Annotated in this window: 57 protein-coding genes (2 of these 57 running past the window's edge); 30 read left to right on the forward strand and 27 right to left on the reverse strand. The window is 43.8% G+C overall.

The genetic code is table 11. The annotated features are described in order from the left end of the window. The 3 genes in view from A8C56_RS17010 to A8C56_RS17020 are tightly spaced (at most 57 nt apart) and all read right to left on the reverse strand, a layout consistent with a single transcriptional unit that may run on beyond the window. A protein-coding gene (locus A8C56_RS17010; RefSeq protein WP_157098020.1) for a hypothetical protein crosses the window boundary here: on the reverse strand, positions 1-566 show its 5' portion. The gene continues 34 nt to the left of window position 1, outside the view; 566 of the gene's 600 nt are visible here — the first part of the coding sequence; its start codon is at positions 564-566; its stop codon lies off the left edge, out of view. 57 nt (positions 567-623) lie between these two features. Then, positions 624-1271 carry a ribulose-phosphate 3-epimerase gene (gene rpe, locus A8C56_RS17015; protein WP_067758659.1) on the reverse strand — a complete coding sequence of 216 codons (648 nt, stop codon included), beginning with the start codon at positions 1269-1271 and terminating at the stop codon, positions 624-626. A 45-nt stretch (positions 1272-1316) separates the two neighbouring features. Further along, entirely contained in the window at positions 1317-3791 is a 2475-nt protein-coding gene (locus A8C56_RS17020) for a DUF5686 and carboxypeptidase regulatory-like domain-containing protein (RefSeq protein WP_084490447.1), read from the reverse strand. Positions 3792-3995: 204 nt separating this feature from the next. On the opposite strand from A8C56_RS17020, the gene A8C56_RS17025 reads away from it, so the two are divergent. From A8C56_RS17025 to A8C56_RS17045, 5 genes are all read left to right on the forward strand, one after another. Beyond that, positions 3996-4997: a PhoH family protein gene (locus A8C56_RS17025; protein ID WP_067758661.1), complete on the forward strand. Its 1002-nt coding sequence runs from the start codon at positions 3996-3998 to the stop codon at positions 4995-4997. 254 nt (positions 4998-5251) lie between these two features. After that, positions 5252-5770, forward strand: a complete 519-nt coding sequence (locus tag A8C56_RS17030) for a DUF4878 domain-containing protein (protein ID WP_067758666.1) — start codon at positions 5252-5254, stop codon at positions 5768-5770. An 83-nt stretch (positions 5771-5853) separates the two neighbouring features. After that, positions 5854-6285, forward strand: coding sequence for a nuclear transport factor 2 family protein (locus tag A8C56_RS17035; protein WP_067758669.1), 432 nt, complete (start codon positions 5854-5856; stop codon positions 6283-6285). A gap of 85 nt (positions 6286-6370) precedes the next feature. Beyond that, positions 6371-6922 carry an inorganic diphosphatase gene (locus A8C56_RS17040; RefSeq protein WP_157098021.1) on the forward strand — a complete coding sequence of 184 codons (552 nt, stop codon included), beginning with the start codon at positions 6371-6373 and terminating at the stop codon, positions 6920-6922. A 14-nt stretch (positions 6923-6936) separates the two neighbouring features. After that, complete coding sequence (locus A8C56_RS17045) at positions 6937-7587, forward strand: hypothetical protein (protein ID WP_067758672.1); 651 nt, start codon at positions 6937-6939, stop codon at positions 7585-7587. Here A8C56_RS17045 and A8C56_RS17050 read toward each other — a convergent pair. Beyond that, positions 7571-8359, reverse strand: a complete 789-nt coding sequence (locus A8C56_RS17050; protein WP_067758675.1) for a C40 family peptidase — start codon at positions 8357-8359, stop codon at positions 7571-7573. The two genes, A8C56_RS17045 and A8C56_RS17050, sit on opposite strands and share 17 nt — an antisense overlap. 816 nt (positions 8360-9175) lie before the next feature. On the opposite strand from A8C56_RS17050, the gene A8C56_RS17060 reads away from it, so the two are divergent. The 3 genes from A8C56_RS17060 to A8C56_RS17070 all read left to right on the forward strand — a co-directional run bounded on the left by A8C56_RS17060 (position 9176) and on the right by A8C56_RS17070 (position 10707). After that, on the forward strand, positions 9176-9754 hold the full coding sequence (locus A8C56_RS17060) for an RNA polymerase sigma factor (RefSeq protein WP_157098022.1): 579 nt from the start codon (positions 9176-9178) through the stop codon (positions 9752-9754). After that, positions 9747-10109 carry a hypothetical protein gene (locus A8C56_RS17065; protein ID WP_067758684.1) on the forward strand — a complete coding sequence of 121 codons (363 nt, stop codon included), beginning with the start codon at positions 9747-9749 and terminating at the stop codon, positions 10107-10109. Before A8C56_RS17060 ends, A8C56_RS17065 begins: the two co-directional genes overlap by 8 nt. 145 nt (positions 10110-10254) lie before the next feature. Continuing rightward, positions 10255-10707 carry a hypothetical protein gene (locus tag A8C56_RS17070; protein ID WP_067758687.1) on the forward strand — a complete coding sequence of 151 codons (453 nt, stop codon included), beginning with the start codon at positions 10255-10257 and terminating at the stop codon, positions 10705-10707. Between the two features lie 5 nt (positions 10708-10712). On the opposite strand, the gene A8C56_RS17075 is transcribed toward A8C56_RS17070, so the two are convergent. After that, positions 10713-12092, reverse strand: a complete 1380-nt coding sequence (locus A8C56_RS17075; protein WP_067758690.1) for a UDP-N-acetylmuramate--L-alanine ligase — start codon at positions 12090-12092, stop codon at positions 10713-10715. A 58-nt stretch (positions 12093-12150) separates the two neighbouring features. On the opposite strand from A8C56_RS17075, the gene A8C56_RS17080 reads away from it, so the two are divergent. The 6 genes from A8C56_RS17080 (at position 12151) to A8C56_RS24870 (ending at position 16650) form a co-directional block, all read left to right on the forward strand. After that, positions 12151-12750, forward strand: a complete 600-nt coding sequence (locus A8C56_RS17080) for a hypothetical protein (RefSeq protein WP_067758693.1) — start codon at positions 12151-12153, stop codon at positions 12748-12750. Between the two features lie 646 nt (positions 12751-13396). Next, complete coding sequence (locus A8C56_RS17085) at positions 13397-13681, forward strand: hypothetical protein (RefSeq protein ID WP_067758697.1); 285 nt, start codon at positions 13397-13399, stop codon at positions 13679-13681. After that, positions 13678-14523, forward strand: coding sequence for an AraC family transcriptional regulator (locus A8C56_RS17090; RefSeq protein ID WP_067758701.1), 846 nt, complete (start codon positions 13678-13680; stop codon positions 14521-14523). The genes A8C56_RS17085 and A8C56_RS17090 overlap by 4 nt, the downstream gene beginning before the upstream one ends. 60 nt (positions 14524-14583) lie before the next feature. Next, positions 14584-15774: an MFS transporter gene (locus tag A8C56_RS17095; protein WP_067758704.1), complete on the forward strand. Its 1191-nt coding sequence runs from the start codon at positions 14584-14586 to the stop codon at positions 15772-15774. A gap of 175 nt (positions 15775-15949) precedes the next feature. After that, positions 15950-16216, forward strand: coding sequence for an SDR family NAD(P)-dependent oxidoreductase (locus A8C56_RS24865; RefSeq protein WP_218917195.1), 267 nt, complete (start codon positions 15950-15952; stop codon positions 16214-16216). Positions 16217-16413: 197 nt separating this feature from the next. Continuing rightward, the gene (locus A8C56_RS24870) at positions 16414-16650 is read left to right on the forward strand and encodes an SDR family oxidoreductase (RefSeq protein WP_218917196.1); all 237 of its coding nucleotides are present in this window, start codon (positions 16414-16416) and stop codon (positions 16648-16650) included. A gap of 117 nt (positions 16651-16767) precedes the next feature. On the opposite strand, the gene A8C56_RS17105 is transcribed toward A8C56_RS24870, so the two are convergent. After that, positions 16768-17286: a YdeI/OmpD-associated family protein gene (locus tag A8C56_RS17105; protein WP_067758707.1), complete on the reverse strand. Its 519-nt coding sequence runs from the start codon at positions 17284-17286 to the stop codon at positions 16768-16770. Between the two features lie 121 nt (positions 17287-17407). Between A8C56_RS17105 and A8C56_RS17110 the strand changes: the two genes are divergently transcribed. Further along, complete coding sequence (locus A8C56_RS17110; RefSeq protein WP_067758709.1) at positions 17408-18997, forward strand: NAD(P)/FAD-dependent oxidoreductase; 1590 nt, start codon at positions 17408-17410, stop codon at positions 18995-18997. A 526-nt stretch (positions 18998-19523) separates the two neighbouring features. Here A8C56_RS17110 and A8C56_RS17115 read toward each other — a convergent pair. Further along, the gene (locus tag A8C56_RS17115) at positions 19524-20513 is read right to left on the reverse strand and encodes a zinc dependent phospholipase C family protein (RefSeq protein ID WP_067758712.1); all 990 of its coding nucleotides are present in this window, start codon (positions 20511-20513) and stop codon (positions 19524-19526) included. Positions 20514-20648: 135 nt separating this feature from the next. Between A8C56_RS17115 and A8C56_RS17120 the strand changes: the two genes are divergently transcribed. The 5 genes from A8C56_RS17120 (at position 20649) to A8C56_RS17140 (ending at position 24601) form a co-directional block, all read left to right on the forward strand. Continuing rightward, complete coding sequence (locus A8C56_RS17120; protein ID WP_067758714.1) at positions 20649-21584, forward strand: ABC transporter ATP-binding protein; 936 nt, start codon at positions 20649-20651, stop codon at positions 21582-21584. A gap of 15 nt (positions 21585-21599) precedes the next feature. Beyond that, positions 21600-22877, forward strand: coding sequence for an ABC transporter permease (locus A8C56_RS17125; RefSeq protein ID WP_067758717.1), 1278 nt, complete (start codon positions 21600-21602; stop codon positions 22875-22877). 251 nt (positions 22878-23128) lie between these two features. Next, positions 23129-23821: an SGNH/GDSL hydrolase family protein gene (locus tag A8C56_RS17130; RefSeq protein ID WP_067762200.1), complete on the forward strand. Its 693-nt coding sequence runs from the start codon at positions 23129-23131 to the stop codon at positions 23819-23821. 113 nt (positions 23822-23934) lie between these two features. Further along, on the forward strand, positions 23935-24264 hold the full coding sequence (locus tag A8C56_RS17135; RefSeq protein WP_067758720.1) for a DUF2752 domain-containing protein: 330 nt from the start codon (positions 23935-23937) through the stop codon (positions 24262-24264). Then, positions 24224-24601 (forward strand): TM2 domain-containing protein, encoded by a 378-nt coding sequence (locus A8C56_RS17140; RefSeq protein ID WP_067758722.1) that lies wholly within the window; start codon positions 24224-24226, stop codon positions 24599-24601. The genes A8C56_RS17135 and A8C56_RS17140 overlap by 41 nt, the downstream gene beginning before the upstream one ends. Here the strand turns inward: A8C56_RS17140 and A8C56_RS17145 are convergent, their stop codons facing one another. After that, positions 24602-26635, reverse strand: a complete 2034-nt coding sequence (locus tag A8C56_RS17145) for a TonB-dependent receptor (RefSeq protein ID WP_067758724.1) — start codon at positions 26633-26635, stop codon at positions 24602-24604. A 317-nt stretch (positions 26636-26952) separates the two neighbouring features. Here A8C56_RS17145 and A8C56_RS17150 point away from each other — a divergent pair, with 317 nt between their 5' ends. Next, the gene (locus A8C56_RS17150; RefSeq protein WP_067754200.1) at positions 26953-28266 is read left to right on the forward strand and encodes an IS110 family RNA-guided transposase; all 1314 of its coding nucleotides are present in this window, start codon (positions 26953-26955) and stop codon (positions 28264-28266) included. Positions 28267-28370: 104 nt separating this feature from the next. Then, the gene (locus A8C56_RS17155; RefSeq protein WP_067758727.1) at positions 28371-28613 is read left to right on the forward strand and encodes a hypothetical protein; all 243 of its coding nucleotides are present in this window, start codon (positions 28371-28373) and stop codon (positions 28611-28613) included. A 358-nt stretch (positions 28614-28971) separates the two neighbouring features. Here the strand turns inward: A8C56_RS17155 and A8C56_RS17165 are convergent, their stop codons facing one another. From A8C56_RS17165 to A8C56_RS17185, 5 genes are all read right to left on the reverse strand, one after another. Beyond that, positions 28972-29247: a hypothetical protein gene (locus A8C56_RS17165; protein ID WP_067758733.1), complete on the reverse strand. Its 276-nt coding sequence runs from the start codon at positions 29245-29247 to the stop codon at positions 28972-28974. Then, the gene (locus A8C56_RS17170) at positions 29240-29770 is read right to left on the reverse strand and encodes a GNAT family N-acetyltransferase (RefSeq protein ID WP_067758736.1); all 531 of its coding nucleotides are present in this window, start codon (positions 29768-29770) and stop codon (positions 29240-29242) included. Before A8C56_RS17170 ends, A8C56_RS17165 begins: the two co-directional genes overlap by 8 nt. Positions 29771-29862: 92 nt before the next feature. Beyond that, positions 29863-30432, reverse strand: a complete 570-nt coding sequence (locus A8C56_RS17175; protein ID WP_067758739.1) for a hypothetical protein — start codon at positions 30430-30432, stop codon at positions 29863-29865. A 136-nt stretch (positions 30433-30568) separates the two neighbouring features. Next, the gene (locus A8C56_RS17180; protein WP_067758742.1) at positions 30569-31003 is read right to left on the reverse strand and encodes a hypothetical protein; all 435 of its coding nucleotides are present in this window, start codon (positions 31001-31003) and stop codon (positions 30569-30571) included. A gap of 221 nt (positions 31004-31224) precedes the next feature. Further along, complete coding sequence (locus A8C56_RS17185; RefSeq protein WP_157098023.1) at positions 31225-31713, reverse strand: hypothetical protein; 489 nt, start codon at positions 31711-31713, stop codon at positions 31225-31227. 385 nt (positions 31714-32098) lie between these two features. On the opposite strand from A8C56_RS17185, the gene A8C56_RS17190 reads away from it, so the two are divergent. The 3 genes from A8C56_RS17190 to A8C56_RS17200 are packed head-to-tail and all read left to right on the forward strand — an operon-like array spanning position 32099 to position 32788. After that, positions 32099-32317 carry a helix-turn-helix transcriptional regulator gene (locus A8C56_RS17190; RefSeq protein ID WP_245645553.1) on the forward strand — a complete coding sequence of 73 codons (219 nt, stop codon included), beginning with the start codon at positions 32099-32101 and terminating at the stop codon, positions 32315-32317. A gap of 2 nt (positions 32318-32319) precedes the next feature. Beyond that, positions 32320-32532 (forward strand): helix-turn-helix transcriptional regulator, encoded by a 213-nt coding sequence (locus tag A8C56_RS17195; RefSeq protein ID WP_067758746.1) that lies wholly within the window; start codon positions 32320-32322, stop codon positions 32530-32532. 40 nt (positions 32533-32572) lie between these two features. After that, a complete protein-coding gene (locus tag A8C56_RS17200; RefSeq protein ID WP_067758748.1) occupies positions 32573-32788 on the forward strand; it encodes a helix-turn-helix transcriptional regulator in 216 nt (71 codons plus the stop codon). A 324-nt stretch (positions 32789-33112) separates the two neighbouring features. Here the strand turns inward: A8C56_RS17200 and A8C56_RS17205 are convergent, their stop codons facing one another. From A8C56_RS17205 to A8C56_RS17225, 6 genes are read right to left on the reverse strand one after another with little or no spacing between them, the layout of a single operon-like run. Next, positions 33113-34426: a type I restriction-modification system subunit M gene (locus A8C56_RS17205; protein WP_218917197.1), complete on the reverse strand. Its 1314-nt coding sequence runs from the start codon at positions 34424-34426 to the stop codon at positions 33113-33115. Continuing rightward, complete coding sequence (locus tag A8C56_RS24875; protein ID WP_218917198.1) at positions 34375-34746, reverse strand: type I restriction-modification system subunit M N-terminal domain-containing protein; 372 nt, start codon at positions 34744-34746, stop codon at positions 34375-34377. The genes A8C56_RS17205 and A8C56_RS24875 overlap by 52 nt, the downstream gene beginning before the upstream one ends. After that, a complete protein-coding gene (locus tag A8C56_RS17210; RefSeq protein WP_067758750.1) occupies positions 34743-35945 on the reverse strand; it encodes an AAA family ATPase in 1203 nt (400 codons plus the stop codon). The genes A8C56_RS24875 and A8C56_RS17210 overlap by 4 nt, the downstream gene beginning before the upstream one ends. Before the next feature lie 3 nt (positions 35946-35948). After that, positions 35949-37175 (reverse strand): restriction endonuclease subunit S, encoded by a 1227-nt coding sequence (locus A8C56_RS17215; RefSeq protein WP_169818792.1) that lies wholly within the window; start codon positions 37173-37175, stop codon positions 35949-35951. Beyond that, a complete protein-coding gene (locus A8C56_RS17220; protein ID WP_067758757.1) occupies positions 37162-38199 on the reverse strand; it encodes a PDDEXK nuclease domain-containing protein in 1038 nt (345 codons plus the stop codon). Before A8C56_RS17220 ends, A8C56_RS17215 begins: the two co-directional genes overlap by 14 nt. An 11-nt stretch (positions 38200-38210) precedes the next feature. Beyond that, a complete protein-coding gene (locus A8C56_RS17225; RefSeq protein ID WP_067762204.1) occupies positions 38211-41228 on the reverse strand; it encodes a type I restriction endonuclease subunit R in 3018 nt (1005 codons plus the stop codon). A gap of 591 nt (positions 41229-41819) precedes the next feature. On the opposite strand from A8C56_RS17225, the gene A8C56_RS17230 reads away from it, so the two are divergent. Together A8C56_RS17230 and A8C56_RS17235 are read left to right on the forward strand one after the other, a co-directional pair. Then, the gene (locus A8C56_RS17230; protein WP_067758759.1) at positions 41820-42353 is read left to right on the forward strand and encodes a helix-turn-helix domain-containing protein; all 534 of its coding nucleotides are present in this window, start codon (positions 41820-41822) and stop codon (positions 42351-42353) included. 369 nt (positions 42354-42722) lie between these two features. Then, a complete protein-coding gene (locus A8C56_RS17235; protein WP_067758761.1) occupies positions 42723-43145 on the forward strand; it encodes a hypothetical protein in 423 nt (140 codons plus the stop codon). A 226-nt stretch (positions 43146-43371) separates the two neighbouring features. Here the strand turns inward: A8C56_RS17235 and A8C56_RS17240 are convergent, their stop codons facing one another. Both A8C56_RS17240 and A8C56_RS17245 read right to left on the reverse strand, forming a co-directional pair. Continuing rightward, on the reverse strand, positions 43372-44682 hold the full coding sequence (locus A8C56_RS17240; RefSeq protein WP_071609346.1) for an IS110 family RNA-guided transposase: 1311 nt from the start codon (positions 44680-44682) through the stop codon (positions 43372-43374). 383 nt (positions 44683-45065) lie between these two features. Further along, positions 45066-47402 (reverse strand): ABC transporter permease, encoded by a 2337-nt coding sequence (locus A8C56_RS17245; protein WP_245645557.1) that lies wholly within the window; start codon positions 47400-47402, stop codon positions 45066-45068. 670 nt (positions 47403-48072) lie between these two features. On the opposite strand from A8C56_RS17245, the gene A8C56_RS17255 reads away from it, so the two are divergent. Beyond that, the gene (locus A8C56_RS17255) at positions 48073-48537 is read left to right on the forward strand and encodes a YdeI/OmpD-associated family protein (RefSeq protein ID WP_067758771.1); all 465 of its coding nucleotides are present in this window, start codon (positions 48073-48075) and stop codon (positions 48535-48537) included. Positions 48538-48719: 182 nt separating this feature from the next. Here the strand turns inward: A8C56_RS17255 and A8C56_RS17260 are convergent, their stop codons facing one another. The 5 genes from A8C56_RS17260 to A8C56_RS17285 form a co-directional block, all read right to left on the reverse strand. Further along, positions 48720-50030: an IS110 family RNA-guided transposase gene (locus A8C56_RS17260; protein WP_071609346.1), complete on the reverse strand. Its 1311-nt coding sequence runs from the start codon at positions 50028-50030 to the stop codon at positions 48720-48722. A gap of 505 nt (positions 50031-50535) precedes the next feature. Beyond that, complete coding sequence (locus A8C56_RS17265) at positions 50536-51912, reverse strand: DNA/RNA non-specific endonuclease (protein ID WP_067758775.1); 1377 nt, start codon at positions 51910-51912, stop codon at positions 50536-50538. Positions 51913-51927: 15 nt separating this feature from the next. Beyond that, on the reverse strand, positions 51928-52329 hold the full coding sequence (locus tag A8C56_RS17270; RefSeq protein WP_067758776.1) for a nuclease A inhibitor family protein: 402 nt from the start codon (positions 52327-52329) through the stop codon (positions 51928-51930). 801 nt (positions 52330-53130) lie between these two features. Next, a complete protein-coding gene (locus tag A8C56_RS17280) occupies positions 53131-53769 on the reverse strand; it encodes a response regulator transcription factor (RefSeq protein WP_067758780.1) in 639 nt (212 codons plus the stop codon). Then, complete coding sequence (locus A8C56_RS17285) at positions 53756-55705, reverse strand: tetratricopeptide repeat-containing sensor histidine kinase (protein ID WP_084490256.1); 1950 nt, start codon at positions 55703-55705, stop codon at positions 53756-53758. Before A8C56_RS17285 ends, A8C56_RS17280 begins: the two co-directional genes overlap by 14 nt. 194 nt (positions 55706-55899) lie before the next feature. Here A8C56_RS17285 and A8C56_RS17290 point away from each other — a divergent pair, with 194 nt between their 5' ends. Together A8C56_RS17290 and A8C56_RS17295 are read left to right on the forward strand one after the other, a co-directional pair. Then, positions 55900-56358: a hypothetical protein gene (locus tag A8C56_RS17290; protein WP_067758789.1), complete on the forward strand. Its 459-nt coding sequence runs from the start codon at positions 55900-55902 to the stop codon at positions 56356-56358. Positions 56359-56425: 67 nt separating this feature from the next. Continuing rightward, a complete protein-coding gene (locus A8C56_RS17295; RefSeq protein WP_067758792.1) occupies positions 56426-56797 on the forward strand; it encodes a hypothetical protein in 372 nt (123 codons plus the stop codon). Positions 56798-57271: 474 nt separating this feature from the next. On the opposite strand, the gene A8C56_RS17305 is transcribed toward A8C56_RS17295, so the two are convergent. Then, positions 57272-57373: the final stretch of a peptidoglycan recognition protein family protein gene (locus tag A8C56_RS17305; protein WP_067758798.1), read on the reverse strand. Its footprint extends 366 nt past the window's final position; only the last 102 of its 468 coding nucleotides appear in the window; its start codon lies off the right edge, out of view; it ends in the stop codon at positions 57272-57274.

The following is a 57373-nucleotide window of genomic DNA, read 5'->3' on the forward strand; positions in this document are numbered from 1 at the left end:
ATTTCAGTAAGCGCCTTTTCTGTTTTGCTTTTCCAGGCGGCTACGGCTGAGGCAACAACGCCCAGCTTCGTTTCTTTTCTCAGCGCTTTCAAATCATCATTAAGCATATTGAACTGCGTATTGTATATCTGCTGGAATGCCTGGGTAGGATCCGCATCCGGCTGTACAGCTGCCAGCTGCCCGCGCAATTTTCTTGCATGCAGTTCAAACAGATCAAAATAAACCTGATAATATTGCAATGCCAGCGGTGTTTTAGAGGTCTTCTGTATCCAGGATCCCTTTTTGTCAAACACCGCCTGAACAAAGAATACGGTTTTTGCGTTTACACTGTCTCTTTGATAGGTTGCAGGCAAAAAACAGTAGATCTCTCCCTTCAGGCCCGGTAACTCCATCGCCTCTCCTTTAAAATCATTCCAGGTAAGCTTCCGCAAAGAATTCCATTGTACTGTATCGGCCGACATTTGTGCCTGAGCATTTGCAACATGTATCAGGAGTACGGGCAGCAACAATAATAACCCGGTTTTTAAACGGCCTTTACAGCAGGTCTGTAAGCGTTTTTTGATCATAAGCATTGTTTGTGTTTTGTAAAGTGTTCCTTTTATTACTCCCTGCGCGAAACGGCATCAGGCATTCTTAAGCGCTTTTATAGCTGCTACCGGGTCTTTGGCGCCAAATACCGTACTGCCAGCTACCAGTGCATCTGCGCCGGCCGCTATAATTTCAGAAGCATTGTCAAGCGTAACTCCACCGTCTATATTAATGAGGGCATTGGAGCCTTTTTCCACAATCAGTTTTTTAATTTCTTTTATTTTATTAAATGTATTGGGAATAAACTGCTGCCCGCCAAAACCCGGGTTTACGCTCATTACCAAAACAATGTCCACATCCGTAATAATATCGCTCAGCAGCCAGGCAGGGTTATGCGGATTAATGGCAACGCCTGCTTTTAAACCCATCGCTTTTATCTGGCGGATGTCCTGATGCAGCCTCGGGCAGGTTTCAATATGAATATTGATATGGTCTGCGCCCGCTTTTTTGAACTGCTCAAAGTACCTTGATGGTTCTTCGATCATCAGGTGCACATCACAGACCCTGGTGGTTACTTTTTTTACAAACTCGATCACCATGGGGCCAAAGCTGATGTTGGGAACAAACTGACCGTCCATTACATCCAGGTGCAGCCAGTCCGCTTCGCTCCGGTTCACCATTTCCACTTCTTCCTGCAAGTGAAGAAAATCTGCCGCTAACAATGAAGGTGCAATAATCGCCATGCTCAAACTACTTTGCCGCAAAGTACGGCTATTTTTCCCATAAAATCAGCGCCAGCGGTTGTTCATAAGATCCCAGGTGGTCAGGCCTACCTTAAACTGTACAGGGTTCTTAAACTGGTTTGATAAAGAGCCCACCGTATAAACACCCAGCTTTACTTTCCCGATGCTCAGGAACGGTATCCTTAATACCCGTTCGATGCCTGCATACACTTCTCCGTAACGCAGGCTCCGTTCCGGCGCTATTAAAAAACCACCACCCACTACTTCCCTCAACCCTATTTTCTTTAACAGCGGTATCTTGTTTAAAATGGCGCCGTTAAACTCATACAGGTAATGTGCTTCATAAAACCGCTTAAAAACAGGAAATGTTGAGTCCAGCGACTGGAAAGCATTGGAAGGGTTCATAAAAAAAATGGGGTCCCCGCGGCGCTGGTACTTATAGTCCACTACGTTTACCATTTTAGTGCTCAGGAAGGCACCCGTTTTGATGCTGTAAGAGGAAACGCCCACCAGGCCCAGTTTCAGAACCTGGTCAAAACCCATTTCCAGGTAATCAAAATTCACCTTACTGTTCAATACTCCCGGAACGCCTTTACGCCAGTTAACAAATGCAGTGGGCCATTTGGAGCTCAGGATTATTTTTTCATTCGGCTCACGGATGTAAGGCTGAAAAGGTGTATAACGCAAAGACAGCTCGCTGTAAAATGCGTTATAGGGTTCAAAAGATTTTACCTTGTTCTCCCCTTCACCCAAATCTTCCGAAAGGCTGTCTATAAAATTGTAGGTTTTATAATTTGCCAGGCTTCTCCTTAATGAAATACCCGTTTTAATATTCAGCTGCAGCCCGTTTACCAGTTCCCTGCCCCAGCCGATATTTAAAGAATTATCCAGGTAATAGTTTACTCTTTTCAATTGGTTGATCCATGCATCTCCCTGAAAAAAACTGGCAAAATCCCTTACAACTGAAACCGAATAATTGGCTTGCGTAAATGCATTGTATTTATGGTTCAGCTGTAGCCGTCCGTTTACATCTTTATTTAAAAAACCATAGTTAACATCAGTGTATATATTCCACGTCTTACGCGTAACAGGGTCCAGCTTGCTATACCTGACGGGCACCATCACCCGCAGGCCGCCGATTGCAAAGGGGTTGATCATCATTGCCAGTGCGGGAAAACTGATCAGCGTACCTTTTTCATGATTGCTCAGGGGCTGTCCTTTATAAACAATTTTGCCAAGGGTGATCTTATTCAGCGCCCGGTCAACAGAATCCAGGTAGGCCTTGCTGTGCGTAACCGTATAAATGCTGTCTTTGTATTTAATAAATTGTAATTCTTTGGGGGTCAGCGGTTCGGTCCTTGCCTGTTGCCAGAAAGTGCTATCGCGTTTGTACGCAGCTGCCGAAGCTGTGCTCAGCTCATTGCCAAAATATTTTTTATCAAACTTTTTGCGCAGTTCATACCCCCTGTAAGTAACCGTGGTAGTGCCGGTCACCTTTCCTTTGCCGGCCCTGGAGTAATACACAAACTCCTGCCGCGCCGGCATCCAGGCGCTGTCTGTAAACTCGTATTGCTGGTTCACCTCAAAATAATCATAGTCTGCAAGATGGTATCCGGGCAACGTAAAATGCGCTTCATGTATCACCCATAAGCTGTCATCAATGACGATATGGCCGCTAATAGCAGCATTGCTTAATTTACCGGGAATAACGGCTATTGTATATTTTTTATGGTTGCCATAAGATTCTGTTTTCAGCGTTTTAAAACGGTAAGCGATCAGTCCGCTATAGCTGATGGGAGAAAGGAACGGTGTAACGGAAACAGCCGGTACCTTCATAAGGTTATCATACAGGTTAAAGGACCCGTCCGTTGTTGTTAAATAAAACAACCTGCCAACGTTCCCTCTTTTTACCACACCCAGGCGCTCTTCTTTAAACCGGCTGTCCGACTCATGATCCAGCTTTACAGACAGCTCGGCCATTGCCATTTGCTTTAGTGCGGAATCTGCAGCGTTTACTGCAACAGGCTTTGCCCGCTTCTTTTTCTTTCTGAGCGGCGTTGGCAAAGAATCGGTTTGTACGGCCTTTATATACAACAATACTGAATAAGCGCCATGAGCCGCTTCAATGCGCTCTTTCCTGCGGATCACTTCCCGGATGTATTCCGCAGCGCGGTCTTTGATTTTTGAAGAAACGGTTACGCCGCTCAGCGCCCGGGCCTCTTCCTGTAAAATAATATTCTGCTGTACAGTTCGTTTATCTACCACAATCTTTACAACCTGCGGCTGGTATCCCACCATGGTAACGGCAAGGTCATAGATTCCCTTGGACAATGAAAAGGAATAGCTGCCATCCTCCTTTGTCAGCTGCCCCACGGGCTGCCCCTTTAACTGTACCGTAGCAAATGCCACCGGCTGAAGCCTTGTGTCCAGCACCTTACCTGACACACTATATTCCTGCGCAGGCAAAGTGTATGTGCCCAGAAGTATTGTTGTTGTAAAGAATAGTCGCAGATTTCTCATAAGTATTTCCGGCTTGATCCCTGCAAAAATGCTCCTGCCGGTTATTAAAGAAATCACAAAGCCCCGGAAATTAAAAAGTATTTAACAAAATACACAGGCTGTGTATAAAATAAATTAGCAATTTTAACAGGTGTTGTATAAATTTGGAATGAGGGGTGCAGCGGATAAATGCAACACCTGATTTTTAATTAAAACAAGAAGGCTTTGACAGAAACAATCATTAACCTGGAAACCGTAAACCCGATCGACTTCTTCGGGGTAAACAATAACAAGCTCGATCTCCTTAAAAAGAAATTTCCGCTCCTTAAAATCCTTTCAAGAGGCACGCAGTTAAAGCTGAGTGGCGCTCCTGAGCAAATTGCAGAAGCAAAAGAGAAGATCAACCTGATCGTTTCTTATATTGAGCGCAACGGGCCGTTAAGCGAAAATTATTTTGACCAGATACTGGGTGGCGATGATGCGGAAACGATCGACCATTTCCAGGAACGCAATCCGAATGAGGTATTGGTCTTTGGGCCCAACGGCAAATCGGTAAGAGCACGTACCGCCAACCAGAAAAAACTGGTGCAGGAAGCAGAAAAGAATGACATCCTGTTTGCAATAGGCCCTGCAGGTACCGGTAAAACCTATACTGCTGTGGCGTTAGCCGTAAGGGCTTTGAAAAATAAACAGGTAAAGAAGATCATCCTTACCCGCCCGGCGGTTGAAGCAGGCGAAAGCCTTGGGTTTTTACCGGGAGATCTGAAAGAAAAAATTGATCCCTACCTGCGGCCGTTATACGACGCGCTGGATGATATGATACCGGCAGATAAACTGGGTTATTATATGACCACGCGCACCATTGAGATAGCGCCCCTCGCTTATATGCGCGGGCGTACACTGGACAATGCGTTCATCATCCTGGACGAGGCACAGAATGCTACTGACCTTCAGCTGAAAATGTTCCTGACCCGCATTGGTGCTAATGCAAAAGCGATCATCACCGGTGACATGACCCAGGTAGACCTGCCCCGCAATCAGACAAGCGGACTGCAAACTGCGGTGCGTATCCTGCAAAATATTCCGGGAATCAGCCATATTGAGCTGGATGAGGAAGATGTGGTGCGCCACCGTTTGGTAAAAGCCATTATTAAAGCCTATCATAAGGAGCATGAGCACCAGGAAGAGCGGAGAGAGCATAGGGAATATTTAAGAAAAGAAAGGTAAAAAATTCCATTTTACCTTTAAAGGGAGGCTTTAGGGCCCCCTTTTTATTTTGCCGTAAATGACGCGTTATCAAAGCCAGCAGGTACCCCGGCTGCAAAGAATATACAAAACCACACAAATTAAAAAAACAACGGTATTCAATAGTTGTTCTTTAAGGAAAGGAACAACATAAACCGGAACACCAGAAAGTTCCGGAAGCCGTTTTCAGATACGAAGCAAACATTTTACATTTACGATCTTAAACCTTTTTAAAGATGAAAAAAACGATCCGGCTATTTGCCATTATCTTGTTGCTGACTGCCGGTTTTGCAAGCTGCCGGCCTCATGAAGACCCCCAATCAGTTCTAAAGGCCTTTTTTGAACACCTTATAAAAAAAGATATTGAGGGCGCTGCTCAACTGGCTACAAAGAACAGCAGGAGTACCCTGGATATGGTAAAGAAAGGAATGGATCTGGCGGAACAAATAGACCCATCGGCCCAAAAACAAGACCCTGCCGAAGCGTTTAAAAACGCTGAGTTCAGTGATGCCAGCATTTCCGGCGATACCGCTTTTGTAACCGTTACCAACAAGACCAAAGGAGAGGCGCCCGCAGTATTTACCATAGTAAAAGAAGAAGGCAAATGGAAAGTGGATTTTTCAATGAAAACACTTATGAAAATGGGCACCAAAGGCTCCGGGCAGGAAGACGGTGCCAAAAATCAGCCGCCTTCTATGCTGACCCCGGAACAAATGGAAACGGTACAAAAAGCTGCCGACAGCCTTAAAAAATAACCCCCAATAAGACAGAGAAACTGCAAAAGCATTAGAAAATGCTAAATAGCGTTTAAGAACATAAAGTTGTTTATCTTGCAGGAATGAAAAGAAGTTATTTCTGTTTTTTGTTCCTGCTTTTTTTATTACCTTCCTGTTTACCAGACCGGTCAGATAAAGAGGAAACCAGCGATTCTGATATTGATGCCGCCCGGAACTTTATACAGGCTGCATTAAAAGGCAATTATAATGATGCAAAAAAGTTTATGCTGAATGATACGGAAAATGTTGAACGCATGGATGCTGCTTCCCGTATCCAGCGCTCGCCTGATGAAAAGCAGGGGCTCTGGGATGCCAGCATCAATATTCATGAGCGGAAGCTGCTCAATGACTCAACAAGCATTATCATCTATTCCAATTCCTATTATAAGGATAATAAAGATACCCTGAAGGTGGTAAAACGTAACGGTAACTGGCTGGTAGACTTCAAGTATCTTTTTAAGCACGACGATTCTTTACCAGCCTCTGGTAAATAGAAGCAGTTTTAGACGCCCGGATTGAAAAACTTATTATTTTTGAGCATATCAGCACAAAAAAGGTTGAATTAAACGAAAAGATAAAATGGCTAATATTACGCATCCCTGGCACGGCGTTAGTTATGGAGCGGGAGCTCCTGAAGTGGTAAACACCATTATTGAAATACCGGAAGGCTCACGTACCAAATATGAAATTGATAAGGAAACCGGCTTGCTAAAACTGGACCGTGTTATTTATTCCTCCTTCCACTACCCTGTTAATTACGGTTTTATTCCCCAAACATTAGGGCAGGATCATGATCCGCTGGATATACTGGTGCTCTGCTCCCAAACCATCCGCTCTTTTTGCCTGGTAAGGGCCAAAGTCATCGGCAATATGCAGATGATTGACAGTGGTGAGCGTGATGATAAAATTATTGCAGTAGCCATTGACGACCCGTCTGTAAATCATTATGAAAACATTGATGAGCTGCCGCATCATTTTCTTTTAGAACTGCGCAATTTCTTTGAACAGTATAAAGTGCTTGAAAGCAAAAAGGTGGCAATAGACACTTTCCAGGATAAAGAAACCGCGCTTTCCATTATTTCAGAAGCCATCAATTATTACAAGGAAAAATTAAGCACCCTCATAAAATAATTTCTGTTACAGCAATGAAGCGCGTGCTGTTCATAGCTTTTTCTTTGCTGTTGATGCTGCAGTTGCAGGCACAAAGCCAGTTCTTTAGAGTAGTAAAGGACTACTTCAGGGTAGACCCTTTTACCGGAAAATTCTCTGATTTTGTAGAAACAGTAAAAACAGATCCCGAATTAACGAATATTGAGTTTTCTCCTAAAACAGATACCAGCCTTTTTTCAATAAAAGGAGATTATAAAACATTCAACCCTTTTACTGTAAAAGCCCGGGGAGTACAAATGTCCCTGTCTGAAAAGAAAACGCTGGTACGAGAATCACCACAGGCGTTTGACACCATTATGCTGTATATGATCACCGGCTTTTTTGACAGCACCAGGCAAACCTACCAGATGGTTCAAAAAGAATATAAAAAAATAAATACCAAAATAAAACGGGACCTTCCGGCACATGGAACCGCATCACTTGTAAAATTATCCGGACTAAAAGACGGGCAGATAACAAATCATGCGGTAAGCAGCACTATGGCCTCGCCTATTTCTGTAGCCTGGTACCTGACAGAGGACAATGAGTTGGCCCTGATGGTAGTGCTGAGAATGAAATATGAAAACAACAGGGCGTACCCCGGCGGAATGTTGTTTGATTATTTTTACCTCAGACAGGGTGAATAAGCTGCGGCATTCTTTTTATTAATTTCAGCCGGTGCGTGCGCCTGCCGGTATCTGTATGAGTAATCCCCTTTTTATCAATAGGGTCAATGCGTACCTTACCGGAGGAATGGATGATGGTATCCGGCCCAAGCAAAATGCCCACATGAACGATCTCTTCTTTATCATCAAAAAAAGCAAGATCGCCTGGTTGCGCATCCCGCAGGTGTTTTACAATGGTACCGGATTGAGCCTGCTGCCAGGCATCTCTTTGCAGCGCAATGCCGGCCATTTTAAAAATAGTTTGCGCAAAACCACTGCAATCTACGCCCAGTATGGTCTTTCCCCCCCAAAGATAAGGAGCGTTCAGCCACTCCTTTGCATAGCGCTCTATAGCTTTTTTCCGCTCCGTAGGGTCTGTGAACTGCGCAGCCAGTTTTCCCTTATATGCATAATTCCAGTTACCAACAGTGCCCGCTCCTTTTTCCAGTTCCCACAGGAAAGAGCCCATTGGAATATGCATGGGTAACCCGTTTACTTCTATATTGTTCAACAGTGCACCCGCAAGAGCCGGGGTCGTTGCTCTGACCGCTGTTTTGTCAATTTCCTGCAGCATGTGCCAGGTTACCCATCCCTTATAGCCATCATACAGGCTTTTTATTTTAAACCATTCCCCGCTCTTTACATCAAGAACAGCTACTTTTTCACCAAACAGCAACTGGTTCACCATTTCAAACCGGTGATGGGCCTTTTTGCGTACCGGCGCCGCGGGCACTACAACAATTCCATACTTCATAATAAAAAAATTTATGCAACGTTCTGTAAAGATAGAACTCTTACCTGCATTCTAAAGCAGAAACAGCCATTGCAGCAGCTCCGGCTTATGGAATCGGTCATCAATACCGTCAATTCACAATGCCATCCTGAGATAATAATAAAGGCCTTTGCATTTATGCCTGCCTGCGGTGGCAGGTTGTTAAAGCTTTCATACAGGCAGCTATTTCAATTCTTAATTCTTCCACTTTTTTGCCTGCCCCAAAAAGTGGAGCAAAAAAAAGGCAGCCGGAAATTGACGCAAGCTATTTCCGGCGGGAATTACCATCGGCTACCTGGCAAATGAGCTATCAATAGTTGCTTACGCCTGATTTTACCTTTACCCTTTTGTAGGGTTTTTAATACATTAACAACAGAAAAAGGGATATTTAATTTATTGATTATCAGTTAAAAACATTTTAAAAGTAAAAAACTGCATTTTATTTATTCGTGCCTGCACGCACGCAACTACCCTTTGTGCATATCTTTAGTTAAGCGGTGTAAGGCTTTCTCCTGAGAATGGGTACTGATAAGCTTTATTAATAACATTATTGCAGGGCCTTTAGAAAACGTTCTGATTATTATGCTTTGTTTTTCTTGTTTTCAATTCAGGAATACAATTGCAACTACGGCAGTCAACCGGCTTCATGTGCCTCTTTTTACGCAACGAACATTTTTATACAGTGTACCCTCACGAAGGAAGGCATTCGTGGCAGCATATTTTACAGATTTATGTATACCCCTTGTGGAATCGGCTCATTTCTGCATCTTATAATCAGTTTTAAATACCTTTATAAGAGTGAATACTGACCGGCACGCCGATATGAGTGATCAGCAATTACTGCAACTTTATTTGCAGGAAAAGGACAACTCATGGCTGGGGCCCCTGCTGCAACGCTATACCCTGCTGCTGTTTGGAGTTTGTATGAAGTATCTTAAGGATGAAACGGAGGCACAGGACGCCGTTCAGCAGATTTTTTTAAAGGTGATTCAGGAGGTGCATAAATATAAAATAGACTATTTTAAATCCTGGTTGTATACGGTTGCCAAAAATCATTGCCTGTCCGTTTTAAGAGACAAAAAAAGTAAGATCCCCGTTGAACTGAATGAAAATGATCTTAAAGAGGAGACGGAAGAGGTGGCAGCCGAAAAAGAAGAGGTAAGCCCGGAGCTCTTAAAAGAGGCATTGAATGCATTGAATAGAGAACAGCGCCAATCTGTAACTTTGTTTTATCTTGAAAAGAAAAGCTACCAGGAAATAAGCCAGTCGCAGGGATATAGCTTAATGCAGGTAAAGAGCTTTATACAAAACGGCAAAAGAAATTTAAAATTACTGATCCGGAAAATGCTTAAAGAGTCAAAGAAAACAAATGGATGAAAATATAAAAGACATATTATCCCATTTGAACAAAAACATCAGCCAGGAAACATTGTTGAAATACCTGAATGAGCAGCTTGGTAAAGAAGAGCAGCATGAGGTAGAAAAACAATTAATGGAAGACAATTTTGACAATGATGCTGTTGAAGGCTTGCAGAGCGTTCAAAATCCCGCACGCCTGACCCTGATTGCGGAAGCGCTGAACCGGGATCTTAAAAAAAGGACGCAGAAGAAAAGAGCTGCTATCCGCAAAAGGCAACTGCAGCCCCAATGGACGCTTTATTTTTCCATTATTATATTACTGATCCTGCTGGTATTGGTATACCTGTTTTTATACAGACACATAAACAACTGATTCTATTATACTTACACTATTCCATACTCTAACAATGTGCATTACGTGTGCAAAAAACCGCAATATTAAGTTTATATTAATTTTATAAAACCAACTGATCCCCAATGGCTATGCTGTACCTTTGCAGCAGACTAAATTCATTTTTATGCAATGGAAGACTATTACATCCAGCATCGGTAATACCGCGTTTGGATTGTGGAATAATGGTCAGAAAATGTTAACCCTTGCTTATAAGCCAAAATCCAACTCGGTTTATCTTGAATCAAAAGACGGAGAAAAAAGGCTGTTCCATTATAGAAAGAAAGGTATTTTCAAAAACAAGCTCGTATTACAGAACGAATACGGAGCTGAATTAGGCAAAATCATTAAAGAAGGACGTCAGAAATATATTGAAGTAGACGATAAGCGTTTTTATCTCAATTTCAAAAATGCTGATAATAGCGAAGTTGAGATTATTGATGAAGACCAACAGCACCCCATTGTGGTTTGCTCTGTAGAAGGTGAAAATCCTAACGATAGCACCAATTACAGCCTTTTAATGGTGATGTGCTTCTATCTTTTCCATCCACATAATTACAATAAGAGCATCGCTGCCTGATCCGTTTACAGCTGCCCGTAAATGTTTGCGGAGAACTGTTCTAAAGAGGGGTCTCTTGCGCCCATGAGCAATAATGCCGTGCCCGGCCGTAAATGGCCCCTGGCTTCCTGCAGGAAGTTATTCCGGTCTGCAACAAAATAAGCGTTTTTACCCAGGGCCTTTAGTTCGTTTATAAGATCTCCGGCAGAAATATCTTTTGTGGTGGTACCGCCGGCATAAAAGATCTCGCTCATCCAGATCTCATCCTGTGGCCGTAACGCATTTGCAATTTCACTTACAAATTCCCTACGTAAAAATTTGGTGGGGGTATAGCCATGCGGCTGAAACCAGGCCACCACTTTTGAGGATACAGGCTGGCAGGAGCGTATAGCCGCAGCGCATTTTACCGGGTTATGCGCAAAATCATCAATGACCCAGATCCCGTTCTTTTCCCCCAGGATCTGGCTGCGCCGGTAAATGCCTTCATAATTTTCTAAAGCAGCAGCCGCTTCTTCTAAAGAAACACCAGCCAAAGCCGCCGCCGCAGTTGCAGCCACCGCATTTTCCATATTATGACGCCCGAGAATATGGATCTTAAACGGCTGCCCGTTCACATTAAAAGAAATTACAAACCCTTCCTGGCTGAAACCGGTAGCCTGGAAACCGGCACCTGGGCAGCTTCCATCCACACAAAAATCGTTGCTGCTGTTTACAGACAGTTTCCGGGAGTGCTCATTGGATTGGTTCACACAAAAGCGCCTGCTGTTATTCTTAAAAATTTCAAACAGGCTCATTAATGCTTCCAGCTCTTTATGATCTTTTTCTATATTCAACAGCAGGCCTATTTCCGGGCGGTATTGCACAATAGAACCATCGCTTTCATCTGCTTCAATAATTAACCAGTCGCCGTGGCCCACAAAGGCATTCCCGATTTCTCCCTTCTTTATCAGGCTCACCAGGCCGGCGCCACTGATTACGGAAGGCTGTTTACCGGCGTATTGCAGCACATCAAACAACATTCCTGTAGTAGTGCTCTTGCCGCTGGTGCCTCCCACGGCAATGGTCTTTTTGCTGGCCGCTATCAGGGCCAACAGCTCAGACCGCCGGATAACAGGTATATTCAGCTCTTTTGCTTTCTTTATTTCAACAACCGTATCTTCAATGGCCGTAGATGCAACCACCAGGTCTGTACCGGCATGTATGCCTTCCCCGTTCTGCAAAAAACAGCGGATGCCTGCTGCTTCCAGCTTTGTTTTGATATCCCCTGCCTTTCCCTCATTAAAGAAGCGGTCGCTGCCGGATACCTGCATGCCTGTGCCCTGTAAATATTGGGCAATGGCGCTCATGCCCGCCCCTGCCACTCCTATAAAAAACGGCTGTTTTATTTTTTGCAGATCTATGCTCATTGAGTTTATTTAATCATTGCAAATGTCGGCAAAGGATTAAATTTGCCAAAACAGATTTATGAAACAATTGCTGGTATTATGGATGGCATTATCGATTACGGCTATTGCCTCTTCGCAGTCCGGTAATTGCAGGATCAATTTTCCGGATGCGCCTCAAAAAAGGCCGGGCTACGTAGCGCTGGATACATTTCTCAATCAGTTTCAGCTGGCATTCATGCTTGAGCACCAGAACGCCACGATAGACAAGGTATATACTGCCCGTATCCTTGGTATACGAAACGGTAAATGGCAGCGGCTGCTGGTTACCGGCACTTATCACCCGGGCAGGAAGAAATATGAGGTAACCGGCGCCTATACGGATGCGGATCAGGAATGGGCTAACAACCAGTTTACCGCATTATGTGCAGAAGGTGCATTTAATTTAAACCCTCAGGTACTTAATCAGAACCCTGTGATCAAAGTAAAAGATACTACTATAATACAAAATGCGGTTACAGATGAAGGTACGGATTATATTACCATTTGCCAGCAGGGAAAACGAAAAGTGTTTTCCATAAGCGGGCTGAATGTGCTTCTTGAATTTTTCAATAAATATGATATTGAAAATAAAAGCCTTTTGCAGTTCAGGGAAATAAAGGCTTTTATAGAAGCCCAATAACTATTGTCCTTTACAGGCCCGTAACATACGGCCATAGCTTACAGAAAATGACAAGTGATTTTGATACGCGGAATTTTCATTTTCTTTTTGTTGAACTTGGTTAAGCTTTCAAAATAAACCCTGGTAATCTCAGAAACAGGCAACCAGGGGGTTGGTCTTCTTTAAGCTATTAATGACAAATTCTTAGAATACCAATAAACAATAATAACGGGATTACCGAAGGGCGGGCTTGCAACCGGATCCTGTTTCGCCAGGCTGTTCATGACAGGTGTCTTATTGTATTGAAAGCCAATAATATACAAGATCGTCGTCTCGACCGAGTTCGAAGAACGAGCGGAGAGATCTCTGTAACAGATGAGATTCCTCTGCGCACCTGCTGAAAGCGGGTTTGGTCGGATGACGATTAAAAAAAACTTGTCATCCGAATGAACTTAAATGCAACGCTTTTATTATTGCCTGTTAATAACAAGTGTTGGAAATTGTTGGAATTGAATCTACATAAGAAACATCATTCCGGCCGGATGGAGCGGAGCGGAATGGAACTACCTGGATTGGCAAAAGGTGGTATAAAAAGCCTTTGCAAAATATAAACAGGGTCAGAAGTAAGGAAGAAACCATACAACTCTTAAACAGCACCTGAAAAACGATGAAAAATAATTCAAAAGACATTCCACATTACAGCCTGAAAAATTTCAGAAAAATACACCAGCAAGAAAAAGTTGCTTCCTCTTTCGGTTATAATAATCTGAACATTGAAAACAGGGTGAAAGGCTTTGAAGTTGATTCAAGTGAAGGGTTGATTCGTTCCGTCGGACCTTTGAAATCGGAGTTTTGCAGGATAAGCATCACCGTAACCGGTTTGCTTGATATGCAAATTGGGCTTACAAACAACGTTTTACTATTTCTAACTTTGCGGATGTTTAGACAATGAAAAGAAAGAAAATTCCTGTACATATTGATGAGCTGGGAAAAACAGGTGTATCTGTTGAGTTTGTAAATACAGACCAGGCAGAAACGTATCTGCTCAAAGCCCACAGGGACGACCACTATATTTTTTTACTGCAACAAAAAGGGAGCATACAGGTAATGCTCGATTTTAATTCAATCACATTAAAAGATGCCTGCGTATTCTTTATAAAACCGGGTCAGGTACATTATTATTCACGACGGAAAATAGTTGGCTGGTTTTTAGCAGTAAGTCCGGCTATTATTGAAAAAGATCTGCGAAATTATCTGGACAAACTGACTTCTCAATTCCTTTTTTTGAAAGAAACCCGTAAGCTCACAACTATTTTAAAGTTAGTAGATAAAACAGCTCAATCACCCAAACCAGACAATTTTGAGCTGAAAGAACTTCAATCTTATGCAAACGCATTTATTGCTATTGTTTGCAGTTCATTCAGTAGCAGCCAGGAAAGAAGTATTAGTCCGCAGAGCAGGTTAAGCCAGATCACAACTGCATTTCAGCAGTTTTTAAAAAAGCATTTCCGCACACTTAAAAAACCTGCGGATTATGCCAACCTCTTATGCATTTCAACTTCATATCTAAACGAAACATTAATAAAAACCACAGGCTTTTCTACAAGTTACTGGATACAGCAGGAATTATTTCTGGAAGCCAAAAGGTTATTACACCATACCGAACTTACTGCAAAGGAAATAGCGTTTGAGCTTGGCTTTGAAGACCACACCTACTTTACACGACTATTTAAAAAAGTAAACGGGATTACACCAATGAATTTCAGAAAGGCATACCGCGATTTGTCCAATTAATACAATCATTCCTCTATTTTATAAAATTGCCACTGTTGTTGCTTTGCATAAATTTTATTTATGGAACAAACAACAACAAATTCAGTATCGTTTTCAAAAATTATGCTTCCGTTATGCGTAATGGTTTTTTGCAGTTATATGACCATTGGTATTTCGTTAGGCATACTACCCGGTTTTTTACACAATGTTTTGCATTGCAACAATCTCATTGTAGGTATGATTATCGGTATGCAATCACTTGCAACATTATTTACGCGTAAAAGAGCAGGGCATATTGCCGACACCAAGGGCGTCAGACCAAGTGTGCTATATGGTACAATAGCTGTTATTATAGCCTCAGTAGCGTACATAGCCGCAGTTCTACTGTCATCATCTTTTGTGGCAAGCCTTTTGCTGATCAGCATCGCAAGGATTTTATTAGGCGCAGCAGAAAGTTTGCAAATAACAGGTGCCTTGTCATGGGGTATCGGGCGTTCAGGGCAACAGCACTCCGGAAAAGTGATGTCGTGGAACGGTATTGCAATGTATGGCGGATTGGCAGCAGGGGTGCCAGTTGGAATTTTATTGCAGCAGTACTTTGGAACATTGATTGCTTTTGCAGGCATTATCATTTTGTCAGTTATTGGTTGGTCAGCGATTTCAAAATTGCAAACGCCAAAACTCCATAAAACAGAGCAGCAAAGAAGTTCGTTTGGCAATGTTGTGTTGCAAATAACCCAATATGGTTTGGGGCTTTCATTTTCAGCAATTGCATTTGGTTGCTTATCTTCGTTCATTACTTTATTCTTTCAGGAAAAAGGCTGGGCAAACGCTTCATTGGCCATTACATTATTTGGCGTTAGCTATATTGGGGTGCGGCTTTTCTTTTCATCATACACTGACAAATATGGCGGTAATAAAGTAGCAGCCATTTCATTATTGGTACAGTTGACAGGGCAATTATTGTTATGGTATGCGACAATTCCTGCAATGGCATTCCTAGGAGCAGTTTTAACAGGCATTGGCTTTTCATTGATTTTTCCGGCGTTTGGCGTAGAAGCTGTAAAAAGCACTACACCACAAATGCGTGGCACGGCATTGGGAGCCTATACAGCTTTCTTTGACGTTGCATTAGCAATTACTTCGCCAATAGCAGGCATTGTTGCTAATTCATCCGGTTATCAAAATGTATTTGCATTAGGAGCATTGGGGGCAATTGTTTCAATCGTTATTGCTGTTTTCAGTATAAAGCGGGCAAAAATGAGCCTTTAACAACAAAAGCCTGTGCCAACAGCTGTTTGGCGTTATGGCGGGTTCAAAGCAATCACCAGCGGAACGCCTTTTAAATTTTGCAGCAGGAATAATTCAGCCTATAAAACACATAATGCTGTCAATAAATCAGCCTGTTAAATGGTCAATTTTGTATCAAACATTTAAAAGCAGCTTTATGGCATTACAAAACAAAAAGATCATTGTAACCGGCGGTTCATCAGGAATAGGCCTGGCTACTGCCCAAATGCTGAAAAAGGCAGGCACGCTGGTAACTGTTACAGGGCGGAATAAAGAAAAGCTGAACAAAGCAAAAACGGCAGGGTTATCCACTGCACAAATGGACAGCAGTAATACAAAAGCATTGGAAACGTTTTTCGCATCGCAGGGTACTATTGCCCACCTTATTGCTGTTAGCGGTGCAAAAAGGCAAGGGTCATTTTAATGAGCTTTCATTGGAAAATCTTCAGGCAGGATTTGAAGAAAAATTCCGGGCACAGCTTTACACGTTGAAAGCCGTGTTTCCCTACTTAAACCTAAAGGAAGTATACCGCTGATAACGGCAATATCCGCCACAGCAAAATTTACGGGAACATCAGGGCTTGCCGCAATAAACAGAGCATTGGAAATTATGGTTCCTATTTGGCAAAAGAGTATAAACCCTTGCGTATAAACGTTGTTTCTCCGGGAGTTATAGATACGAGTTGGCGGGATTCTTTACCCGCTGAAGTTAAAAAAGAGACTGTTGACAGCTATACTTCCCAAATAGCTGCCGGGCGTATTGGTGAGCCCGATGATATAGCGCATACCATCCAGCTCTTAACAGAAAATGAGTATATGACAGGTAAGGTAATTACCTGCGATGGTAGGCTTGCATAAAGAACCGGATTATAGCGGATAAGCATTTACACACCAGAAGGGGCAGAGCAGGTTTCAGATCAAATATCCAATAAAGACCGGTACATTGCAGCACTTTTCCGGTACAACTGAAACGGTTCAGCGCTTCTTATAAAACCACATCATCCGGCCATAGTCCCATTTATGCTGCAGGGCATAAATTGTTCTTGCTATACGCTGTGCCTTTGTTGCATCTGTCTTTGCCGCATCCACCCATTTGCTGAAATAGTTTTGGTGGGAGGGCACTAAAGACCTGAAATAAGCAAGCGCTTCTTCTTCCTCCTGCAAGCATTCCATCAGCTCCCTGTTCAGCTCATATTTCTTTGCATCCGGTTGTAAAACCACCTCCACCATTGCTCCTTCTTTTTTATGGATGCCTTTCCGCATGGCAGCATTTACAGGCAAAATAAAGCTCCCATCCCCCATGGGCAATAAAAAAACACCGGCTATTTTGTGCTCATCAATCCGCCCCTTTACCCGGAACATTTTCTTATTACCGGGCAGCAGTTGTTGCGTCAGGTCTGCCGGGATCTCAATATAAGTCCACCCGGTTTTTTCACCGTGGCGATCAAATTTTTGCAACCGGGTTTTTAATATAACAGATACTTCCTTTTTCATTACCGGCTGTTTATCTTTTTGCTTCTTAAATCAGGATGCCCAAACTACATAATAAAGTTCAGGGATCTGATCCAAAAAATCATTTCTTTGCATAAAATTTTTCCGGATAAAAATCGGACATATGCAACAAACCATCACCCTCCGCGTTCCACCGGAGGAGGCAGAGAACGCTTCTATTATCCATCAATACATTTCCAGCGCAATAAATATAGCATTGGGAGCAGTAAAGGGTTATACTGTGCTAAAGAGCTCTATTGATGCCAGGGGAAAGAAGCCGCTGATCCAATTATCATTACTGGCTTATATTAACGAACCACCTCAAAAAAGAGCGGTTCCTGAAATCATTTATAAGGATGTACACAGGGCTCCCCGAAGCGTAATCATTATTGGTGCAGGCCCTGCTGGGCTTTTTGCGGCCCTGCAATTATTGCAGCAGGGCATCAAACCCATCATTCTTGAACGGGGTAAAGCGGTCCGGGAACGCCGGCGCGACCTGGCGGCCATTAACAAGCTGGGCATTATGAACCCGGAAAGCAATTATTGCTTTGGTGAAGGCGGCGCGGGAACTTACAGCGATGGTAAGTTATATACGCGCAGTAATAAGCGGGGCAATGTTAACAGCATCCTCAATACTTTTGTGCGCTTTGGAGCTGATGAAAAGATTCTGTACCAGGCGCACCCGCATATTGGTACCAACAAATTGCCCCAGATCATTACCGCCATGCGAGAGCAGATTGTGGCAAGCGGTGGCGAAGTGCATTTTAATAAAAAGGTAACGGATCTTATTATTGAAAACGACCGCATCAAAGCAATAAAAACAGCGGATGGTGACGCATTCACGGCCGGAGCGGTCATTCTTGCTACCGGCCATTCGGCACGTGATATTTTTCATTTATTGCACCATAAAAAAATACGGATCGAGGCCAAGCCTTTTGCATTGGGAGTGCGGGCAGAACATCCGCAGGCGTTGATCGATCAATCGCAATACAAATGCCCCGCCCGCGGGCAATGGCTGCCCCCAGCTTCTTACAGCCTGGTGGAGCAGGTAAATACTCATGGTGTATTTTCCTTTTGCATGTGCCCCGGTGGCATTATTGCACCTGCCGCAACCGATGAAAATGAAATTGTGGTAAACGGATGGTCTCCCTCCAAACGCAATAACCCGCATGCCAATTCCGGCATCGTGGTGCAGGTAACCGAAAAAGATGTACGGGCAATACCGGCATTAAAAAAAGATTACGGCAGCAAAATGAACAGTCCGTTGTTCATGCTGCATTTTCAGCAATGGGTAGAGCAGGCAGCCTTTAAAGCCGGTGGCGGAAAACTGGTAGCCCCCGCACAGCGCATGGTTGATTTTTGTACCAGCAGGATCTCTGAAACCCTGCCGGGCTGTTCTTACCTGCCGGGCATCCATAGCGCTCCTTTATGGGAAGTGCTGCCCCCGTTTGTAACAAAAGCCCTGCAAAAAGCCTTCCCGCTTTTTGGACAAAAAATAAAAGGGTATTATTCCAACGATGCGGTAATTGTTGCAACGGAGTCCCGTACTTCATCGCCGGTGCGCATTCCCAGAGACAGCAACAGCCTGCTGCACCCCCAGATAAAAAATTTGTACCCCTGCGGGGAAGGCGCGGGCTATGCAGGCGGTATTGTAAGCGCTGCCATGGACGGGGAGCGGGTTGCTGCAGCGGTCTGTGCGGCGTTTAAGGGTTAATTGTTTATTTTCCGGGAATGGCCAAGGATGTCCGAAAAGTAATGCCACCCCGGGCTTTTTATAGGGGCCTAATCAATGAGTCGATGACAAACACGCTTGCGATCACCCTGCCCCGAATGTTTGGGGTATTTCAGGGTCCAGGTCAGCGATAAATAGATGCCGAAACAATTCCGAACTATCGGAACGGCATGACAAAAAGAAAGATTAATTTTCAAAACAATAACACAGCTGTCATTGGCACCCCAATAACGGAGCGATTAAGTTCTTTAAAATGACAGGTTCTTGCAAGCGTTACCCCGAGTGGAGCGCAGCGATTCCGAAGGTTCGGAACAAGGGGTCTCTGACTCTGTAGAGATCCCCGGCTTTTCCCGCTATCGCGGGATGACAATTTTTTCAATCGTCATCCCAATAAACTTAAATACAACGCTTTTATTATTGTCTCACCATGACATAGAAAAACACCGTCATCCTCCCCATGGCAATCGGGATCGAAACTGAGCACTGGCGTCTCAATACTGAATACTCCCTAATCCCTCGTCCTGAAATTATTGCTGATCAGCAATCCTTTTTCAATCAGCTTTCCTTTCCGATAGGTTTTTTGTTCTTTCCTGAAATCCTTACGCTGATATGGAGCATCCAACAGACTGTTCAGGTCTGGCTTGCCCGCATCTACCCAGGCGGTATACCAGAAATCAGCAAGATCATTGGCAGAGCGGATCACCTGCTCGTTTACAGAGCCTTTCAGCGCTTTATTATAAGCTACTGCAAACTCCTTTGAATAAAACCGGCGGTTCTTTCCCCAGCGGTATTCCCAACGGTATTTCTTTGCGGTATCCGGAAAATTTTTTGATACTTCCTTTTCCATTGCAAACAGTTCTGGCACTAACGCGTGCGTTTGTTTCAGTATGCTCCAGATAGCTTCCCGGGGTGATTGCAGGTATTTCGCCTTATAGCGGCTTTTAATACTAAAATCCGTTAATGCCACCTCCGGCACGGTTGTTTCCCAAAGGTCATGAACACCGTGCTGCCCGGTAAGCTGTCCGTCATAGTTGAGCGAAGTGTGCAGCGGCACATGCGCATCGCCAATATAATGACCCAGGTCTGTTGCATAAAAAATAATACTGTCCTTGTCTTTCCTGCGCATGGCATCCGTTAGCTTTTTTTGTGTTTCCACAACCACAAAAGGAAGCGTACCATATTTTTTTAATGTATCCGCAGTATACTTTGTCACGGCATCCTCCCATTGATGAGGAATACTGTCTGCTGCATCATTGCCATAATATTCAAAATCCAGGAAATGCTTATTCCCTTCTGTGGGGTCAATATTGCGGCGCTGATCCGGCCGCGGAGCATTATATACCAGGCTATCCATATTCGTATAGAAAAAAGCCTGCATTTTCTTTGGCAGGGCATAAACGGCAAGCTGGTTTACGGTACGGTGAATTAAAAACCCCCAGCTGCTCATTCCAACCAGCAGCGCACCTAAAATGATAAACAATAAATTCTTTTTCTTCATAGCATCTGAATAATGCGGCAAAGGTGCGGTAATTTTTTCAAAGCAGGATGCCGCTTACCCATTATTCATCCCCCACATTAATAAATTAAAGCCGGTAATAACGTGTTTGTTATATTTACATAATAAATAGTTAATATGGATTTACTGCAGGTTGCACATCTTAAAAAATATTTTGCCACGCAGAAAGCGGTTGATGACATCAGCCTGACGATTGAGCAGGGCCAGATATTTGGGTTGCTGGGCCCAAACGGAGCCGGAAAAACCACCCTGATCCGTATGATTACCGGTATCTTTTACCCGGATTCCGGAACCATTACGCTGGACGGAAAAGCTTTTGATCCTGTAAATGACATCAGCAAGATCGGCTATATGCCTGAAGAGCGCGGGTTGTACAAAAAAATGAAAATAGGAGAACAGGCTTTATACCTTGCCCGTTTAAAAGGCTTAAGCAAACAGGAGGCCATTGAAAGCCTGAAAACCTGGTTTGCCAGATTTGAGATGGACTCCTGGTGGAATAAAAAGGTGGAGGACCTCTCAAAAGGAATGCAGCAGAAACTACAGTTTGTTACCACCGTTTTACACCGGCCCCGGCTGATTATACTGGATGAGCCTTTCAGCGGCCTGGACCCGGTAAACAGCAACCTGATCAAAGATGAGATCTTTAACCTTGCAAAAAACGGCGCTACCATTATTTTCAGCACACACCGAATGGAGCAGGTTGAAGAAATCTGCGATCATATTGTGCTGGTAAATAAGGGGCAGAAAATACTGGATGGAACCGTTCAGGGCGTAAAGCAGGAGTTTAAAGAGCACCTGTATAAAATTACGTTTGCAGCCCCGGTGGCAGCTCTTGAACCAAACGGGCTGTTTTCTGTAAAGCAGGCCAGCGCAAATACACTGATCATTCAGAAAAATGCGGAAGTAAGCAACAACCAGATATTGTCATTTCTTTTAAGCAACGGTTTGCAAATAGATTCTTTTAATGAAATACTGCCAACGCTGAATGATATTTTCATACGTAAAGTAGAAGGTACCCCGCTGGCACGCAGATTTCAATCCATTAATGACTAAGCCCAACCGATAATTATGAATAAGGTCTTATTAATTATACAACGCGAATATTTAAGCAGGGTCCGCAAAAAAAGCTTTATTATTACAACACTGCTTTTTCCCCTGCTTTACCTGGGTTTCATTTTTGGCACTTCCTATATCAGTACCAAAACCGGCACAAAGTTAAAAATTGCCATAGTAGACTCCTCCGGAAGCTTTACGCAGCAGCGTATTGATAAAGTAAATAAGGACTATCCCAACAGTACCTTAACACTGGTAAAAGAAAACCCGGCGGATCTTGGCAAAACATTTGAATCCAAAGGCTATGATGGTTATGTGGTCATACCGGCCAACACCCTGGTTACAAAAGCGCCGGACAATCTCGTGGTAAAGTCAAAAAAAACGCTGGGCACTGTTTCAGACGTTCAGGTAAAGCTAAACGCAGTATGGAATGAAATAAAATATGAGCAGCTGGGCATTGACACCAGCAAACAGCACTTGCTCAATGAAAGCACGCTGAACATAAAAACGGAAAATATGGAAGACCAGACCACAGATGGTGCAGTGGCATACGGCATAGGCTTTGTGGCAGGTTTTTTAATCTATTTTATGTTGCTGATCTACGGGTCGCAGGTTATGATGGGGGTAATGGAAGAAAAGACCGGCCGCATTGCAGAGATTATGGTTTCATCAGTAAAACCGTTCCAGCTGATGATCGGGAAAATTATTGGTATTGCCTGTGTATCCATTACCCAGTTTATTTTATGGATCGTTTTTGTGCTCTTTATTTACAATCTTACCAAAGCCGGCGTTTCGGGAATGGACAATAATTCATTCTCACAGGCTATTGGCTCCATACAGGGCATGTTTGCCAGTGTTAACCTACCGTTGATCCTTTCCCTGTTCATTTTCTATTTTTTAGGGGGGTTCTTCTTTTATGCTTCTATTTATGCAGCTGTAGGCTGTGCGGTAAACGAGGATATGCGGGAAGCACAATCCCTGGGTTTTCCTATAACCATCATTATTATGTTTGCCTTTTTTATCATGATGGCTGCGGCCAAAGACCCCGGCAGCCCCTTAGCGGTCTGGGGAAGCATTATACCTTTTACAGCTCCGCTGGTTATGATGGGCAGGGTTTCCTATGGTATTCCGGGCACTGTACCTTACTGGCAGTTGGCGCTGAGCATGGTCTTGCTTATTGTTTCTTTTTTACTGGTAACCTGGTTTGCCGGCAAGATCTACCGCACAGGTATTTTAATGTATGGTAAAAAACCCACCTGGAAAGAAATGTTTAAATGGGCCTTACGGAAATGATCCCTTTGATGGTAAGCAAAGAAAATGCGGTTAAAACCATTGCTGCAGGTACATCAGGTAGCTTTGAAGATTCCTGTTTTTTGATAGTTAAACATATTCTTATACCATTTACATTAAAAGAACACTGTCAGCCTGCTTGACGAAGGGTGATTAGGCTTCGTCAAGCTCCTGACATACCTTCACTTGGTGCAATTTAAATCTAAATGGTATTATTTTCTAAATTTGTAAATAGCTACAAAACATTTTACTTTATGAAAAGTGTTCTATTAATCACCTGCACTATTTTGTTTACGATGGGCAGCCTCAATGCGCAGGACAAAAACGCTGACTGGGCCAATTTCGGCAGGTTTGATTCAGCCAACCAGGCCGTAAAGCAATTACCGGCAGGCGACCGGCAGGTGGTGTTCATGGGCAATTCCATTACGGAGGGATGGTACCGCCAGGATAAAGATTTTTTTACCGGTAACAAATACATTAACCGGGGCATCAGCGGCCAGACCACTTCACAAATGCTGATCCGCTTCCGCAGGGATGTTATAGAGCTGGGCCCCAAAGTGGTGGTTATCCTTGCCGGTACCAACGATATTGCAGGCAATACCGGGTTTATATCCCTGGAAAATATATTGGGCAACCTTATTTCTATGTGCGAGCTGGCCAAAGCCCACCACATCAGCCCTGTCCTCTGCTCTGTACTTCCGGCATTTGATTATCCCTGGAGCCCGGGGAAACAGCCCAATATAAAGATCCCGCAATTAAATGGCCTTATAAAGGAGTATGCTTTAAAGAACCATATTGCCTATGTAGATTATTTTTCTGCAATGACGGATGGCAATAACGGGCTGCCCAAACGGCTTTCCGGCGATGGGGTGCACCCCAATGCGGACGGCAATAAAATAATGGAGCAAACATTGAAACCGGTAATAGATCAGATCCTGAAGAAATAGATTGCTGCCACGGGTTTGTTTATCCCGGTTGTTTTTGCCGTTGCCCGCCGTTTTATGGATGCTTACCGATAGGGATTTCCTTTTGTGGACTGCTATTTAGTAGCTTTGTTTTAATGAAATTAAAAGGGTTCATAACAAAATACGGCGAGGCGCTGACCTGGACAGGTGCATTGATCGTTTTGTTTTTTATGAATGCTGATGACAGCGGCTTTTCCCTGTGCCCCCTGAAGGCACTGGGCATTACCTGGTGCCCCGGCTGCGGCATCGGGCATTCGATCCACTATACATTGCACTTGAATTTCCGGGCCGCCTGGCACGCGCATATTTTAGGAATACCGGCCACCGCCGTGCTCATTTACCAGGTCATAAAAACATTACCTTTTACTAATAAAAACAATAACTATGGACCAGCAAACGATCTTAAATATAATACCGGACATTGAGTATGATGAATTGGTGCTTGTTTTAAACATTACCAGAGATATGAATGAGCAGCAGCAGCAACAGTTCCTGTTCAGCTACCGGCATAAGCGCAAAAGCCGTAATGAAATGTTACTATTGACGCTTTTAGGCTTTGTAGGCGTGGCAGGCGTTCAGCGCTTTGTAATGGGGGATATTGCCCTGGGCATTATCTATTTCCTTACTGGCGGCCTTTGCCTTGTAGGCACCATTATTGATCTTATTAAGATCAACTCCCTTACCATGAGCTATAACCAGCGGCAGGCTTACGAAACCGCTTCGCTGATCTCCGCTGCCTACCAGAACCCGCAGCGTTTTTAACTATTGCCATTCAAATGCGGCGCCTATAAAATAATTTCTTTTGGGTGCCGCGTTGTAATAACGCCCGGCAGCCGCATTAATATCATTTCCCAGGCTGTACGTTTCATTCAGCAAATTATCTGCTCCCGCATATACATTCAGGGCCGTTTTACCCAGCTTTTTCCGGTATCCCAGCTTTGCCAGCAATAAGTGATACGCATTTTGCTTTGCAGTATTGGCATCATTCATAAACTGGGCGGCCGCCCCGTAATAATCCGCATCCGCATACAGGCCGGGTTTCAGCGCCAGTGTTAACCGGCAGTTTAGGGCGCTTTGCGGCACGCCGGGCAACCGGTGCTCAGAATAGTCGGCCTCATCGCTTATAAAAGAGCCGTAATGAAAATTATTATAGGTATATCCGGCTGACAGATTTACATAGTCCATAATCGCACTGCCTGTCAGCCAACAAAAATAGGCACCAAACAATTCAACCCCTTTTTGCCGGGTAGCGCCGGCATTGGTAAAATAGTCTGCACCGGAGCTATCCCTGCGCTGCACCAGGGCGTTGTTTATATTAAAATAAAAACCGGTTGCCTCAAACTGAAGGCTTGAATGATTGAACGGAAAAGTTTTCCTTGCCGTCAGCTCATAATTCCAGCCGCGTTCGGCTTTCAGGTCCTTATTAATAATAGTGGTAGACGGAAGGATCTCTGCCACTGTGGGCGGCGAAAACCCGCGGGATACTGTAGCCAGCAGCTCAACAGCTTTGAATCGTTTTAAAACAGTGAACCTTGGGGCCACTTCATTGTGATACCGGAATAGCTGTTCTGTAACGGGGTAATCATTTACCCTTGTAAACACCAGCCGGCTGCCGTTAACGCTTGCCCCGGCAGTAAACACCCAATTATTTTTTATAGAAAAGATCCCCTGGGTAAACAGGCTGTAAGTGCTGATGTTTACATCATCATCCGTGCGTAACGTATCCGGCCGGCCGGCTTTATTATCCGCAACCCTTATAGTGGAGTAACCCTGCTGCCCTTCTGTGCCGGTGCTCCATTGCAGTGCGCTGTTATTCCAGCTCTTGTTATAGGTAAACACCGTCCTGCCTCCAAAATGTGGCTCACTGCGCTTTTCAAAATTCCTTATTGCGCTGTTCTGCACCTGGACATAGGTTGCGTACAGCGTGGTAGCATTGCTCCAGTTATCATTGAACCGCTGTTTGTGGGTAACCCCTGCTGTTATATTCTTTTGCCAGATGGCAGCATTCACATCCACGGCAGAAGGAAAGCCTCCGGCCCGGGGGCGGGCCTCCCGGGGATCGTCTTCAAACTCTTTCAGCGTTAAGGCACCCGGAGTCTGGTAGTACAGATCTGAAAAAAGCAGCGCTATGGTCAGCTCCTGGCGCTTCCATTTCACATTTGTGCTCCAGCTAACGTTATTGCGCCGCATGGCCGTTTGCTCCCTGTAGCCATCAGATTCGTTGTGCGCATAGGTCATCGTGCTGGCAAAACCATCTTTCTTCCAGGTGCCGTCTGCAAGGATCGTATGGGTGTTATAACTGCCACCGGCATACTCAACATGGATACCTGCTTTTGCATCTGAAGGAGGATCAATAAGCACCAATCCCCCCGTACCCGCGCCATACATGCTGGAGGCCGGACCTTTAAAAACGGTAATGCTGCTAAAATTATTATAGGCCAGCTGGTTGAAATAGGTATTACCACCCGGGTCCGTAAGGGGTATGCCTCCCCAGTAAACTTTTACATTACGCACACCAAAGGGGGAGCGAAGAGAGCTGCCCCTGATATTGATACGGTAACTGCCGGGCGACCGTTCTTCCATGCGCACACCGGGAAGGGTATTGAATGCATTTACAAGAGAATTTTTATTGCCTAAAGGCGCATCGTCCAGTTTACGGACAATGGCCGTAGCAAGATGCTCACCCTGGCCAAAGGCCTGAACCGTTACCTCCTCAATGGTCTTAACAGAATCAACATCCTGACCGGCTACGGATATAGTATAAACAATCAGCAAAAAAAGCAACAGGTATCTCACACCTTAAAAATGCAACTTTTTCGCTCAAACAAAAAATAATACCTGTCCGGCTTTAAAAAATCCCCGTCACCTTGAGCAAACTATTGGTGGCCCAAATCAATGAGGCGATGACATGTAATAACTTTGAAGAAGCAGGCTACAGCAGTGTAGCAGTAATAAACTTAGTGTCTTAGTACCTGACCCTGAGCATTGCTTCAAAGAATGGTCCATCAATGTTTGGTAATACTGTATCAGGCAGTATTCCCGTTTGGCAGCTTGCCTTTTTGAGAACCTCTTTGGGCTGTAGCCTGCTTTTTATTAACTCTTAAAAAGTTGTTATGTCAAAGGTAATTGAGTTTGAGCAACAAAATCCAGATGCAGCAGCCATAGATATCGGCTCCAAAAAGATTTTCGTTTCCACTGACGGGGTTACGGTAAAAAGCTATGATACATTTACGACTGGCTATCGGCAATGCATTGAAGCGCTCCTGCAACAGAAAATAAAACGGGTTTGTATGGAAGCAACGGGTATTTACTGGATAGCCTTACACCAGATGCTGGAGGAAGCAGGCATGGAAGTCTGCCTTGTAAATCCTAAAGAAGTAAAACAGGTAAAGGGTAGAAAAACCGATGTAAAAGATGCGTGCTGGATGCAAAAAATGTTTAGTGCAGGCCTGGTACGGCAAAGCTATATACCCTCAGGAAAGTTAAAGGAGTTGCGCATGATGATCCGGGAGCGGGAAGATCTTATTAGTATGGGAAGTACCTATGTAAATAAGATGCAAAAAGCATTGGAGTTAATGAATATAAAACTCACAGAAGTGATTTGTCAGATAAATGGGACAAGCGGGATCCGGATGATCGAAGCCATCTTAAACGGAGAACGCAATAAAGAAAAGCTGCTGTCTCTGTGTCACGTAAGCATCCGTGAAAAGAAAGCACAGCAGGTAATCAATGCGCTGGAAGGCCATTATAATGAAAGCTGGTTGTTTCTATTAGAACAAAGCTTAAATCTTTGGAAGGTTCATCAGCAACAACTGTTGCTTATTGATAAACATATCGAAGGCTTGTTGTGTAATCTTGAGCATGGCAAACAGTTCATTACAAGTGAACACAAAGCCAAGCCAATACGGCATCACAAGCCCATGATAACCGGCCTGCATCAGAAATTACTAAATATTTATGGTGCAGATGCCAATTGTATTCCTGGTATCACCGATTATACACTGCTGAAATTGTTGGGAGAAGTGGGAGCAGACATGAGCCGATTCCCAACGGCAAAACATTTTGTAAGTTGGTGTGGCCTTTGTCCGGGCCATAACCAAAGTGGTTTAAAAAGCAGAAAATCGAAAATGAACAATCATTCTAATGCCGGTCAGACCTTCCGGGAAATAGCCCAGGCATTACTCAATAGTAAGTATGTGGCAATAGGAGCTTTTATCAGAAAACTTAAGAGCAGAAAGAATGCACGAATAGCGATCAAAGCAGGTGCCAGAAAAATAGCGGAAGCCTTTTATAACCTGCTAACAAAGGGAACGCAATACGTGGAACAGGGTATTGCAAAATATGAACAGCAATTAAAACAGCGTGAACAAAACTATTTACAAAAACTGGCTTTAAAACACGGATTAAAGATCATTGAAATACAATGAATTAAATAATATGTCATTGGCAGTTTTTTATTTGCAGTGCAAAAACAATGTCGTCACCTTGAGCGAATGCCGCTATCGCGGAAGTAGCCGAAAGGTCTCCTGAATTGAGGAGATGTCTCCCTGCGGGAACACTGATCGGCGGCCCGCCGGGAGACCGGTTTGGCAGGAAATACATCATCTGGCTGTCCATCCTGGGCGCAGCGCCCTTTACATTACTGCTGCCTTATGCCAACCTGTTGTGGACAGGGGTGCTTTCTGTGCTCATCGGCGTTATCATTTCCTCCGCGTTCTCTGCCATACTGGTATATGCAACGGAGCTGGTGCCGGGCAAAGTAAGTGGAAATTGATATTACGCCGCGCTGCGGCTTTGTGATCATTTTTCGATGGATCTATAAATATACCGGTGCGCTGCACCTTTTACTATGCGTTATGTAAAAACCCAGCTGCTCGGAAGCCAGATATCCGTAGCAGCAAACAGCCACAGCCGTAAAAAGGCGCGTAGCGCCCCAATATTAAAACTATCGTTGAGCAGGTGCTGCCAATGACCGGAAGGAATGCTGCTGCCAAAACTGAAAACCGGATACCTGTTGTTAGCAGAACCGCAGGCCACGGTTGGTGTCTGTCTGCCCGGTAGCAGGTCCGCACAAATCACTTATAATTGTGGATGTTTTAACAAAAATGATAGCTGCTTACTTTTACCAGGCGCTACCTAAAAGCCCGGCTGCAGAGCAGCCAGATATCCGTAGCAGCAAACAGCCACAGCCGCAAAAAGGCGCGTAGCGCCGCAATATTAAAACTATCGTTGAGCAGGTGCTGCCAATGACCGGAAGGAATGCTGCTGCCAAAACTGAAAACCGGATGCCCGTTATTACCAAAGCGGTTGCGGTGAAATAGCTCCTCCGCTGCTTTTGGGCAAAACTTCAGCCGGATCCGGTTATCAGCATGACGTGCGGGCAGTACCTGTGTATTTGCTTTATTCATCCAGCTTTTTCTCATAAGCCCGGCGGGCGCTGCCGCGGAAGTACACTTCCCCGCAATAGGTATACCTCAGCTTTTCAAAAACCCGCAACATGCCGGTATTATCAAAATTGGTATCTGCTTTAATGCTGAAAATGCCTTGTTGCCGGCACAGGTCTTCCACCGCCGTCATCACCCGGGTGCCTAATCCTTTTATTGCCTTTTCCCGGCTTACCGCCAGCCGGTGTATGACCGCATAAGGCCGCTCCGTAAGCCATTTACCTTCCAGGGCTTCATAAGCGGGCTCCCCGTCAAAAATGAGGGCGATGCAGGCCACTATATTCCCTGTTTCATCTGCACAAACAAAGCTATACCCCTTTTCAATATCCCTGGCAATTACGGTGGGGTTGGGGTACCCATCCTGCCATTGATCACTACCCTCCTGTTTTCTTTTTTCAATGGCCTGCTGCAATAGCTGCCACACATGGTTTGCATCCGCGGTTGTTGCCTTGCGCAGGGTCAGCTCTTTATCTGGTACTGTTGTCATAAATGTTGTCTGTTACAACTGCAATGCTCGTAAAAAAACAGGAAAAATAATAAAAGTAATAACAGGCATATTGTTGCTTTGGGGTAAGGGCGCTACTGCAGCTCCACTCCTTTTAGCACCGCAACACGGTAAATGGTGTAAATAAGTTTATTTACAGATATGGCAAAGGCCGGCAAATCCTTGCCGGGCAGCTCGTCTGCCACGGATTCATTACTTATAGCATTTACCGTAAATGCGGCAATCAGCAGCTTCCATTTACGCAGCGGTGCATCCGCAAAAAATTGTTGCAGGTACAACTGCGGCTGCCGGTACTCTGCCGCAGTAAGCGGCATGGGCAGTTCCTTTACCCCTGGTAATGTGTGGCACTGCTTCTTTGTACTGTTATTACCTTTTTTATACAGCAACCAGGCCACTTCTACCAGCATCTCCAGCTCCCGGCCATAGTCAAGGGCCTGGGCTGGGCTGCCCTCCTTCCAGGCATAAGTATTGGTTAGAGCCGCAGTGCAGAACTTTTCCAGGAAAAGCGCCTGCTCCTGCGGTGGCGAAAAATCAAACAGATCCGGCAGCACGGTAAGCGGGTCTATGGCAGCGGGGTGGCGCCGGTACTTCAGCGCCAGCGCGTTTAAAAAGCAATACGCGTGGTGTTTGGGTGTTTTTGACATGGATATTGTTTTTTAAGTACAAATATGTTTTAATCGTCATGTTGAGCGCAGTGTAACGCAGCCGAAGCGTCTCTGTAATCATGAGGCCCTTCCGCTCCGCTTCGCTGCGGTGACGGAAAGAATACCTGTTATTGCCTCAGCCCGCCGGGCGCCGGGGTTTCTGAAACCACTTTTTAAACCAGGAGCGCTGGTGTTTTTCCCGCCACAGCACATAGGCATCAATCATATCATCATCATGACGGGGAAATAACAGGCCCACGGCATCCATTTCTTTAAATACCTGGCGGATCTGCTCCTCCGTATAGTATTGCTGGCCATAGCCATGGGCAATAAAGTATTCCATAAGATGCTGCCGGGCGGCCTCCCGGCTTTGCCGGTTAGCGCTTTCACAGCCCAGGTTGCTCATAAAATCCAGCAACAGGGTTTCCGGTGTTACTTCCATCAGCCGGCACAGCAGCAAGAACGGGTTGGGAAGTATAAAATGAAACTGCGCCAACCGCTTATAGGGACCGGCCTGCCATTTCATATCCGGTGCGGGATCGGTTTTGGTGGTGGGTTTTGTTTTTTTCATGAGATTATTTTTTAAACGGGGTGTTATCTTCAGTTAAAGCATAGCTATCCGGTAATTACCGGGACAGTGGGGACGGGTGCGACCTTCCGTGGTTCGGCAAGCCCACTGTGACAAATTAATAGTATTATAAAAAAACATATTGTCATGCTGAGCCTGTCCGACCGGAACGGGCGGGCCTGACGAAGCCTGCCCGTTCCGTTCAGGCGGGCATGATTCTATTATTACGGCGGCATAGCCCCGGGGAAGGCGGTAACAATGGTGCCCGCGGCATCCGTAATTACGGTAATAGAGCTCACAGGCAGGCCGCGGCTGTTATACCCAATGGTAATGCCCGCATCATATACGTGGCAGCGGTTGCCGGCATGGGCCTGTCCGCCGGGTGCTGCGGGTTGCCGGCAGGCATCCCTTATACAGGCCACAATTTGCGGTATGGGCAGGGTAAACTTGCTGGCCAGCGAAGCTTGTGCGCCCACCGGCGGGTGGCATGGCGGTTTGTAATAATGGCGTTCCAGTATATGGGCCAGCGCCTTTACGCTCAGGTACCCGCTTTTGCGCAGCAGCTTTTTACGGTGCTTTACGGGCAGCTGGTAAATCAACCCTTCCTGCAATTGTTGCAGCCAGCTTTGGATGTCTGCCAGCAAAAAGAGCAGGAGCAGCCATTCCTCCTCGTTAAAAATGGTGTTCTGTACAGGTGTAGTAACGGCGTTCATAACGGTGGTTTTAGCAAAATTTCGGAAACCGGCCACCCAACGCATAAAGAAGCGCGGGTTGGTCCTTACCGGCTTTGAAGGGCTACGACACCCCCGACTCCAAATAAGAACGCCCACGCTATATGGTGAGCGTTTACCTTATTTTTCCGGAGTCGTTGAAAGGTCGTAGTTTTCAAAACCAGATCAATAAAGCAAACACTTATGTGCTCGCAAAATAACTTAAAGCTTATGTATCATCAAAAAGCATAAAATTTATTTGATTTCATAGTCCAAATATAAACAAAAATGTATTTAAAATCACAAAAATTAAAAATTTGTGCATGATTTTTTTTTCTGGAATGTTAAGTGCCTGCTTTTTTGTTAGTTAGTAATGTAAATACTGCCCATGGCCATGCAAAAAAAACGCTATAACCGGATAAAAATAGTGCTGTTAGAAAATGAAAAGTCAAATATATGGCTTGCTGAAGAATTGAGCGTAAGCAGGACGACTGTTTCTAAATGGTGCACTAACGACAACCAACCTACGGTTGAAACATTATTTAAAATTGCGGAGGTGCTGGGGGTGAATGTGTGTGAGCTATTGGTGACGGGGAAGAAAAATTAATTATGGCAGAAAAACGAATACTTAACCGGATCAAAAGCGTACTGGCTGATAAGGATAAAACGAATTTGTGGCTTGCCGAACAATTGGGAAAAAATAAAAATACTATCTCAAAATGGTGCACCAACGATCAGCAGCCTACGCTGGAAACCTTGTTTGATATTGCTGCACTTTTGAAAGTGGATGTACGTGAGCTATTGGTAAGTACGAAAAAATAAGTGCCAGCTTTTTTGTTAATTAGTAATGTAAATACTGCCCATGGCCACACAAAAGAGACGTTTCAACCGAATAAAGATTGTCCTTATTGAAAAGGAAAAATCAAACATCTGGCTTGCAGAACAGGTAGGTGTTAGTAAAGCTGCTGTTTCTAAATGGTGCACCAATGATAATCAGCCTACAGTTGAAACCTTATTTAAGATTGCAGAAGTACTGGATGTGGAGGTTTGTGAGTTGCTGGTGACGGGGAAGAAATGATCCCATTGAATGAAGCACTATTGTAAAGCGATTAGTTTTTAAATGAGGGTATGCAGATGAATGCCGGTATTTTCGTTAAGCAACATTTATTTTAAGCAGCCAGCACAAAGTTAGCAGCGCTAAAAGGAACACCATAACCAATACTAAGATGGTAATACTTTTCCTTGTTGGGTTGTTGGCTTCCAACTTAATTCCCCAAAAACTGATTTTTATATTTTCTTCTTTTGCCATTAAGGCAAAGGTAATTTGCCTTATTCGTCTAAAAAATAGCAAGAAGTGACTATAGCTGTTTATCGAGCCATGAAATTATCTTTCGATTTGAAGTTAAATAGGAGGTAGGCCCAGTTCTTTCAAAAATTCATTATGCTTATCCGTACTGCTTTTGATACGTTCATTAATGGCTGCTAATTTTATATTTACGGCTTTCAGATCAATTTGCACTTCATCAACGGAGGTGCTCACATATCTTGAGATGTTCAAATTGTAAGCATTCTTTTCAATTTCTTCCATTGAAACCCTCCGGGCGTATCTTTCAATATGGTCCGGCCGGAACTGATAGGTTTCTACAATGTTGTTGATATGCTCCGGTTCTAAAGAGTTTTGCCGTTTCCCAGGCTTATATTGTTCCGACGCATTGATGAATAAAACATCATCTTGCTTTTTGCATTTTTTCAACACCAAAATACAAACGGGAATACCTGTAGAGTAAAACAGGTTAGAAGGCAACCCGATAACCGTATCAATATGATTATCTTTTAGCAATTTGGTGCGGATACGTTCTTCTGCACCACCACGGAATAAAACGCCGTGCGGCAGTATGATGGCCATTGTTCCATCATCTTTTAAAAAATGAAACCCGTGTAGCAAAAAGGAAAAATCAGCAGCTGATTTTGGCGCTAAGCCATAACTTTTGAAACGAAAATCTTCGGCCAAAGTATCATTGGGTTCCCAACGCAGGCTAAAAGGAGGATTGGCAACAATGGCGTCAAATTCCGTTTTTTTTGCAGGATTCATTTCATTGAGCAGCTCCCATTGATTCAACAAGGTGTCTCCGTGGAATATCTCAAACTCAGTATCCTTCATGCCGTGCAACAGCATATTCATCCGTGCAAGGTTATACGTAGTGATGTTTTTTTCCTGCCCGTAAAGTTTACCGATAGTACCGCTCTCTTCTTTTAATTTGGTTCTTACATTCAGCAGCAAAGACCCCGAACCACAGGCAAAATCCAGCACTTTATCCAGTTTCGATTTAGGGCCTGTTGTAGGATCCTGGGAGTCTAAAATAACAATCCGGGAAAGAATGGTTGAAATTTGCTGCGGCGTATAAAATTCTCCGGCCTTTTTGCCGGAGCCTGCTGCAAATTTTCCAATCAAATATTCATAGGCATCGCCAAGCGTATCGGTATCTGTAGAAAAATCGGCAATGCCTGTAGCTATTTTAGTGATTATCTTACAAAGTGTATCATTCTTATCTTCATACGTTTTACCAAGTTTTTCAGAGTTCAGGTTGATTTCAGAAAATAAGCCTCTAAAAGAACTTTCGAACGATTCGTTTTCTATATGACGAAAACCTTTGTCCAGCGTTTTTAATAAATCTGGGTGTTGTGTACGAGCCAGTTCTGTAATATTGCTCCACAAGTATTTTGGTTGAATAACATAATGCACCTTTTTGCGCATTTGCCCTTCAAACTCCTCAATATCTTCCTTATTATTCCTGTACCAAAGTTGCAGGGGGGCGGAACAATAAAATCTGCCCTCTTTTCCTTGGACGGGCTCTTAGGATAATCCTTTCCCAATTCTTTTTTTGCCGCTTCCTCGTAATTAAAGGACAGGTACCGAAGGAATAGAAACGAAAGCATATAATCACGGAAGTCATCCGCATTCATGGCTCCTCTTAAATCATTGGCTATGTCCCAAAGTGTATCACCTAACTTTTTATATTGTTCTTTTTGTGTCATGCTGATGCTGTTTCTGCTGGGGTTTCTTCGTTAAATATCTGGGGGAAATAAAATTCATACTTTCCCAGAAAACCATTTAAAATCCGTTTAAAAAGTGCTTTATTATCATCACCCATTTCTACCGGGTCAAATATGGAATATTTTCCATGGCTAAATAGTTGTAATGCCCGTTCAAAAAGTACTTCGTCTTCCAGGCCGTTAATACATTTATCAATTTTATCGTAGCCAAAAAAGGTGGCCGTTTTTTCTAAAATACTTCTCAAAGAATTAAAGTGATACGTATAAATTGTATCTGATTCCGCTACTTTCTTTAGTTCGCTTAATGTAGCAATATGATGAAAAAAGGGGGTATCATTAGTATCTTGCAAAGCATACCCTTCGGCCCCTCTATTATGCAGAAAGTAACGTTTGTTTTTTACCTTTCTGCCAAATTCATTGTAGAGCACATTGAAAAACAGGCTATGATGTGTTGAAATTACCGTTTTAATATCGTTGCCCTCTGCCGTCAGCAGGTTACATAAATCGCAGGCCACAGCAATGGCATTGTTTTCATCCAAAGAGGATATGGGATCATCTATATAAATATATTTTACCCAACTATAGGCAGGATCTTTGTCGATGGCTAACTGGCAAATAGCCAGGAAAAAACACCAGATAAACAGCGTTTCCTCGCCCCTGGATATTTTAATATTTTCTACCGTTTGCTCCTGGCCATCAACAATGATGCTTCTGGAAAAAGCCACTGTAGATGCATTATAATCAATATCAAATTTTAAATCCACATAGTTATTGAAAAAGGATTCAATTTTTGCATCTAAATCCAGCTCATGCAGTCCTCTAAAAAATTTAGAATCTGAGTTTAACTGGATAAACCGGGTGGTATTATTTTCCAAATCATTATTCCAGGAAAACAAGTCTTCGGTAAAGGCATTAAAGTATAATGTGTCGGAGACCATTTCGGTAGTGCCCAATACCGCCCCATCTTTATCGGAAATAAGCGCACCGCTGCCATCTGAAATTAGTGTTATATTTTCCTTTTTGCCCAATTCCTTAAACTCCATAGAAAGCCTGGTTTTTCCCGCACCATTATGTGCAAAGAACAACACCAAATCTTTTAATGGTCGATGGTCTCCCGTTAAATCCTTCCGGAAATGCTGAGCTACTTCAGCCAGGGTTGCAAAATGGGTTATGGTATTCATACACTAATCATTCATTTTTGGAAACAAACCCTGCATTAATCCTTTTTTGTGCAACTTCAATTGTTCTATTTTCTCTGCCTGTGCAGTAATGAGCTCATCTAATGCGGAAAGACAAGAAGCAATTTTTTGTTGCTCTTTTATAGATGGATATACAATTGGCATTTTGGCAAGAGAACCAGCATTGACGTTTTTCTGTCCCCCCCCAATCTTTGTAGAATTAAAAAATACCTGACCAGTTTCAGAATTTATATAATAGCATAGGAAAGTTGAATTTATGATTTCTGACTTAGGCCGAGTAATTAGTGTTGTGAAACTTTGAGAACCTTCATGTTTTTCAGGAACGACACATGTCGTACCTGGGTATCCTGTTCTTGCAGTTAATAAATCACCAGCCTTCAGCCTTTTATTTTTATGTTCCTTTTCATAATCCCTATCAATAAAAATGATATCCTTGTCATCAAGATATCCTTCTTTTATATTCTGATTTCTAAATAAAATAATTCCGGACTTTCTATAAGCATGTGTAGCAGCACTTGCGATACCAACCATAATTTTGCTGGAAATATTTTCCAAAACTGTTTCCTCCCATTGTCCATCTTTCTCAAACTCCTTAAATCGATACTTCGGCGCTTTCTCGCCTCCCTGTGGAAAAAGATTTTGCATCAATCCTTTTTTGTGGTCTTTAAGCAACTCCAACTTTTGGCTATGAGCTATAATCACTTCATCTAAAGACGAAAGACAGGAAGCAATTTTTTGTTGTTCGGTTATTGAAGGAAATGAAAGCTTTAATTTTTGATACTCAGAAATATAATAACGCTTGTGCTCTTTCGCATTAAACTTAATTTGAGAAATAAGTTCGTATATAAATCTTAAATCATCTTTGTTTTTGGGTCTTAATATTTTAATTGCAGACGACTTGACTTTAAAAGGAAAGTCAACAAATTTGCTATCAACAGTAAAATCATCAAAAATTATTGCTGGTAAATTCTTATAAATGTCAAAATCTTCATTCGTATAACCTAAAATGAAACTCTTGTTCGCTGTTAATACAGGGATTCCTTCGCTATGATAATTCGTGTCAGATACAATATAATTGTCTGGTCTTTCATACTCTAAAACATCTTCCAATATTTTTTCTTGCCATTTCCCTTCATTCACAAACTCAGGAAAACGCAATTCAGGTATTAACCCTTCGGCTTTGCTCCGGATAAATTTTTTATTCTTGCTCATTGTCTCCCTCTGTTGCATTTATTTCGTTCAATACCAAGGTTTGCAGTTCCTCTTTGGGCAATAACAATTGGTATTCGGCCACGCCAATGGGTTTATTAATATCCTGCAGGGCTATCTCTACATCTAAATGATCTTTATCGGCGCAGAGGATAATGCCAACGGACGGGTTTTCATTTTCGCCTTTTTCCAATTTATCCAATAAAGAAAGATAGAGGTTCATTTTTCCTACATATTCTGCTTTAAAGCTGCCAATTTTCAATTCAATGGCCACCAACGACTGTAACCCCCTGTGGAAGAAAAGCATATCTACAAAGTATTCTTTGCCGTTATATTCCAGCCGGTATTGATTGCCGATAAATGAAAAACCTTTGCCTAATTCCAGCACAAAGGATTTAATTTTTTCTACCAATCGTTTTTCTAACTCCAATTCTTTAATGTGTTCGGTTATTCCTAAGAAACCAAGATTGTAAGCGTCTTTAAAGACTTCGTTGGCATAATCGGCATCAATGCCGGGAAGCGTTTCTCTAAAATTGTGCGACTTGATTTGCTTTTGGAAGTTGGCATAACTGTCCATTTTTATGGCGTTGAGCAATATGTCCCTGCTCCAACCTTTGGTTACGGCTTCATTGGCGTAATATGCAACGGCCTCAAGCGACTGCACTTTGTTGATTAGCAGCAGATTATGCCCCCATGGTAAAACTGCTACGGCCTGTAGCAGTTTTTGATCTGCCAGATAGTAACGCTCATAAAACAGTTTCATATTCCACAAGTTGCGTGGCGATAAGCCCATATCAGGAAATTCATTTTTGAGGTCAACGGATAGTTGTTTTACAACACCACTGCCGTAGCCTTCTTCTAACTGTTTTTCAAAAAGTAATTTTCCTAAATTCCAATACACGGAGTTTGCGGTACTATTTACCTGCTTTGCAATCAGCGTTCGGGCAACACGGATTTCTGCGACAGCTTGCCGCAGTATTTCACTGTAATCTGAATCATTTATATTGATTTGAGGCTTATTACCCATTTCTTTATTTATTATTCATAAGCCGCTAACCCACTTATCTCTCTGCCCTGGGCTAATTTTTTTAATTGGGGTACCAGGTCTTCCATCAATGCCAGTTCTTTTATCCTGCGTTCTTTCCAGCTCAATTCCAAAGGTTCTAACAGGTCGGTGAGTTTTTCACCGTCAAAAATCATCCGGCTCATTATTTTTTCTACAAAGCTTTTCAGGGCTGCCGTTTGCAAACCGTTTTTGTGCGCAATGGCAGCCAGCTCTTTGTTGTATTTGTCGTCTTTAAAAGCATTGAACATTGCTTTTAGTTCATCTGCACTATACCCTTTTGTCCAATCCAGGCCATTAATGAACTCCGTTAAATCTTCCTGCTCGTCCATCAGGTTCGCATCGGAACTAATTAAACGGATCACCTGCGCTTTCGTCATTTGCTGCTTAGCCGGCTTCTTCTGCGTATTGTCGGCTATCAGGTTCATAATGTAATCGTAATCAATTATGGCTGAAGCAAAAAGTACAAACTCAAAATCCAGCTGCTGCACTTCCGCCGGTGCCTGTTCGCCTTCCTGTTGTTGAATTTGCTGCAGCTGCTTCGCCGTTTCCAGGTAAGAGCTTCTAAAGGAACGCAGCATTGCCTCGGGCAATATAGCTTCTATTTTAGCCTGCTGCTCCTCATCCAGATCCGTATATTGATCCAGCTGGGTTTTCAAACGCTGTACTTCTTTAAAGCGTTTGATAAAGTGAATGCGGGCAGTATCACCCTTCAGGTTATAAACAGCTTCCGGCTCACAAAGCAAATTACTGTCTTGCATAAATAAGTCCAATGCTGCCACCGCTTTTTCAAACTTTTCAATTACCACAGGCGCCGGATCCACCATCCAAATTTCCCGGGCCTTACCGGGATCTTCGCCGGAGAACATGGTAATAGCTCCATCCACCGCATCTTTTTGATGTCGGAAATCCAGGATGTTACCATAGGGCTTGGTGTCATTCAGTACACGATTAGTGCGGGAAAAAGCCTGTATTAACCCATGATGCTTCAGGTTTTTATCTACATACAGCGTATTCAGGTATTTGGAATCAAAACCAGTAAGCAGCATATCCACCACAATTAAAATATCAATCTTATTTTTATGTGGATAGTCGGTATTGCTGTATTGATGGTCCTTGATGCGTTTTTGCACGTCCTGGTAATATAAATCAAATTCATTGATGGAGTGGTTGGTGCCATACTGCTTGTTGTATTCAGCAATAATGCTCTTTAACGCTTCTTTTTTCTCATCAGGATTTTGTTTATTATCTTCCTTTTCCTGTTCCAGGTCCTCCTGCAACTGCTTTATATCGGCGGCATTTTTACCATCCTTATCCAGTGCCTGAACGGGTGGCGAGAATACACAGGCTATATTGAGTGGAGCATACTCCTTGTTTTCCTGCTGCTTCTTTTTTTGAACCTCCTTAAAGAGTTTATAATATTCAATGGCATTATTGATAGAAGCGGTTGCCAGAATTGCATTGAACTTGCGGAAATTGGTGGCGGCATTGTGTTTATCAATAACGGCCTCAACCACGGCCTGCTGCGTAATAGCCTCACCGGATTTTGCATTCACTTTACCTTCTCCCTTAAAGTAATCAACATGAAAACGCAATACATTCCTGTCATCTATTGCATGCGTAATGGTATATGCGTGTAACAGTTTTTCAAAAACATCTTGAGTGGTTTTATAAAAACCAGATTCGCCCTCCCTTTGCGTATAAATAGCGTTATCATCAAAGATCGGTGTACCGGTAAAACCAAAAAGCTGTGCGTTAGGAAAAAACTCCTTAATAGCATCATGGTTATCGCCAAACTGGGAACGATGGCATTCGTCAAAAATGAAAACGATCCGGCTATCCTTCAAAGGTTCCAACCGCTCCTTATAGGTTTCTTTGCCTTCTTTTTCTTTTTTCTTGTTGCGTTTGCTGTTTTCATCTAATGCCAAACCCAATTTTTGAATGGTGGTAACAATCACTTTATCGGCATAGTCGGTAGATAGCAGGCGCCTTACCAATGTTTCTGTATTGGTATTTTCCTCTACACTGCCTTCCTGGAACCGGTTAAACTCTTCACGGGTTTGCCGGTCGAGGTCTTTACGATCTACTACGAACAAACACTTTTCAATATCAGGATTGTCTTTTAAAAGTGTTGAAGCTTTGAATGAGGTTAATGTTTTACCACTTCCCGTTGTATGCCAGATATAGCCATTGCCACGGTTTTGGTGAATGCAATCTACAATAGCTTTAACTGCGTAAATTTGGTAGGGACGCATTACCAGCAGCCGTTGCTCGCTTTCTACCAACACCATATACTTGCTGATCATTTCGCCCAAAGTGCATTTAGATAAAAATTTATCAGCAAATGAATCCAGATGAGAGATTTTATTGTTTTTCTCATCCGCCAATTTGTACACCGGTAAAAATTGCTCATCTGCATTAAAACTGAAATGCTGGTTTTTATTATTAGCGAAATAGTAGGTATTGGTTTGATTACTTACAATAAACAACTGCATAAAGCAGAGGAGTGAATTGGTATAACCATTGCCTGGGTCATTTTTGTAGCTCACAATCTGCTGCATTGCTTTACGCGGGCTTATGTCTAAACCCTTTACTTCTATTTGAACAACAGGAATACCGTTAATCAAAATAATTACATCATACCGGTGGTTGCTGTTCTCCGTATTAACGCGCAATTGGTTGATAACCTCAAACTCATTCTTACACCAGTCCTTAATATTTACCAGCGTATAATACAGGGGTGTGCCGTCCTCCCGTTGGAAATAATTACGTTCCCGTAATAATTTAGAAGCAGCGAAGACATCCGGATTTATAATTTCATCTCGCAAACGAGCAAACTCAGCATTTGTAAGCCGTACCCGATTGAGCGATTCAAATTTTTCACGAAAATTAATTTCCAGGGCATTACGATCCCGGATGTCTCCACGATAGGTGTACTTTAAATCTGTTAGCTTTTTAATTAAATCTTCTTCTATTTGTTGCTCTTTTACCATAGAAAACACTGTTACAAAATCCTTGGAGGGCAATTATAAACAATAATGCTATAAAACTACTGAATATTTAGCCATCATAAAAATAGTATGCTAAGCGCTAATAAACCAATCCTATATTGAGGCGCTTCAGCATGCGCATCAAGACCGATGCTATAAGCACTGAGCCGGGCAATGCCCCCCATCCCCGCTTTTAACAACACCTTACCAGCAATAATTAGTTATTTATAGTAGCTTTAAAAACCAGCCGGTTGTTGAATAAAGCGCCCTGATGGCCACTATTGAACCTGTAAAATACAGGCAATAAAGAGCCTGCCCTCAAGCCTTTAAACAGCCCGGGCCCTGAAACCAGTTTTAAAACCTTTAAAAACAATCAAAGCAATGACCACTGCAATACCCCTTTACCAGCATACCCGGCAACAACTATTGTAAAAAATGTGTGAACAAAAAAATGGTGAACAGCGCGTTTGTTTACAAAAATTTTGTTCACAAAATGTGAACGGCTTCTGTGTGAATTTTAAAAAAGTTTACATCCTTGTTGTTTACACATGTATAAAAAATAAATTGGAAAACTGCTTTTAACCTATAAGAAATATGAAAACGATCAGGACCCAATTGCAACTGACCCAGCGTGAGCTGGCGGCCCTGCTGGGCATATCTGCCAGCATTATTTGTATGTATGAAAAGGGGCAACGCAACCTGCCGGCCAAAGCCCTGAAGCTGGCACAACTGCAGTTACAGCTGCAGCAAACACCGCTGCAAAAGACGGCAAAACTGCATGCCCGCCAGCAGGCGCACCTGCTAAAGGTGGAAAAAGTGCTGAACGCACATGCCCGCAAGGCGGCAGCGGATGCGCTGTGCATTAGTTTATTGCTTAGCAAAATGCAGGAGCGCTATAACCTGCTGTGCCGGAAACTGGCTTTTATACAGGAGCTGATGCAGGAGGCTACGCCTGCCACGCGGCAAATGAGCCTGCTGCAAAACATGGAGCTGGATGTGCAGGCGGCTATGGACCACTGCGGCCCTGCGCGCCAGCAGGTGGCCGCATATAAGCTGGCTACCTTAAAGGCCCGGCAGCAGGCTGCTTTGCAAACGCAGTATTTTGTAAAGCAAACCCTGCGGGGATGAAAAACAGGATCATGCCCGCCGAACGGGCCCGAAGTTTCGGGAGGGCAGGCTTCATCAGCAGTTCGACAAGCTGTTAATAACAGGTGATGCAGGTTGTTGAAAATGAATCCCATAAAAGGAACGTCATTCTGACCGAATGGAACGCAGGGAATGAGCGGAGGAATCTCCTCAATTTGGGAGACCTTTCGGCTACGCTTCGCTTCGCTCCTTTAGGTGACGGCAAAAAATAATTTGTCACGATTATTAATGCCTCACCATGACAAAGCAATACACTGTTAAATAATAGTAAATACAACGCCTGCCTGTTGCAGCACAGAAGCGGGATTACGAGGTTTGGGGTATTATTTAACCTTGTAAAACTTAAAGAAAATGCCTAACTATTCTGTAGACCAACTGACCACAGTTGCGGACTGCGATGCGGTGCTGAGCATTGCCACCAAAGAACAAAAAGACCTGGAATGGAAAAAGCTTTCCATTGAACGGCAAAAGGAAATGTACTCCGAAAATGCCGTGGAAATTACCACGGAGCTGGCGGCCAAAGAAGCGGAACTAACGGCGCTGGACGCCGTAATTGCCGGCCTGCCGGAGGGCGACCTGAAGGAGGAGAACATTAAAAAAAGAAAGCGCACGGAGTACAGCATTTTTTTGCTGACCGACCGTAAGGCGAATTACGGCGCCGTGGCCCTGCTGGACAAAGAGTACGACCTGCAACAGGTGCTGCGCCAGCTGGAGGAAACGGCTGTTTTTATTGCGGAAGTGGAAGCCCGCAAGGCGGCCGTTCCGCAACAGTGAGCGGTTCTGTAAAACCTGTTTTGAAGCCGCAGCGCATTAAACGGAACCTTTCTTTTACCCTCGTCATTCCGACTGCTTCTTTCCCTCGTCATTCCGAGCGCAGCCGAGAACAATTTCACCGAAGGTAAATCTCTGACTTATAAAGAGACCGCTCCCTGTCTACCGGACAGGCCGGCGCTCTCCCGCTCCTGGCGGGATCGGTGCCAATGACAAGATATGTAATGCACTATATTTCAACTAATTTCAAGTTGTGTTTTGTAGCCAGTTTCAATAAATACTGTTGCTCGCGTTGCTTTAATTGCTGTTCATATTTAGCAGCTCCTTGTTCTAAATAAGCTGTCCCTTTAGTCAGTAAGTTATAAAATGCAATAGCAATTTTTCTGGCTCCTGCTTTTATTGCAATTGCGGGACCTTTCCTGGTGCGTATTCTGCGTATAAATGTTCCAATGGCTATAGGTTTGCTATTGAGCAGCGATTGTGCGATCTCCCTGAATATCTGGCCCACTCTGGAACTGTTTTTCATTTTTGCTTTCCTGCTGCGGCTGCCGCTTTGGTTATGACCAGGGGAAAGCCCGCACCAGCTTACATAATGCTTTTCCGTAGGAAATCTACTCAGATCGGTACCTGTTTCTCCCAGCAGCTTCAACATAGAATAGTTGGTTACTCCCGGCAGACAGCCCGCATCTACACCGTATATATTGAGCAATTTTTGATTTAAATCCTTAATCATTGGCTTATGATGGCGTACGGGCTTCTCCTTATGTACCGGCGCTACAAATGAACTACCTTGCTCCAGAAAAGAAAGCAACACTTCCATACGCTGATCTACTATGAGTATTTGCTGCTCATGAATTTTCCAAAGCTTGAGGTTCTGTTCCAACAAGAACAGCCAGCTTTCATTGTAGTTGCCTTCTAAGGCCATCAATACCTCGTCTGCCTTTTTATCTTTTATACTTTTGTGACACAGGCTTAATAATACCTTTCCGTCCCTTTCCCCTCTAAGGATCGCCTCTATCATACGGATACCACTGACACCAGTAATCTGAGAAATAACCTCCGTCAATTTGATGTTCATCAACTCTAATGCCTTCTGCATTTTATTTACATAACTGCTGCCCATACTGATAATATCTTCCCGCTCCCGCATTAGCATCCGGAGTTCTTTCAATCTACCGGCCGGTATATAGCTTTGCCGTACCAATCCTGCACTAAACATTTTCTGCATCCAACAGGCATCCGCAACATCTGTCTTCCGACCTTTTACCTGCTTTACCTCTTTGGGATTTACCAGGCATACACAGAAACCGGCTTGCTCCAGCAGCTCATGCAGCGCAATCCAGTAGACGCCTGTAGCCTCCATACATACAGTTTTCACCTGCTGGCTCCTAAGATCTTCAATACACTTACGATAGCTAAACGTAAAAGTATCGTAACTTTTAACCGTAATCCCATCACAGGAAACGAAGATTCTCTTTGAGCCGATATCAATAGCGGCTGCACACGCATTGTGTTGTTCAAAACTGACTAAATTTGACATAACTACTTTTTTAAGTATTAATTAAAAAAAGCAGGTTACAGCTCAAAGAGGTTCAATAAAAAAGCAATGTGCCAAACGGGAATGCTGCTGCAAACAGTATCACCAAACATTAATGCACCATTCTTTGAAGCAAGTGTCGACAGGAGGTACAAAACACTAATCGATACGACGGCTACGCTGCTGTAACCTGCTTCTTTCAAAGATACCACTTGTCATTACTCATTAATTTTGATCCCTAATTAACAAGTCGAGATGACGAATGGGGAGTACGGCTCCGCTACGGTCGAGGTGACGAACAAAGAGTGGTCGGGGTGACGAACAAAAGCCGTTTGGGATAATGAATGGAAATGAAGGAGCGCTGCCCGGTTTGTATGCACAGGCCATTATTCCATTCTTAAACTCTTTACGGGGTTGGCCACTGATGCCTTTATTGCCTGGTAGCCCACGGTAAGCCATGCAATCACTTCGGCAATTAAAATGGTTAATAAAAACAGCCCCATGCCCAAATGGACCCGGTATGCAAAATTTTGCAGCCACCGGTGCATTAAGTAATAGGCTATTGGGCTGGCAATTAAAAATGCGATGCCGATGAGCAGCGTAAATTCTTTTGAGAACAGATAAAGGATGCTGCCTGCGGATGCGCCCAATACCTTACGGATGCCTACTTCTTTGGTACGCTGCACGGCCATAAAGGAAACAAAGCCATACAGGCCCAGGCAGGAAATAAATATGGCAATGCCCGCAAATATTTTGAACAATTGGGAGAGCTGGTGCTCCTGCCTGTAAAAGCCGGCAATCTTCTCATCCAGGAACTGGTATTCGTAAATAAAATCGGGGTAGGTCTTGTTCCAAAGCCGTTCTATTGCCGCCAGTGTTTGCTTCATCTGTTGCGGTTGTATTTTTATATTGAACAGCCGGAAGAACATGCTGTTTGAACTAAGCACTATTGGTTTCATTTCCTCCTTCAGCGAATAGCCGTTAAAATCTTTTACCACCCCCACAACCGGGGCATTTATTTTTCCATCCCAAAAACTTATTTTTTTACCAATGATGCCTTCGGGATTTGTAAACCCTAATTTTTTTGCCATCATTTCATTGACCACAAACCCGTTTACGGTATCGGCGGGGTTATAGGGTCTGCCCGCGATGAACGCAATATTATAGGTTGTAAAATAATTGGCATCGGCCCATTTCAAGTCGGCTTTGAACCCTGCTTTTTTTGCGGCGTTATCGAATATGAAATCATCGTCCCAACCTGCCTGATCCATAGGGCTGAACCCGCTGAGACTCAGATCTTTTATCCCGGTCTGTTGCTGCAGTTGCATTTTTAATGCATCCAACTTAGAGCGGGCCGTGTCATTAGCTGTCGGCACTGTAATGATGGCCTCTTTGTCAAAACCCACATCCGCATTTTGAAAAAAATTCATCTGGTGCACCACCACTAATGTGCCAATGATCAAAATTTGTGCAATGGCAAACTGAAAAACAACCAGCGCCTTCCTCATAGAAAAACCACCCGCCGTTTTGCCGGTAAATTTATTTTTAAGAACGGCAATGGGATTAAAGCCCGACAAAACAATGGCGGGATAAAAGCCGGATAATAAGGTAACACCCATAATGAGGCTGCATAAAAAGACCATTAAAGAATAACCGAACTGTATCTTTACGGATGTTTGTAACAAATGGTTCAGCAACGGCAATGCAATAAAGGCTACCCCTACAGCTATAATAACAGAAGCCAGCGTAATGAGGAAGGTTTCACTTAAGAACTGGATGATCAGCTGCATTTTGCTGCTGCCCAAAACTTTTCGGATGCCTACTTCTTTTGAACGGTTTACGGCCTGTGCCGTAGCCAGGTTGATAAAGTTAATGCAGGCAATAATTAACAGGAACAAACTTATTAAGCTTAACGCGGTGATTAGTTCTTTACTGAAGGTTTTGCCGCTAAAAGTTCCAAACGCGCGCTCATAGTGTATATTGTGTAACGGTTGTAATATATAACCCTGGTTTGCATATTCGGCCGGCGTGTACTTTTTCACTAAAGCCTTGAGATCGCTTTCCAGCTGCTCTGCCGGCATGTTTTCGGGAAGCACCACGAAGGTGTTCAAAGATCCGTCCTGGGCGATCCAGTCCTTTGAAATATCTTCCTGTACCGAGGATTTAAAAGAAAACACTACCTGCAGCGGAAAGTCGGTATTGACTGGTGTATTTTGCAGGATACCGGTTACCTTGAAAATATTGTCATTATACTTAATCAGGTTACCGATGGCGGTATGCCAGTTTCCAAAATATTTTTCTGCGATCTGCCGTGTCAGCACAACGGTATTGATTTCCGCTAAAGCTGTTTTTGGATCGCCCGCCAGGAAGGGAAAATTGAATATGCTGAAGAATTCGGGTTCGGCGTAAAACACCTGTTCTTTAAATTTTTTTTGTGGTGTATGGGCTTTATCATTTATTATGGTGATCTGCTGATCGTTCCGCGCATAGATGCGGGCAACCTGTTCCAGCTGCGGATAATCTGCCCGCAGTGCTTCTGCTACGGGAAGGGCACTCCCCTGCGAATAACTCATTCCCTCCGGTGTTTTGTTTGCGGCTACTACCCTGTAAATGCGTTCTTTGTTTTTATGAAAATTATCAAACCCGGTTTCATATTGAATTAATAAGAACACAAGCAGGCAGGCGGCAATGCCTACGGCTAACCCAACGGTATTAATAGCCATATAAGTTTTATGACTGCGTAAATTTTGCCATGCGGTTTTTAAGTAGCTTTTTAACATAACGGGCGTGCTGTTAAGAGTTGAGCAAGAACAATTATGCTTAAAGGTTTCAATAAAAATGCCATTTTTTTATTCATCTGAAAAGCAATGGAATGCAAATATGCAGAAAGTAAAAATGTACGCTTTTGATACAGTGGTTGTTCATTTACAAGACAAGGCCGTTGCTTATAATGAACCGGGATCATTCTGATCTCGCTTCCGGTCAGTGCAGAAAGACCGGCGTAGCCATAGTTTGTATCCGCACAAACCACTTAAGACAGTAGTAATACGGAAGTGACATTAACCAGACCGAAAAGTACCCCGAAGACGCAATACTTTTTTGTTGGTCTGTAATGAATTTCACATATGTATTATATCCCGCTGTTCCGAACCTTCGGAACGCAGACTTCTGTTATTGGCGGAAGCGCTGATGGGCGGTTGCCGGTGCTGTTCCCCGCCTCGCCGGCAGGCAGGTGTGATTGCTGTAGGGAGTATCCAGTGACCTCTTTCTTTTGGCCCTTGCGTATAATTAAGCTGCGGTAGTTGCCGCAAAACACCTGTTTATTGCTGCGAATGAATATTTACAAAATCAATTTATTGCCGCATTTTTGTAATAAGAATAAAACTTACTAAAATGGCCCCTCATCAAAAATTAAAATTCAGCACTACATTGCTGCAATCCGGTAAAACAGCCACGGGTATAAAAATTCCGGATCAGCTTATTGAAAAACTAAATGCAGGTAAAAAACCAGCCGTTAAAGTTACCATCAATGGGTTTACTTACCGGAGCACCGTGGCGGTAATGGGTGGCGCCTTTATGGTGGGAGTAAGCGCAGAGAACCGTGCAGGTGCCAAAGTAAACGGAGGTGATCTGATTGATGTGGCAATTGAGCTGGATACGGAACCCCGTGAAGTGGAAATACCGGTTGAGTTTAAAAAAGCACTGGACAAAAATGCAAAAGCAAAAAAAGTATTTGAAACATTGTCCAACAGCAGGAAAAAGGCACTTACATTGCCTGTTGCTAATGCAAAAGCCGCGGAAACCAAACAAAGAAATATTACCAAAGCGATCGACGTTTTAACGGGAGCCGGTAAATAAGGTTACAAACATACAAGGAAGGAAATGAAGCCGGATCCGATAGCTATCGGATCCGACCAAAGTGAAACGAAGTGCCTGCCGGCCGGTAGGCGGGGAGGAATCTCAATTACCGCGTGGAGACGGCTCCGCTTCGGTCGGAGTGACGAACAAAAATTGGTGCCAATGACAAGATATGTAATGCACTATATTTCAACTAATTTCAAGTTGTGTTTTGTAGCCAGTTTCAATAAATACTGTTGCTCGCGTTGCTTTAATTGCTGTTCATATTTAGCAGCTCCTTGTTCTAAATAAGCTGTCCCTTTAGTCAGTAAGTTATAAAATGCAATAGCAATTTTTCTGGCTCCTGCTTTTATTGCAATTGCGGGACCTTTCCTGGTGCGTATTCTGCGTATAAATGTTCCAATGGCTATAGGTTTGCTATTGAGCAGCGATTGTGCGATCTCCCTGAATATCTGGCCCACTCTGGAACTGTTTTTCATTTTTGCTTTCCTGCTGCGGCTGCCGCTTTGGTTATGACCAGGGGAAAGCCCGCACCAGCTTACATAATGCTTTTCCGTAGGAAATCTACTCAGATCGGTACCTGTTTCTCCCAGCAGCTTCAACATAGAATAGTTGGTTACTCCCGGCAGACAGCCCGCATCTACACCGTATATATTGAGCAATTTTTGATTTAAATCCTTAATCATTGGCTTATGATGGCGTACGGGCTTCTCCTTATGTACCGGCGCTACAAATGAACTACCTTGCTCCAGAAAAGAAAGCAACACTTCCATACGCTGATCTACTATGAGTATTTGCTGCTCATGAATTTTCCAAAGCTTGAGGTTCTGTTCCAACAAGAACAGCCAGCTTTCATTGTAGTTGCCTTCTAAGGCCATCAATACCTCGTCTGCCTTTTTATCTTTTATACTTTTGTGACACAGGCTTAATAATACCTTTCCGTCCCTTTCCCCTCTAAGGATCGCCTCTATCATACGGATACCACTGACACCAGTAATCTGAGAAATAACCTCCGTCAATTTGATGTTCATCAACTCTAATGCCTTCTGCATTTTATTTACATAACTGCTGCCCATACTGATAATATCTTCCCGCTCCCGCATTAGCATCCGGAGTTCTTTCAATCTACCGGCCGGTATATAGCTTTGCCGTACCAATCCTGCACTAAACATTTTCTGCATCCAACAGGCATCCGCAACATCTGTCTTCCGACCTTTTACCTGCTTTACCTCTTTGGGATTTACCAGGCATACACAGAAACCGGCTTGCTCCAGCAGCTCATGCAGCGCAATCCAGTAGACGCCTGTAGCCTCCATACATACAGTTTTCACCTGCTGGCTCCTAAGATCTTCAATACACTTACGATAGCTAAACGTAAAAGTATCGTAACTTTTAACCGTAATCCCATCACAGGAAACGAAGATTCTCTTTGAGCCGATATCAATAGCGGCTGCACACGCATTGTGTTGTTCAAAACTGACTAAATTTGACATAACTACTTTTTTAAGTATTAATTAAAAAAAGCAGGTTACAGCTCAAAGAGGTTCAATAAAAAAGCAATGTGCCAAACGGGAATGCTGCTGCAAACAGTATCACCAAACATTAATGCACCATTCTTTGAAGCAAGTGTCGACAGGAGGTACAAAACACTAATCGATACGACGGCTACGCTGCTGTAACCTGCTTCTTTCAAAGATACCACTTGTCATTACTCATTAATTTTGATCCCTAATTAACAAGTCGAGACGACAAATGAGAAAGCACCGTCATTGCGACCAGACAGCACAATCACAACAGAAAGGCCCACCTTCGGACGTTTTAAAATAAAAAAGCGGGCCTTCACTGCCGTGGTTTGTGTCCGCACAAACTATCCAGAGCTGTGGGCATCTTAATAAAAATGAAACCGGTGCGATATTAGTAGCTGTTTTCAAGTCCCAAACAAAAGCGGGCCCTTTAAAAAAGCCCGCCTGATTTATAGAAAGCACAGCCGTGTTAAAGTTACCCGGGGTCTTTTTGTGTTTCAACAGCATTTTGCACATCGGTGCTCAGCCTGGAAAGCAGGTTGTACCCGGTTGCGGTTTCAATATCCCGCACCGTGGTAATGTATTGCTTCCAGTCGGAGCTTACCGTGCTGGTGTTGGGCGTGTTTACGGCCAGCACCCTGGTATTGGCAGTTACCCTTGAAAGGTCATCATTCCCGTTATCCAGGAACACCACCACCTTCCATACATTGGTGGGCACTGTAATGTGACCATTGTCTATAGTGCCGGCATTGCCATAGCTGCCCATGATCACATAGGCTTCCTTACCCGCTGCCACCTGGGTACGGATGTATTGCTCCAGGTTGTTCCAGGTTTGCTGGTTGTTTTGCGGCGTTTGCGGGATCATATTGGTCATTAAAAACGTTGCAGAGTTAGCTTCCTCACTGCTGGTACGGTCTGCACTGGGGCAGTTATGCCCGCGGTCGTAACCGGAGCCCATATAAGAGCTGGATTGTACTTTATACCAGCCGTTGTACAGGCCTGCCCAGGCGGCAAAATTATCCTGCCGGTCTGCCACACCGGTCGTATTGGTATTATCCAGGTGCCAGGCTACCCAGTTGGGCGTAGCCCTGGAGCTGGAGTAGGATTCGATGTAATAATACTGATTAATGAGGTAATTATCGGCCAGGGTCAGCACCGAATCTGCATTGGAGGGATTGCCAAACAGCAGGTTGGAATTATCGCCTGTAGCCGGTGGTGCATCCGGCCCCGGTGTTACATACCGACCGGCTGCGGGCACGGTAGTATCTCCGCCACCGCCCGGAAGCGTATCCGTCGGATCTCTGAAGCCGGGGTTATTGGAAGCCCCGGAAAAAATAATATTATCAATATTAACACGGGTGGTACCGGTTTTTATGATACGCACCTGCACCGGCTGGGTGCCGGTAATCAAAAAACTATCCAGCTGAAAAGTTTTGCTGCTTACTGTAACCGGGTTGCCTACGTTGGTAAAGGTTTGCCCATCCGCACTGGTTTGAAAGTTCCAGGTAGAAGGGCCATCGTTTCCATAAGTAGCTGAAAGCACATATACTTTCTGTAGGCCGGTAATTTTGAAATTGGTGGTAATGCTTCCGTTCCGTAACCGTACAGACCAGGTACTGTCCCTGGTATCGGCAGCCGTGTTGCCAATAAGGGCATCATTAAAGGACCAGGAACCTGTCCGCAGTTCCACATCCGCAAGCGCATAGGCAGCTTTACGGCCTGATTCAAAACTTTCAATAACAGTGTAGCTGCTGTCCTTATCCGTTGGGGGCACATCTATAGGCGGGTATTTGGTACAGCTGTAGGCGGCTACCAGCAGGAGCAGCGCCAGGAGATAATTTATTTGTTTCATAATAAAGGAGGGGTTTTATGATTCTATGGAGGTTGTTTTTACACCTGCAACCGTCTGGTCCGGCAATGTGCCCAGGATGTAAACGGGCACCTGTACGCCGGCTTCTATCCGGTACACCTGCAGGCTTGTAAGTTGTGTAGTTAAAAATGCAAAAAGGGCTTTTATTTTTTGCAGGTTGGCGGCAATGGGCGCATCACCAGGGTCTGCGCCGCGCTCAATTTTGGCAAGGAACTGTTGCGCATCAATGGTTTTTACCTGTGCTGCCTGCGCACCGGAACGCGCTGCAATAGCAGCGGGCAGGGCAGCGCCCTTCAGTACCCCCAGGTTTTGGGGCTCAAACGGGTATTCTGATTCACTTATAAAAAGAACACCTTGTGTATGCTCCTGCAATCGGGCTAAAAAATCAGCTGTATTCATAGGGCTAAAGTAAGCAAATAGCCGCCCTCAGGTACATGTTAACAGAAATATAATAGGAGAACGATTACTGCTGCAACAACCTGCCAAACAGACCGGCGAATGATAATAGCCCGACAACAATTTTATTAAAACGGGTAGCAAATGGTTTGTGCCATAGCCGTTAACTTAGCATAAAGGGCACGTTCCTGCGGGTTGCCTCAGGGGCAATTTTTTTCCTCATATCTTTGATTTTTGTTTTTTAGAGCCATCAGTATGCTAAAACCCCGGTCCTTTTATACATGAAACAAAAAACCGCTTCCATGAACAGGCATCAGATTTTCAGCCCCGTCAGCAGCATTTTCTCCGGTCATTGGTGGCACCTTCTCCACCACATTTTTAATATTTCGGTGCGCTGCACCTTTTGAGGATGTGGTTGTTTGCTGCTACGACTATCTGGCTGCTCTGCAGCGATGTGTATGGTAACCGGTGCAGCGCACCGGGAATGTATATAGCATCCATCGAAAACCATCACAGAGCCGCAGCGCGGCGTAATATCAATTTCCGTTGTTCCGGATTATCCGCCGGTATTCTGTTGCTGCCAGTTTTTGAAGAAAATCTCTGTCTTCACACGATAGCCTTTATACAAGCGGCCGGCAAATTTGATGAGCGCTTCCTCTACCCCTTAAATTTGACGGCTATGGTGCAGATACAAACCAAAGCAATGTAGATGGGCATCGTTATTGCTGCATCACCAGCCAAAGCGCTGTTTACAATAACACGGATTGGTGCATTTGTGATATTGAAGGAGCCGGGCTGCTCCCGCTAAATAATGCCCTGCTTTGCCGCTGCTGCAATCAGCTCCGCCACATTCTTAACCTGTAATTTCTGCAGCAGGTTTTTACGATGATTCTCTACCGTAAACTTGCTCAGGTATAGTGTTTTGGCTATTTGCGGTGTGGTGCTTCCGGTAGCGATCATTTGCAGAATTTCTTTTTCCCGCGCTGTAAGGGAAACGGGCTGTGGAGCGGATGTTTGCGGCTCTGTAACGGAAAGGATCCTGTGTACTTCCCCGCTAAAGGCAAGCCGGCCGGCCAGCGCATCATGCATACAATGAATAATTTCCTCCGCCGCGGCGCTTTTCAATATATAACCGCTGGCGCCGTTCTGAAGCATTTTAAGAATAGCGCCCCGCTCATTATAATTACTAAACGCCAGCACGATGGTTTGGGGGGCAAGAGCTTTTATTTCCCGGCACAGCTCCATACCATTACCATCCGGCAGGGCTACATCCAGCAAAACAATATTTACAAACTGCTGTTGTAAAAACTGCAAAAGACCTCCGGCAGTTGCAAAGCTGCCGGCCACCGCAAAACTCTTTTCTTTGTTTAGCAGTTTTACCAGCCCTTCCAGTACAACAGGATGGTCATCTACTATAGCAATGGTTTGTTTAGCTGCTGACATCTAACTGAATATTTATTGAGGTGCCTGATCCGCCCGGCAGGTTCATTACATCAATACTGCCGTTTAAATACGCTACGCGGGTCTGTATATTCTTCCAGCCAATGCCGCCGGTATTTTCCGGCAGCGGATGGGTAAAGCCTTTACCATCATCTTCAATAGTGATCAGCAAGGTAGTTGCCTGCTGAACGCACTGGAGCAAAACATGGCGCGCGCCCGCATGTTTTATTGCATTGGTGAGCAACTCCTGTACAATGCGGTACACGGTTACCTGCTTTTGCGGGGGAATAGCAGGCTGAATATTGGCACAATGGCATTGAATACTGAGGTCCGGAGTTTGTAACAACAGGCAGAGGTCTTTGAGCGACGTTTCCAGCCCCAGTTTCAGCAGCATTTCCGGCATCATATTGCGCGATATTTGCCGCAGCTCCTGTATGGAGCTGCCAAGCTGATCCGTTGCTTTCATTAACGCCGTTTTTACCGCTGTTGCCGGCTGCTCATCTGCTACAGCCGCCAGGTTGATCTTTACGCCGGAAAGCATGCTTCCAAGACCATCGTGCAGGTCCCGTGCAATGCGGGAGCGCTCCTCTTCCTGTGCTGTCACCATAGCCTGGGCAATTTTTATTGCTTCTTTTTGAGCCAGCGTTCTTTTAGTGTTGCGGTAAAATAAATATCCCAGCACAAGGGTAATAAATAAAAAGGCGGTACTAAGCCCCAGCATGGCATTCCACAACCTGCTGTTCCTGGCATCCAGCGTGGCTTTGATGTTGGCGGCGTTTAGTGCTGTGATCTTTTTTTGATTTTCCGCATTTCTGAATTTTACTTCGAGGGCGCTCACCTTAGCCTCCAGGTTGCTTTTAGCAAGACTGTCACTCAACGCACTGTATTTTCGCAGCCACAAATAAGCATTGCCGGAATCTTTTAATTGCGCATAGGTTAAGGCCAGGGCATTGTAAATTAAAATCCGGTTGGCAAATATATCTACAAACGGTTTGCTCCTGGTAAGCTGCAAGCCTACATCTGTTGCTTTTTTAAATTCATTTTTATTATAAAGGGCATAAAATTTTTGTAATAATAACCGTTGCCCCGGATACACCCTTTTCAATTTCCCGGCCAGCAGGATGCCTTTGTTTGCCGCAGCCAGGGAACTGTCAAACTGCTCCGCCACGGTCAGTTGCATGCTCCTGCCTGCGTAATAATCCAGCCATGCCGGATCATCCGGGTAAGGCTGTAACAGGTTGTACATTTTTTGAAGCAGCTGCTCCGCCGGCTTTGGCTCCAGGGATAGGGAGTAACTTTCAGACAGTGTATGGTAGGCCGATGCAAGGCAGGGAAAGGAGTTGCCGGTTTTTTCCAGTAAAGTAATTGCCTGCTTTAAATATTCTATGGCCTTTGGAAAATTCTGCAGGTTTTTAAAGGCAATGCCTACATCTGTATAAAGCTTGCCCAGGTATAAACTGTCGCCGGCGCGCTGCGCCAGGGGGATGGCATTATTTAATAAGGTATTCAGGTAAGTTTCCGGATCATCCTTATTAAGATGAAACAATTTGGCGTATTCCCGCCAGCATTTTGACCGGTAAGCTAATGATTCGTTGGAGGTATCCGCTTCCAGCTTTTTTTCGGTTGTATAAAACAGCTGTATGGCAGCGTCTGGCAGGCGGTTACTGATCTCCCGCGCCTTATAGTAGCCGGCAACCGTATGCACAAAAGGGTCATTGCTGCTTAGCTTTTCTCCCAACTTCAGGTATTTGCCCGCTTTTACACTGTCGGCATCCAGCCATTTATCAAACAGGTAAAAGCAGGCCATGGCCTTTGCTTCAGGCTTACCAGGGGCATTAATAATATGCTCCAGGCTGTCTGTATAGCGCTGGCCATAAAACTCCTGCGTAAAGCTACACAGGGGTATCAGGCCCATCAATAAGCCAAGTAGCGTTTTCATTTATGATTACAAGATCAGTAATAAACGTAAAGTAAGAAAACTATTTTTAAAAATAGCTGAAAACAGCTATACCCAAAAATGACCGTTTACAGCCATTGCAGGGGTTCTGCACTGTAATTAGTTTTGTGAACTGATTATTAGAACCCCATCAGGTATTGATCAATTCTTATGAAACTTAAAAAAATAAATACAATATGAAAAAAACATCGTTCTTACTGGCTGTTGCAACCTCCGGTATCCTGTTATTTAACAGCTGCTCAAAAAATAAGGATACCACCCCGGCCAACAAACATGTTAAGGCCACCATTACCCTTACCAGCGAGTTTAAAAAAGCAGAAGGTGATTATTTTAGTGTAACAATTAGCGGTAATGACCAAAATGCCCATTTTACAGACTGGAATGTAAATGGTGTAAAGAAAACAGGCGTTTCAGTTGAAGTTGGAACAGACGATTTTAATGGCGGGAAAACGATTGTTTTAGAATCACTAAGCGATGTGTTTTCCGGGGGTATAGAATTTGGCGGATTTGAAAATGCAAATACTCCATTCACTGTTAGCTGGAAAATTGAAGTGGGTAATACCGTAAAGGATGAAGGATCTGAAAAAATAGTTAAAAACCAGGACCCTGTATTTTCTAAAGCAGTAAGCTTTTAGCGCAAAAAAAGGGGTGCGCCGGGTTCAATTATAAGATCTGTGCACAACAATTTAAATATAAAAACAAATGAAAAAGCTGCTCTTCCTTATTCCCGTATTTTTATTTTTTACACTGCCTGCTATAAAAGCCAGTGCTGCAACCGGTAAGGACCCTATTGTTATTGAAGTGTTGACCAACTATACCGCTGCCGATGCTGCCTTACAGGCAGCAAAGGACGCTTTGTTAAAGCAAAAATTTATTGCCACCAGCAGCATCCAGAAAACCGGGTTTACCGCCACCCGCACCACAAATGCCAGGGCTGATTATTATGTAGCAGATGTAACGGTAAAAGAAGAAAAAGGGAAAACAAAGATCACCATCTCTTTTGTAAAGGTAGGAACCGGCTTATTGAAACTGCAAAAAGTAGCAGATGCCGTTAAAGCCGATCTGGGAAAATAAAACAGGCATTATAGTGGTTAAACTATCGTAATCTTTTCTAAAAAGAATTACGATCCTGACCCTTATGCTGCTGTATAGCAACTCTGGTGTATATGCACAACAACAGTTTTTTGACAGCAGTCAGCAGAATAATATTTATGTTCAGCTGAAAAGAGGCCCGCACAGGATAGCCCTTGTTCCGGTAGAAACATATACCCGGCGTTTAAAAGTGCTCAGAACATTTTCAATGTATAATATCTGTGCAGGCAGTGCGGCAGCGGGCGGGGGTTGTGGTTATAATTTTAAGAGATTACAGATCACAGCCATTTGATAAACCAATAATCTTAAGGCAATGCATTATGCCCGTTCTATTATTATTCTGTTTTGAAGTATCATAATGAACCGGGAGCAACAACAGTAAATGGACTACCGGCCCATGCCTGCACATACCAGGGCGGAGCCACTATTATTAAGACGGGCTGCTTGTTTTTACTGCTATTGCTGCTTCAGCAGCTCCTTTACCCTATTTTTCACATACCCGCATTGAAAATAGGGATAAATATTTTTACCGGAGCAGTCCGTTATTTTGCTATGATC

Source organism: Niabella ginsenosidivorans (genome assembly GCF_001654455.1).
GTDB lineage: Bacteria > Bacteroidota > Bacteroidia > Chitinophagales > Chitinophagaceae > Niabella > Niabella ginsenosidivorans.

What these genes read in the sequence shown, in the direction of transcription:
- A8C56_RS17135 (WP_067758720.1), top strand. Translation starts at nt 23,935, where the DNA reads ATGAAATTAAAAGGGTTCATAACAAAATACGGCGAGGCGCTGACCTGG.
- A8C56_RS17115 (WP_067758712.1), bottom strand. Translation starts at nt 20,513, where the DNA reads ATGAAGAAAAAGAATTTATTGTTTATCATTTTAGGTGCGCTGCTGGTT.
- A8C56_RS17125 (WP_067758717.1), top strand. Translation starts at nt 21,600, where the DNA reads ATGAATAAGGTCTTATTAATTATACAACGCGAATATTTAAGCAGGGTC.
- A8C56_RS17220 (WP_067758757.1), bottom strand. Translation starts at nt 38,199, where the DNA reads ATGGGTAATAAGCCTCAAATCAATATAAATGATTCAGATTACAGTGAA.
- A8C56_RS17225 (WP_067762204.1), bottom strand. Translation starts at nt 41,228, where the DNA reads ATGGTAAAAGAGCAACAAATAGAAGAAGATTTAATTAAAAAGCTAACA.
- A8C56_RS17190 (WP_245645553.1), top strand. Translation starts at nt 32,099, where the DNA reads ATGGCCATGCAAAAAAAACGCTATAACCGGATAAAAATAGTGCTGTTA.
- A8C56_RS17265 (WP_067758775.1), bottom strand. Translation starts at nt 51,912, where the DNA reads ATGAAACAAATAAATTATCTCCTGGCGCTGCTCCTGCTGGTAGCCGCC.
- A8C56_RS17285 (WP_084490256.1), bottom strand. Translation starts at nt 55,705, where the DNA reads ATGAAAACGCTACTTGGCTTATTGATGGGCCTGATACCCCTGTGTAGC.
- A8C56_RS17230 (WP_067758759.1), top strand. Translation starts at nt 41,820, where the DNA reads ATGAAAACGATCAGGACCCAATTGCAACTGACCCAGCGTGAGCTGGCG.
- A8C56_RS17270 (WP_067758776.1), bottom strand. Translation starts at nt 52,329, where the DNA reads ATGAATACAGCTGATTTTTTAGCCCGATTGCAGGAGCATACACAAGGT.
- A8C56_RS17240 (WP_071609346.1), bottom strand. Translation starts at nt 44,682, where the DNA reads ATGTCAAATTTAGTCAGTTTTGAACAACACAATGCGTGTGCAGCCGCT.
- A8C56_RS17260 (WP_071609346.1), bottom strand. Translation starts at nt 50,030, where the DNA reads ATGTCAAATTTAGTCAGTTTTGAACAACACAATGCGTGTGCAGCCGCT.
- A8C56_RS17040 (WP_157098021.1), top strand. Translation starts at nt 6,371, where the DNA reads ATGGCTAATATTACGCATCCCTGGCACGGCGTTAGTTATGGAGCGGGA.
- A8C56_RS17045 (WP_067758672.1), top strand. Translation starts at nt 6,937, where the DNA reads ATGAAGCGCGTGCTGTTCATAGCTTTTTCTTTGCTGTTGATGCTGCAG.
- A8C56_RS17030 (WP_067758666.1), top strand. Translation starts at nt 5,252, where the DNA reads ATGAAAAAAACGATCCGGCTATTTGCCATTATCTTGTTGCTGACTGCC.
- A8C56_RS17170 (WP_067758736.1), bottom strand. Translation starts at nt 29,770, where the DNA reads ATGACAACAGTACCAGATAAAGAGCTGACCCTGCGCAAGGCAACAACC.
- A8C56_RS17150 (WP_067754200.1), top strand. Translation starts at nt 26,953, where the DNA reads ATGTCAAAGGTAATTGAGTTTGAGCAACAAAATCCAGATGCAGCAGCC.
- rpe (WP_067758659.1), bottom strand. Translation starts at nt 1,271, where the DNA reads ATGGCGATTATTGCACCTTCATTGTTAGCGGCAGATTTTCTTCACTTG.
- A8C56_RS17105 (WP_067758707.1), bottom strand. Translation starts at nt 17,286, where the DNA reads ATGAAAAAGGAAGTATCTGTTATATTAAAAACCCGGTTGCAAAAATTT.
- A8C56_RS17085 (WP_067758697.1), top strand. Translation starts at nt 13,397, where the DNA reads ATGAAAAATAATTCAAAAGACATTCCACATTACAGCCTGAAAAATTTC.
- A8C56_RS17175 (WP_067758739.1), bottom strand. Translation starts at nt 30,432, where the DNA reads ATGTCAAAAACACCCAAACACCACGCGTATTGCTTTTTAAACGCGCTG.
- A8C56_RS17140 (WP_067758722.1), top strand. Translation starts at nt 24,224, where the DNA reads ATGGACCAGCAAACGATCTTAAATATAATACCGGACATTGAGTATGAT.
- A8C56_RS17180 (WP_067758742.1), bottom strand. Translation starts at nt 31,003, where the DNA reads ATGAAAAAAACAAAACCCACCACCAAAACCGATCCCGCACCGGATATG.
- A8C56_RS17065 (WP_067758684.1), top strand. Translation starts at nt 9,747, where the DNA reads ATGGATGAAAATATAAAAGACATATTATCCCATTTGAACAAAAACATC.
- A8C56_RS17235 (WP_067758761.1), top strand. Translation starts at nt 42,723, where the DNA reads ATGCCTAACTATTCTGTAGACCAACTGACCACAGTTGCGGACTGCGAT.
- A8C56_RS17215 (WP_169818792.1), bottom strand. Translation starts at nt 37,175, where the DNA reads ATGAGCAAGAATAAAAAATTTATCCGGAGCAAAGCCGAAGGGTTAATA.
- A8C56_RS17195 (WP_067758746.1), top strand. Translation starts at nt 32,320, where the DNA reads ATGGCAGAAAAACGAATACTTAACCGGATCAAAAGCGTACTGGCTGAT.
- A8C56_RS17075 (WP_067758690.1), bottom strand. Translation starts at nt 12,092, where the DNA reads ATGAGCATAGATCTGCAAAAAATAAAACAGCCGTTTTTTATAGGAGTG.
- A8C56_RS17020 (WP_084490447.1), bottom strand. Translation starts at nt 3,791, where the DNA reads ATGAGAAATCTGCGACTATTCTTTACAACAACAATACTTCTGGGCACA.
- A8C56_RS17210 (WP_067758750.1), bottom strand. Translation starts at nt 35,945, where the DNA reads ATGAATACCATAACCCATTTTGCAACCCTGGCTGAAGTAGCTCAGCAT.
- A8C56_RS17295 (WP_067758792.1), top strand. Translation starts at nt 56,426, where the DNA reads ATGAAAAAGCTGCTCTTCCTTATTCCCGTATTTTTATTTTTTACACTG.
- A8C56_RS17290 (WP_067758789.1), top strand. Translation starts at nt 55,900, where the DNA reads ATGAAAAAAACATCGTTCTTACTGGCTGTTGCAACCTCCGGTATCCTG.
- A8C56_RS17120 (WP_067758714.1), top strand. Translation starts at nt 20,649, where the DNA reads ATGGATTTACTGCAGGTTGCACATCTTAAAAAATATTTTGCCACGCAG.
- A8C56_RS24875 (WP_218917198.1), bottom strand. Translation starts at nt 34,746, where the DNA reads ATGACACAAAAAGAACAATATAAAAAGTTAGGTGATACACTTTGGGAC.
- A8C56_RS17255 (WP_067758771.1), top strand. Translation starts at nt 48,073, where the DNA reads ATGGCCCCTCATCAAAAATTAAAATTCAGCACTACATTGCTGCAATCC.
- A8C56_RS17200 (WP_067758748.1), top strand. Translation starts at nt 32,573, where the DNA reads ATGGCCACACAAAAGAGACGTTTCAACCGAATAAAGATTGTCCTTATT.
- A8C56_RS17090 (WP_067758701.1), top strand. Translation starts at nt 13,678, where the DNA reads ATGAAAAGAAAGAAAATTCCTGTACATATTGATGAGCTGGGAAAAACA.
- A8C56_RS17050 (WP_067758675.1), bottom strand. Translation starts at nt 8,359, where the DNA reads ATGAAGTATGGAATTGTTGTAGTGCCCGCGGCGCCGGTACGCAAAAAG.
- A8C56_RS17130 (WP_067762200.1), top strand. Translation starts at nt 23,129, where the DNA reads ATGAAAAGTGTTCTATTAATCACCTGCACTATTTTGTTTACGATGGGC.
- A8C56_RS17035 (WP_067758669.1), top strand. Translation starts at nt 5,854, where the DNA reads ATGAAAAGAAGTTATTTCTGTTTTTTGTTCCTGCTTTTTTTATTACCT.
- A8C56_RS17095 (WP_067758704.1), top strand. Translation starts at nt 14,584, where the DNA reads ATGGAACAAACAACAACAAATTCAGTATCGTTTTCAAAAATTATGCTT.
- A8C56_RS17080 (WP_067758693.1), top strand. Translation starts at nt 12,151, where the DNA reads ATGAAACAATTGCTGGTATTATGGATGGCATTATCGATTACGGCTATT.
- A8C56_RS17110 (WP_067758709.1), top strand. Translation starts at nt 17,408, where the DNA reads ATGCAACAAACCATCACCCTCCGCGTTCCACCGGAGGAGGCAGAGAAC.
- A8C56_RS24865 (WP_218917195.1), top strand. Translation starts at nt 15,950, where the DNA reads ATGGCATTACAAAACAAAAAGATCATTGTAACCGGCGGTTCATCAGGA.
- A8C56_RS17165 (WP_067758733.1), bottom strand. Translation starts at nt 29,247, where the DNA reads ATGAATAAAGCAAATACACAGGTACTGCCCGCACGTCATGCTGATAAC.
- A8C56_RS17070 (WP_067758687.1), top strand. Translation starts at nt 10,255, where the DNA reads ATGCAATGGAAGACTATTACATCCAGCATCGGTAATACCGCGTTTGGA.
- A8C56_RS17245 (WP_245645557.1), bottom strand. Translation starts at nt 47,402, where the DNA reads ATGGCTATTAATACCGTTGGGTTAGCCGTAGGCATTGCCGCCTGCCTG.
- A8C56_RS17280 (WP_067758780.1), bottom strand. Translation starts at nt 53,769, where the DNA reads ATGTCAGCAGCTAAACAAACCATTGCTATAGTAGATGACCATCCTGTT.
- A8C56_RS17185 (WP_157098023.1), bottom strand. Translation starts at nt 31,713, where the DNA reads ATGAACGCCGTTACTACACCTGTACAGAACACCATTTTTAACGAGGAG.